The 56,190-nt window shown below is 65.7% G+C and carries 52 protein-coding genes, 4 tRNA genes, 3 pseudogenes and 1 riboswitch (2 of these 60 cut by a window edge); of the genes and pseudogenes, 29 read left to right on the top strand and 30 right to left on the bottom strand.

All coding sequences use genetic code 11. The annotated features are described in order from the left end of the window. The 5 genes from rlmB to ABIB45_RS14750 form a co-directional block, all read right to left on the bottom strand. A protein-coding gene (gene rlmB, locus ABIB45_RS14770) for a 23S rRNA (guanosine(2251)-2'-O)-methyltransferase RlmB (RefSeq protein WP_354216600.1) crosses the window boundary here: on the bottom strand, window positions 1-882 show its 5' portion. The gene continues 108 nt to the left of window position 1, outside the view; 882 of the gene's 990 nt are visible here — the first part of the coding sequence; it begins with the start codon at window positions 880-882; its stop codon lies beyond the left edge, outside the window. A gap of 67 nt (window positions 883-949) precedes the next feature. Continuing rightward, window positions 950-2,407 (bottom strand): cysteine--tRNA ligase, encoded by a 1,458-nt coding sequence (cysS, locus tag ABIB45_RS14765; protein ID WP_354216599.1) that lies wholly within the window; start codon window positions 2,405-2,407, stop codon window positions 950-952. A gap of 27 nt (window positions 2,408-2,434) precedes the next feature. Further along, the gene (ispF, locus tag ABIB45_RS14760) at window positions 2,435-2,932 is read right to left on the bottom strand and encodes a 2-C-methyl-D-erythritol 2,4-cyclodiphosphate synthase (RefSeq protein ID WP_354216598.1); all 498 of its coding nucleotides are present in this window, start codon (window positions 2,930-2,932) and stop codon (window positions 2,435-2,437) included. A gap of 3 nt (window positions 2,933-2,935) precedes the next feature. Next, the gene (gene ispD, locus ABIB45_RS14755; protein ID WP_354216597.1) at window positions 2,936-3,742 is read right to left on the bottom strand and encodes a 2-C-methyl-D-erythritol 4-phosphate cytidylyltransferase; all 807 of its coding nucleotides are present in this window, start codon (window positions 3,740-3,742) and stop codon (window positions 2,936-2,938) included. Between the two features lie 125 nt (window positions 3,743-3,867). Beyond that, the gene (locus tag ABIB45_RS14750) at window positions 3,868-4,350 is read right to left on the bottom strand and encodes a CarD family transcriptional regulator (RefSeq protein WP_026266570.1); all 483 of its coding nucleotides are present in this window, start codon (window positions 4,348-4,350) and stop codon (window positions 3,868-3,870) included. A 271-nt stretch (window positions 4,351-4,621) separates the two neighbouring features. Between ABIB45_RS14750 and ABIB45_RS14745 the strand changes: the two genes are divergently transcribed. Further along, on the top strand, window positions 4,622-5,167 hold the full coding sequence (locus ABIB45_RS14745) for a hypothetical protein (protein WP_354216614.1): 546 nt from the start codon (window positions 4,622-4,624) through the stop codon (window positions 5,165-5,167). Between the two features lie 78 nt (window positions 5,168-5,245). On the opposite strand, the gene ABIB45_RS14740 is transcribed toward ABIB45_RS14745, so the two are convergent. Both ABIB45_RS14740 and ABIB45_RS14735 read right to left on the bottom strand, forming a co-directional pair. Then, window positions 5,246-5,926: a response regulator gene (locus ABIB45_RS14740; RefSeq protein ID WP_354216596.1), complete on the bottom strand. Its 681-nt coding sequence runs from the start codon at window positions 5,924-5,926 to the stop codon at window positions 5,246-5,248. Beyond that, window positions 5,923-7,131 carry a sensor histidine kinase gene (locus tag ABIB45_RS14735; protein ID WP_354216613.1) on the bottom strand — a complete coding sequence of 403 codons (1,209 nt, stop codon included), beginning with the start codon at window positions 7,129-7,131 and terminating at the stop codon, window positions 5,923-5,925. Before ABIB45_RS14735 ends, ABIB45_RS14740 begins: the two co-directional genes overlap by 4 nt. Window positions 7,132-7,332: 201 nt before the next feature. On the opposite strand from ABIB45_RS14735, the gene phoU reads away from it, so the two are divergent. Next, a complete protein-coding gene (gene phoU / locus ABIB45_RS14730; protein WP_354216595.1) occupies window positions 7,333-7,986 on the top strand; it encodes a phosphate signaling complex protein PhoU in 654 nt (217 codons plus the stop codon). Window positions 7,987-8,130: 144 nt separating this feature from the next. On the opposite strand, the gene ABIB45_RS14725 is transcribed toward phoU, so the two are convergent. Next, the gene (locus tag ABIB45_RS14725) at window positions 8,131-8,877 is read right to left on the bottom strand and encodes a phosphoglyceromutase (RefSeq protein ID WP_354216594.1); all 747 of its coding nucleotides are present in this window, start codon (window positions 8,875-8,877) and stop codon (window positions 8,131-8,133) included. A gap of 141 nt (window positions 8,878-9,018) precedes the next feature. Between ABIB45_RS14725 and ABIB45_RS14720 the strand changes: the two genes are divergently transcribed. Then, window positions 9,019-9,912, top strand: coding sequence for a class I SAM-dependent methyltransferase (locus ABIB45_RS14720; protein WP_354216593.1), 894 nt, complete (start codon window positions 9,019-9,021; stop codon window positions 9,910-9,912). Here the strand turns inward: ABIB45_RS14720 and ABIB45_RS14715 are convergent. Further along, window positions 9,900-10,247, bottom strand: coding sequence for a DUF2516 family protein (locus ABIB45_RS14715; protein ID WP_354216592.1), 348 nt, complete (start codon window positions 10,245-10,247; stop codon window positions 9,900-9,902). The genes ABIB45_RS14720 and ABIB45_RS14715 overlap by 13 nt on opposite strands. A gap of 9 nt (window positions 10,248-10,256) precedes the next feature. After that, window positions 10,257-11,447 (bottom strand): trans-sulfuration enzyme family protein, encoded by a 1,191-nt coding sequence (locus tag ABIB45_RS14710; RefSeq protein WP_354216591.1) that lies wholly within the window; start codon window positions 11,445-11,447, stop codon window positions 10,257-10,259. A gap of 53 nt (window positions 11,448-11,500) precedes the next feature. Here ABIB45_RS14710 and tmk point away from each other — a divergent pair, with 53 nt between their 5' ends. From tmk to ABIB45_RS14690, 4 genes are all read left to right on the top strand, one after another. Further along, window positions 11,501-12,157, top strand: a complete 657-nt coding sequence (tmk, locus tag ABIB45_RS14705) for a dTMP kinase (RefSeq protein ID WP_354216590.1) — start codon at window positions 11,501-11,503, stop codon at window positions 12,155-12,157. Next, window positions 12,154-13,296: a DNA polymerase III subunit delta' gene (locus tag ABIB45_RS14700; RefSeq protein ID WP_354216589.1), complete on the top strand. Its 1,143-nt coding sequence runs from the start codon at window positions 12,154-12,156 to the stop codon at window positions 13,294-13,296. The genes tmk and ABIB45_RS14700 overlap by 4 nt, the downstream gene beginning before the upstream one ends. Before the next feature lie 22 nt (window positions 13,297-13,318). After that, window positions 13,319-14,884: an alpha/beta hydrolase gene (locus tag ABIB45_RS14695; protein ID WP_354216588.1), complete on the top strand. Its 1,566-nt coding sequence runs from the start codon at window positions 13,319-13,321 to the stop codon at window positions 14,882-14,884. A 97-nt stretch (window positions 14,885-14,981) separates the two neighbouring features. Further along, a tRNA-Thr gene (locus ABIB45_RS14690) sits at window positions 14,982-15,054 on the top strand. Between the two features lie 73 nt (window positions 15,055-15,127). Here the strand turns inward: ABIB45_RS14690 and ABIB45_RS14685 are convergent. Beyond that, the gene (locus ABIB45_RS14685) at window positions 15,128-15,685 is read right to left on the bottom strand and encodes an FAD-dependent oxidoreductase (protein WP_354216587.1); all 558 of its coding nucleotides are present in this window, start codon (window positions 15,683-15,685) and stop codon (window positions 15,128-15,130) included. 237 nt (window positions 15,686-15,922) lie between these two features. On the opposite strand from ABIB45_RS14685, the gene ABIB45_RS14680 reads away from it, so the two are divergent. Both ABIB45_RS14680 and ABIB45_RS14675 read left to right on the top strand, forming a co-directional pair. After that, window positions 15,923-16,924, top strand: coding sequence for a hypothetical protein (locus ABIB45_RS14680; protein ID WP_354216586.1), 1,002 nt, complete (start codon window positions 15,923-15,925; stop codon window positions 16,922-16,924). A 39-nt stretch (window positions 16,925-16,963) separates the two neighbouring features. Then, on the top strand, window positions 16,964-17,149 hold the full coding sequence (locus ABIB45_RS14675) for a hypothetical protein (protein ID WP_354216585.1): 186 nt from the start codon (window positions 16,964-16,966) through the stop codon (window positions 17,147-17,149). 47 nt (window positions 17,150-17,196) lie between these two features. On the opposite strand, the gene ABIB45_RS14670 is transcribed toward ABIB45_RS14675, so the two are convergent. The 9 genes and pseudogenes from ABIB45_RS14670 to ABIB45_RS14630 form a co-directional block, all read right to left on the bottom strand. Continuing rightward, entirely contained in the window at window positions 17,197-17,670 is a 474-nt protein-coding gene (locus ABIB45_RS14670) for a hypothetical protein (protein ID WP_354216584.1), read from the bottom strand. Window positions 17,671-17,679: 9 nt separating this feature from the next. Beyond that, window positions 17,680-18,336: a bacterial proteasome activator family protein gene (locus tag ABIB45_RS14665; RefSeq protein ID WP_354216583.1), complete on the bottom strand. Its 657-nt coding sequence runs from the start codon at window positions 18,334-18,336 to the stop codon at window positions 17,680-17,682. A 214-nt stretch (window positions 18,337-18,550) separates the two neighbouring features. Then, the gene (locus ABIB45_RS14660; RefSeq protein ID WP_354216582.1) at window positions 18,551-18,754 is read right to left on the bottom strand and encodes a YbdD/YjiX family protein; all 204 of its coding nucleotides are present in this window, start codon (window positions 18,752-18,754) and stop codon (window positions 18,551-18,553) included. After that, window positions 18,754-21,051 carry a carbon starvation CstA family protein gene (locus tag ABIB45_RS14655; protein ID WP_354216581.1) on the bottom strand — a complete coding sequence of 766 codons (2,298 nt, stop codon included), beginning with the start codon at window positions 21,049-21,051 and terminating at the stop codon, window positions 18,754-18,756. The genes ABIB45_RS14660 and ABIB45_RS14655 overlap by 1 nt, the downstream gene beginning before the upstream one ends. Before the next feature lie 126 nt (window positions 21,052-21,177). After that, complete coding sequence (locus ABIB45_RS14650) at window positions 21,178-21,522, bottom strand: hypothetical protein (protein WP_354216580.1); 345 nt, start codon at window positions 21,520-21,522, stop codon at window positions 21,178-21,180. Between the two features lie 93 nt (window positions 21,523-21,615). Then, a complete protein-coding gene (locus ABIB45_RS14645) occupies window positions 21,616-21,948 on the bottom strand; it encodes a hypothetical protein (protein ID WP_502914536.1) in 333 nt (110 codons plus the stop codon). After that, window positions 21,899-22,655 (bottom strand): annotated as a pseudogene (locus ABIB45_RS14640) (ABC transporter ATP-binding protein). The gene ABIB45_RS14645 and the pseudogene ABIB45_RS14640 overlap by 50 nt, the downstream one beginning before the upstream one ends. Further along, window positions 22,652-23,278 carry a PadR family transcriptional regulator gene (locus ABIB45_RS14635; RefSeq protein ID WP_354216579.1) on the bottom strand — a complete coding sequence of 209 codons (627 nt, stop codon included), beginning with the start codon at window positions 23,276-23,278 and terminating at the stop codon, window positions 22,652-22,654. Before ABIB45_RS14635 ends, ABIB45_RS14640 begins: the two are co-directional and overlap by 4 nt. 139 nt (window positions 23,279-23,417) lie before the next feature. Then, window positions 23,418-24,401: an NAD(P)H-quinone oxidoreductase gene (locus tag ABIB45_RS14630; protein ID WP_354216578.1), complete on the bottom strand. Its 984-nt coding sequence runs from the start codon at window positions 24,399-24,401 to the stop codon at window positions 23,418-23,420. A gap of 108 nt (window positions 24,402-24,509) precedes the next feature. Between ABIB45_RS14630 and ABIB45_RS14625 the strand changes: the two genes are divergently transcribed. Together ABIB45_RS14625 and ABIB45_RS14620 are read left to right on the top strand one after the other, a co-directional pair. Continuing rightward, window positions 24,510-24,597, top strand: a tRNA-Ser gene (locus ABIB45_RS14625). A gap of 158 nt (window positions 24,598-24,755) precedes the next feature. Further along, window positions 24,756-25,523, top strand: a complete 768-nt coding sequence (locus ABIB45_RS14620; protein ID WP_354216577.1) for a VOC family protein — start codon at window positions 24,756-24,758, stop codon at window positions 25,521-25,523. 212 nt (window positions 25,524-25,735) lie between these two features. Here ABIB45_RS14620 and ABIB45_RS22640 read toward each other — a convergent pair whose 3' ends face one another. Continuing rightward, window positions 25,736-25,879, bottom strand: coding sequence for a hypothetical protein (locus ABIB45_RS22640; RefSeq protein WP_502909226.1), 144 nt, complete (start codon window positions 25,877-25,879; stop codon window positions 25,736-25,738). A 227-nt stretch (window positions 25,880-26,106) separates the two neighbouring features. Between ABIB45_RS22640 and ABIB45_RS14610 the strand changes: the two genes are divergently transcribed. After that, window positions 26,107-26,316: a hypothetical protein gene (locus ABIB45_RS14610; RefSeq protein WP_354216576.1), complete on the top strand. Its 210-nt coding sequence runs from the start codon at window positions 26,107-26,109 to the stop codon at window positions 26,314-26,316. After that, complete coding sequence (locus ABIB45_RS14605) at window positions 26,313-26,459, top strand: hypothetical protein (protein WP_354216575.1); 147 nt, start codon at window positions 26,313-26,315, stop codon at window positions 26,457-26,459. Before ABIB45_RS14610 ends, ABIB45_RS14605 begins: the two co-directional genes overlap by 4 nt. A gap of 254 nt (window positions 26,460-26,713) precedes the next feature. On the opposite strand, the gene ABIB45_RS14600 is transcribed toward ABIB45_RS14605, so the two are convergent. Next, complete coding sequence (locus tag ABIB45_RS14600) at window positions 26,714-28,687, bottom strand: FAD/NAD(P)-binding protein (protein ID WP_354216574.1); 1,974 nt, start codon at window positions 28,685-28,687, stop codon at window positions 26,714-26,716. A 75-nt stretch (window positions 28,688-28,762) separates the two neighbouring features. On the opposite strand from ABIB45_RS14600, the gene ABIB45_RS14595 reads away from it, so the two are divergent. The 3 genes and pseudogenes from ABIB45_RS14595 to ABIB45_RS14585 all read left to right on the top strand — a co-directional run bounded on the left by ABIB45_RS14595 (window position 28,763) and on the right by ABIB45_RS14585 (window position 33,405). Then, window positions 28,763-31,039, top strand: coding sequence for a prolyl oligopeptidase family serine peptidase (locus tag ABIB45_RS14595; RefSeq protein ID WP_354216573.1), 2,277 nt, complete (start codon window positions 28,763-28,765; stop codon window positions 31,037-31,039). Between the two features lie 490 nt (window positions 31,040-31,529). Continuing rightward, a tRNA-Ser gene (locus ABIB45_RS14590) sits at window positions 31,530-31,617 on the top strand. Window positions 31,618-31,805: 188 nt separating this feature from the next. Then, window positions 31,806-33,405: pseudogene (locus ABIB45_RS14585) on the top strand (MFS transporter). Here the strand turns inward: ABIB45_RS14585 and ABIB45_RS14580 are convergent. After that, the gene (locus tag ABIB45_RS14580) at window positions 33,329-35,509 is read right to left on the bottom strand and encodes a RecQ family ATP-dependent DNA helicase (protein WP_354216572.1); all 2,181 of its coding nucleotides are present in this window, start codon (window positions 35,507-35,509) and stop codon (window positions 33,329-33,331) included. The pseudogene ABIB45_RS14585 and the gene ABIB45_RS14580 overlap by 77 nt on opposite strands. Before the next feature lie 161 nt (window positions 35,510-35,670). On the opposite strand from ABIB45_RS14580, the gene ABIB45_RS14575 reads away from it, so the two are divergent. From ABIB45_RS14575 to ABIB45_RS14560, 4 genes are all read left to right on the top strand, one after another. After that, window positions 35,671-37,089, top strand: a complete 1,419-nt coding sequence (locus ABIB45_RS14575; protein ID WP_354216571.1) for a phosphomannomutase/phosphoglucomutase — start codon at window positions 35,671-35,673, stop codon at window positions 37,087-37,089. Further along, complete coding sequence (locus ABIB45_RS14570; RefSeq protein ID WP_354216570.1) at window positions 37,076-37,585, top strand: hypothetical protein; 510 nt, start codon at window positions 37,076-37,078, stop codon at window positions 37,583-37,585. The genes ABIB45_RS14575 and ABIB45_RS14570 overlap by 14 nt, the downstream gene beginning before the upstream one ends. Before the next feature lie 16 nt (window positions 37,586-37,601). Further along, entirely contained in the window at window positions 37,602-38,051 is a 450-nt protein-coding gene (locus ABIB45_RS14565; RefSeq protein WP_354216569.1) for an RrF2 family transcriptional regulator, read from the top strand. Window positions 38,052-38,266: 215 nt separating this feature from the next. Further along, entirely contained in the window at window positions 38,267-39,427 is a 1,161-nt protein-coding gene (locus ABIB45_RS14560; RefSeq protein WP_354216568.1) for a globin domain-containing protein, read from the top strand. Between the two features lie 160 nt (window positions 39,428-39,587). Here ABIB45_RS14560 and ABIB45_RS14555 read toward each other — a convergent pair whose 3' ends face one another. Further along, window positions 39,588-41,414 (bottom strand): phosphoenolpyruvate carboxykinase (GTP), encoded by a 1,827-nt coding sequence (locus ABIB45_RS14555; protein WP_354216612.1) that lies wholly within the window; start codon window positions 41,412-41,414, stop codon window positions 39,588-39,590. Between the two features lie 275 nt (window positions 41,415-41,689). Here ABIB45_RS14555 and ABIB45_RS14550 point away from each other — a divergent pair. From ABIB45_RS14550 to ABIB45_RS14530, 5 genes are all read left to right on the top strand, one after another. Continuing rightward, window positions 41,690-41,763: transfer RNA gene (locus ABIB45_RS14550), tRNA-Arg, on the top strand. Between the two features lie 108 nt (window positions 41,764-41,871). Next, entirely contained in the window at window positions 41,872-43,341 is a 1,470-nt protein-coding gene (locus ABIB45_RS14545) for a dihydrolipoyl dehydrogenase family protein (protein ID WP_354216567.1), read from the top strand. Between the two features lie 70 nt (window positions 43,342-43,411). Further along, entirely contained in the window at window positions 43,412-44,143 is a 732-nt protein-coding gene (locus ABIB45_RS14540) for an ABC transporter ATP-binding protein (protein WP_354216611.1), read from the top strand. Beyond that, window positions 44,140-46,161 (top strand): YhgE/Pip family protein, encoded by a 2,022-nt coding sequence (locus tag ABIB45_RS14535; protein WP_354216566.1) that lies wholly within the window; start codon window positions 44,140-44,142, stop codon window positions 46,159-46,161. The genes ABIB45_RS14540 and ABIB45_RS14535 overlap by 4 nt, the downstream gene beginning before the upstream one ends. Continuing rightward, entirely contained in the window at window positions 46,158-46,898 is a 741-nt protein-coding gene (locus ABIB45_RS14530; RefSeq protein WP_354216565.1) for a TetR/AcrR family transcriptional regulator, read from the top strand. Before ABIB45_RS14535 ends, ABIB45_RS14530 begins: the two co-directional genes overlap by 4 nt. A 592-nt stretch (window positions 46,899-47,490) precedes the next feature. Here ABIB45_RS14530 and ABIB45_RS14525 read toward each other — a convergent pair. The 3 genes from ABIB45_RS14525 to ABIB45_RS14515 all read right to left on the bottom strand — a co-directional run bounded on the left by ABIB45_RS14525 (window position 47,491) and on the right by ABIB45_RS14515 (window position 50,114). Beyond that, window positions 47,491-48,525 (bottom strand): EamA family transporter, encoded by a 1,035-nt coding sequence (locus ABIB45_RS14525; protein WP_354216564.1) that lies wholly within the window; start codon window positions 48,523-48,525, stop codon window positions 47,491-47,493. 86 nt (window positions 48,526-48,611) lie between these two features. Then, window positions 48,612-49,136 (bottom strand): SixA phosphatase family protein, encoded by a 525-nt coding sequence (locus ABIB45_RS14520; protein WP_354216563.1) that lies wholly within the window; start codon window positions 49,134-49,136, stop codon window positions 48,612-48,614. Between the two features lie 111 nt (window positions 49,137-49,247). After that, entirely contained in the window at window positions 49,248-50,114 is an 867-nt protein-coding gene (locus tag ABIB45_RS14515; RefSeq protein ID WP_354216562.1) for a winged helix-turn-helix domain-containing protein, read from the bottom strand. 681 nt (window positions 50,115-50,795) lie between these two features. Here ABIB45_RS14515 and ABIB45_RS14510 point away from each other — a divergent pair. The 4 genes from ABIB45_RS14510 (at window position 50,796) to ABIB45_RS14495 (ending at window position 54,626) form a co-directional block, all read left to right on the top strand. Then, window positions 50,796-51,536, top strand: coding sequence for a response regulator transcription factor (locus ABIB45_RS14510; RefSeq protein ID WP_354216561.1), 741 nt, complete (start codon window positions 50,796-50,798; stop codon window positions 51,534-51,536). A 7-nt stretch (window positions 51,537-51,543) separates the two neighbouring features. After that, window positions 51,544-53,079, top strand: coding sequence for a sensor histidine kinase (locus ABIB45_RS14505; RefSeq protein ID WP_354216560.1), 1,536 nt, complete (start codon window positions 51,544-51,546; stop codon window positions 53,077-53,079). Window positions 53,080-53,172: 93 nt separating this feature from the next. After that, window positions 53,173-53,327, top strand: a riboswitch (cyclic di-AMP (ydaO/yuaA leader). A gap of 5 nt (window positions 53,328-53,332) precedes the next feature. Then, a complete protein-coding gene (locus ABIB45_RS14500; protein WP_354216559.1) occupies window positions 53,333-54,037 on the top strand; it encodes an aggregation-promoting factor C-terminal-like domain-containing protein in 705 nt (234 codons plus the stop codon). 145 nt (window positions 54,038-54,182) lie between these two features. After that, window positions 54,183-54,626, top strand: coding sequence for a YdeI/OmpD-associated family protein (locus ABIB45_RS14495; protein ID WP_354216558.1), 444 nt, complete (start codon window positions 54,183-54,185; stop codon window positions 54,624-54,626). Between the two features lie 210 nt (window positions 54,627-54,836). Here the strand turns inward: ABIB45_RS14495 and ABIB45_RS14490 are convergent. The 3 genes and pseudogenes from ABIB45_RS14490 to ABIB45_RS14480 form a co-directional block, all read right to left on the bottom strand. Continuing rightward, a pseudogene (locus tag ABIB45_RS14490) lies at window positions 54,837-55,147 on the bottom strand (VOC family protein). 116 nt (window positions 55,148-55,263) lie between these two features. Then, on the bottom strand, window positions 55,264-55,899 hold the full coding sequence (gene upp / locus ABIB45_RS14485) for a uracil phosphoribosyltransferase (protein ID WP_309812175.1): 636 nt from the start codon (window positions 55,897-55,899) through the stop codon (window positions 55,264-55,266). A gap of 41 nt (window positions 55,900-55,940) precedes the next feature. After that, a protein-coding gene (locus ABIB45_RS14480; protein ID WP_354216610.1) for a phosphatase PAP2 family protein crosses the window boundary here: on the bottom strand, window positions 55,941-56,190 show its 3' end. Its footprint extends 443 nt past the window's final position; 250 of the gene's 693 nt are visible here — the last part of the coding sequence; the start codon falls outside the window, past its right edge; the stop codon is at window positions 55,941-55,943.

Genomic DNA, 56,190 nt, shown 5'->3' with positions numbered 1-56,190 from the left:
GCAGTTTTCGCGGACCAGGCGGCTCAGGCCCTTGCCTTCGGAGCCGACCACGATGCACACCGGTTCCTTGGCGAGGGCGAGGGCTGGCAGGGAGACGTCGCCGTCGCCGTCGAGTCCCAGGACAAAGATGCCCATGCTCTTGAACTGCTTCAGCGCACTGTTGAGGTTGCCAGCGCGGGCGACCGGAACGCGCACTGCCGCACCGGCGCTGGTCTTCCAGGCAGAGGCTGTGACGCCCACGGAACGGCGTTCCGGAACAATGACGCCGTGGCCGCTGAAGGCGGAGACGGAGCGGATGATCGCGCCCAGGTTGCGGGGGTCCGTGATGCCGTCCAGCGCCACGAACAGCGGCGCGTTGGACACGTGGCCCTTCTTCCAGCGGTCCACGGTTTCCTCGGCCAGGTCGTAGGCGTCCTGGTACTCGTAGGGAGGGATCTGGAGGACGAGGCCCTGGTGGACGGCGTCTTCGGTCATGCGGTCCAGTTCGGGCTTGCCGGTCTCAAGAAGCGGGATGCCGCGCTCAGCAGCGATCTTCAGCGATTCCTTAACGCGGTCATCCATTTCGATCCGGATGGCGATGTGCAGGGCTTTCGCGGGGATGCCTGCACGGAGTGCCTCAACCACGGAATTACGGCCGGTGACAACTTCCTCGGTGGCGCGTCCCTTGGGACCGGACCGGGCTGCGCCGGCGCTGCGGGCGCCTGTGCCGCGCTTGGCGGCCGACCGTTCCGCGAGCTGCTTGCTCTTGTGCGCCTTGTGGTAAGGGCGGTCCTCCGCCTTGGGCGTAGGGCCCTTGCCTTCCAGGGCCTTGCGGCCATGACCACCGGTTCCGATGGTGGGCCCCTTCTTTGCTTTGACCGATCGGCGACCGTTGTTGGCCATGAGTTCCACCCTTGATTGTTTGACTGAGTCTGCTTACCAGTCTACTGAATCAAGTAAAATCGCCGGTTCAGTCCCGTTGCAGGCTCCAAGTAGCGCCGTCGGGACCGTCCTCGACGGCGACTCCGGCCGCCTTCAGCGTGTCCCGGATGGCGTCCGAAGCGGCCCAGTCCTTGGTGGCGCGGGCCTGGGCTCGGGCAGCCAGTTGGGCTTCCACCAGCACCTCAAGGGCAGCCGATTCCCGGGCGTCCGCTGCGGGGCCGGAAGCCACCGCGTTCAGTCCGAGGACACGGAGCATGTCGTGGACGTCGTGCAGGGCCTGCCGCGCGTCCTCCAGCCGCCCTTCCGTCAGGGCGGTATTGCCGGAGCGGACTGTTTCGTGGACCACGGCGAGGGCCTGCGGGACGTTAAGGTCGTCATCCATCGCACGCTCGAACGGCTCCGGCACCTTGCCGTAGGTGGCGAACCCGTAGTTGCCGCCGGCGGACAGCGCACGGACGGCACGGCTGATGAAACCATCAATGCGTTCGACGGCGGCGGCGGCCTCTTCCAGCGAGGTGGGGCGGTAGTCCAGCACGGAGCGGTAGTGGGCCTGGCCGAGGTAGTAACGGACGACCCGCGGGGAGGCGAGCTCCAGCATCTGCGCGGGGCTGATGGTGTTGCCGATGGACTTGGACATTTTTTCGCCTTGATAGGTGACCATGCCGTTGTGCATCCAGAAGTTGGCGAAGCCATGTCCCGCCGCCTGGGACTGGGCCATCTCGTTTTCGTGGTGCGGGAAGCGCAAGTCCAGCCCCCCGCCATGGATATCAAATTCGGTGCCGAGGTATTTGGTGACCATGGCGGAGCATTCCAGGTGCCAGCCCGGGCGTCCGGCGCCCCAGGGCGAGGCCCAGCCCGCCGTCGTCGGCTCTCCTTCTTTGGAGCCCTTCCACAGCGCAAAGTCGCGGGGGTCTTTCTTGCCGCGCGGATCCGCGTCCGGGGCGCCCTGCATGTCGTCAATGTTCTGGCGCGTCAGTGACCCGTACTTGTCCCAGGACCGCACGTCGAAGTAGACGTCGCCGGAATCGTCCAGCGCCGGGTAGGCGTGGCCCACATCGATCAGCTGCTGGATCAGGGCGTGCATCTCGGGGATATGGCCCGTGGCGCGGGGTTCGTAGGTGGGGCGGGATACGCCCAGGGTGTCGTAAGCCCTAAGGAATTCCTGCTCGTAGCGGTAGGCCAGTGCCCACCATTCCTCTTCGCGGACCGCGTCCGGGCCGGACTCGAACCCGGGTTCGAAGGACTCGGCGGATTTGGTGAGGATCTTGTCGTCGATATCCGTGACATTACGGACAGCCGTGACGCGCAGGCCCCGGTACTCAAGCCAGCGGGTGAGCTGGTCGAAAGCGATGGCTGAGCGGATGTGTCCAACATGCGGCATGCCCTGCACTGTGGCTCCGCAGTAGTACAGGCTCACCTTTCCCGGGACGAGGGGAACGAAGTCGCGGACTTCGGCGGATGCGGTGTCGTAAAAACGGAGGGTCACCGCTCCAGATTAGCCGATGCGGCCCGCTTACTTGGGATACACCAGAGCGGTGGCAATGGCGGATATGCCCTCACCTCGGCCGGTAAATCCCAGCCCGTCGCTGGTGGTGGCCGTAACGCTGACCGGCGCTCCCGCCGCCGCGGTCAGGACGTTCTGGGCTTCCTGCCGCCGGGGACCGAACTTGGGCCGGTTGGCCACGAACTGTACCGCCACGTTGCCGATCTCAAACCCTGCAGCCCGGACAATCCTGGCTGCCTCAGCCAGGAGCATGACCCCGGATGCCCCGGCGAACTCCGGGCGGTCCGTACCGAAATGGGTCCCCAGGTCCCCGATGCCGGCGGCCGAGAACAGTGCATCGGCAGCAGCGTGGGCCACCGGGTCCCCGTCGGAATGCCCGGCAAGTCCTCGCTCCCCTTTCCAAAACAGGCCGCCCAGCCACAGCGGACGCGGGAGGTCTTCGGAGGAGTAAGCATGGACGTCGACACCGATACCCGTGCGCGGCAGGATCATTTTCGCCTCACCCATTTCCTAGCCCTCCACCCAGCGGATACCCAGCGGGCCTTCCAGGAGTCCCTCGGCAATGATGAGGTCCAGCGGCGTGGTTATCTTGAGCGATTGGATGGAGCCGTGGACAGCGTGCACTGGGACTCCCAGCAATTCCACAAGCATGGCGTCGTCGGTGACCGCGGCAGCCTGTTCGTCGTCGAGACGGGACGCCGCCTGGTGCGCCTGGAGCAGCGTGGAAAGCCGGAACCCCTGGGGTGTCTGGACCGAACGCAGTTCTGCCCGGGGCGCCGTCCCGGTAACCAGCTCCGGGGCGATCGTGGCGTCGTCACCGCTGATCCGCCGCACCGTCTTGACGGTGTCCACAACCGGTATCGCGGGGATCACTGCGACGGCGCCCGCTGCCAAAGAATCCACCACCCGGTGGAAAACCGACTCAGGCGTCAACGCGCGGGCGGCATCGTGCACCAGCACAACTTCGGTGCCGTCCAGCAAGGCGGCCAACGCCGCCTGGACGGACGCTGCCCGCGTCGCACCGCCGTCGACCGTTGTCAGGAGGGGAATCTGCACCTCAGGATTCCCGTCGTGCCCGGCCCGCAGCTCCTCTGCGAACGTCTCGCACAATTCCTCGAGCACGGCGTCGCCCGGCGGGAGGGCCACACAGATCTGGCGCGCGACGCCGGCGGCGGCCACTCCGCGGAGGGCGTGAGTGAGGATGGTATCGCTTCCCAGGGGGACCCGCGCCTTGGGCATGCCATATCCCAGCCGTTCGCCGGAACCGGCAGCGACAATAACGACGGCGGTGACAGGTCGGGGCAGTCCGTTGCTCATGGCGTCTAGCCTACGTCCCGCGTCATGCGTCTGCCGGAACGGAACAGCCACCGGCGACAGGTGCGGCCGGAAATGGGCAAAAAGAAACCCCGGGGAGTACTCGCGTACGCCCCGGGGTTCAATTCTTAGGAAGCCAGAACCTCGTCGAGAACGCTTGCCGCCTTCTCTTCGTCGGTCTTTTCAGCCAAAGCAAGTTCTGAAATCAGAATCTGCCGGGCCTTGGCCAGCATGCGCTTCTCACCTGCGGAAAGGCCCCGATCGTGATCTCGGCGCCACAGGTCGCGGACGACCTCTGCTACCTTGATGACGTCACCGGAAGCAAGTTTCTCCAGATTTGCCTTGTATCTGCGTGACCAGTTGGTGGGTTCTTCAGTGAACTCGGCCCGCAGCACGTCGAATACGTGCTCCAAGCCTTCCTTGCCCACAACGTCACGGACCCCAACAAGGTCAACATTTTCTGCTGGAACTTCAATGGTCAGATCACCCTGGGCCACCTTGAGCTTGAGATACATTTTCTCTTCGCCCTTGACAGTGCGCATCTTGATTTCTTCAATTTTTGCAGCACCGTGGTGAGGGTAAACGACTGTCTCGCCGACCTCAAATACCATGTAAACATTCCCCTTTCCCGCAGACCAGTTTATCACGATTCAGGCATATGACCGGCCCTGTACCAGGCCCGGAACCGCGTGAATACGGGGAAAATGGGCGGAATCGACCCCCTTGGACCCCTTGACGGATGCAGATAATAGTGCATGCTTGGCCTGCTGCCAAGGGCTGTGTGAACGGTCCGGAATCCTTGTTTGCGGCCGTTAGCCGCTAGGCTATGGCTGAATAATGTTTCCACACTCTCGAGGAGTACGTGACGTGCGTTTCACTGCGATGAACCGGGCCCAGAGCGGCAAACTGGCACTGGCGGCGGGGGCCCTGGCCCTGAGCCTGGCCACGATGACCGGCTGCGGCTACCTCAACCCCCAGCAGACCACTCACCAGTACGCCGCCTCCGATGGCATCCGCGCAGATCTGGGCCCGCTGCAGTTGCGGAACATGCTGATTGTTTCCGCCGGCGAGAACAAGCCCGGACGCCTGATCGGCGCCGTCTACAACTCCTCCTCACAGGACGTGAAGCTCACGGTCAACGGCGCCGAGGGCTCGCAGACGCAGGTGCCGGTGAAGGCCAACTCCTACACCCTGCTCAACGACTCCACCGATGAAGCAATCCTCAGCACCAGCGGCGGCATTGCCGGCTCGCTGGTGGACATCAAGGTCACCGAAGACGGCACCAACGTCACCAAGACGGTCCGGATGCCCGTTCTGGATGCCACGCTGCCGGAGTACAAGGCGTACCTGCCGGCCGGCAGTGAACCGACCGGATCAGCTTCCCCCACGCCGTCGCCGTCGGCCAGCGTAAAGGGTGCGGCCCACTAGCCAGACGCAACACAGCCTAAAAGGAGGGGCTCCCCAAGGGGGAGCCCCTCCTTTTGCGTCCGCTGGCCGGCGCCCGGCCTACGGCTCGAACTTATAGCCGAGGCCGCGGACCGTCACCAGGAATCGCGGTACAGAGGGGTCCGGCTCGATCTTGCCGCGGAGCCGCTTGATGTGGACATCCAGAGTCTTGGTGTCGCCCACATAGTCCGAACCCCAGACCCGATCGATCAGCTGGCCGCGGGTCAGCACCCGGCCGGAATTCCGCAGCAGCATTTCCAGCAGCTCGAATTCCTTCAGCGGCAGGAGGACCTGCTCACCGTCCACGCTGACCACGTGCCGTTCGATGTCCATCCGGACAGGACCGGCCTGGACTGTGGCGGAGATCAGTTCCTCAGGTTCACCCTGCCGGCGGAGCACGGCGCGCACGCGCGCCACCAGCTCGCGGGAGGAGTAGGGTTTGGTGACGTAGTCGTCGGCCCCCAGCTCCAGGCCAACCACCTTGTCAATTTCGGAGTCCTTGGCCGTCAGCATGATCACCGGAACGCTGGAGCGCTGGCGCAGCTGGCGGCAGACCTCGGTGCCGGACAGCCCGGGCAGCTGGAGGTCCAGCAGGACCAGGTCCGCCCCGTTCCGGTCGAACTCCGTGATGGCGTCGAGGCCGTTATCCACCACCTCAACCTCGAACCCCTCCTTGCCCAGCAAATAGGACAACGGATCGCTGAACGATTCTTCGTCCTCGACAATCAAAATCCTGCTCAAGCGCTGGCTCCTTGCTCATGTACACCGCGCTGTTTTACACGCCCGGGTACGGCTCGATCTTTAACAACTGCAGTATCGGGTTCGTCCTGGCTTTCCATCTCGGGAAGCCGCAAGGTAAAGGTGGATCCCTGGCCGGGGCGGGACCACAACGTCACCTCACCGCCATGGTTCGATGCCACGTGCTTGACGATGCTCAAGCCGAGGCCGGTGCCGCCCGTGTGGCGCGACCGGGCAGCATCCACCCGGTAGAAGCGCTCGAACACCCGCTCCTGATCCTCCGGGGTCAGCCCCTCACCCTGGTCCGTGACGGACACGGCAATGAGCCCGTCCTTGGACCGGACACCCACGCCCACCCTGGTGTTCTCCGGTGAGTAGCGGATGGCGTTGTCGATCAGGTTGCGCAGCGCAGTAACCAGCAAGTCCCGGTCACCGTAGACCATGGCGTCCGCCCGTTCACCGACAACTATTTGGATCCTCTTGCTTTCGGCGGGGAGCTGGGAACGGTCCACGGCTTCCTCGATGACAGCGTTGATGTCTACCGCCGTGCCCTCGCGGGACACGCTGGCACCCTGCAGCCGGGACAACTCAATAATGTCCTGGACCAGGGCGGCCAGCCGGCCTGACTCCTTGTGCATCCGCTTGGCGAACCGGCGGACGGCCTGTTCGTCATCTGCTGAGGACTCCAGCGCCTCGGCCAGCAGGGAGATCGCCCCCACCGGAGTCTTCAATTCGTGCGAAACGTTGGCCACAAAGTCGTTGCGGATCTCCTCAGTGCGCGTAATCTCGGTCCGGTCATCGGCCAGCAGCAGGATGTATTCCTCACCGAGCATGGCTGCACGGACCTGCACAATGATGGTGCCCTGGCCCAGCGGGCCGCGCGCGAGCTCAAGCTTCTTCTCCAGGATCACGCCGTCCCGGCGCACACCGGCGGTCATGTCCAGCAGTTCTTTGTGCACCACTGTGTGGCCGCGCACCAGGCCATAGGCATAGGCAGCCGGACTGGCCCGCACTACGCCGTCCACTTCGTCCACCACCACAAAAGCCCGTCCGACGACGGCCAGAACCTCCGCAGCGCCTTTGGGCAAGGCGACCTCGTCCAGGTCGACGTCGACCATGTGGCGCTGGTTTTCGCTGACCCTGAAGGCGAGCACGCCAAAGGTGCCGAGCGCCAGGCCGACAAGACCTGCGATGACACCGATGAGCATAGGATCCACAGCTCCAGCTTATGCTGTGGTGAATGGGCTGCCGGTGCGTCCAGGGCCATTGCACGGACGGTTCAGCTAACGTTCATCTACAAGAGACCAATCGTTCACCGCACGCTGGCAGAGTTACGGGTTGGAGTGCCGAACGGCGACATGAATTCCGTCTGCCACATGGGGGCGGGATTCCAGAGAAAGGACGCCCCCGTGCGTAAGGTTTTTCAGGAAGAGCTGACCCAGGTCGGTGAGCAGCTGGTTGAGATTTCCAAGTTAGTCAGCGAGGCCATGGAGAAGGCCACCACGTCCTTCCAGGTTGCAGACGTTGATCTGGCCGAAGACGTCATTGCCGCGGACGCCCGGATCGACTTCCTGCAGAACAGCCTGGATGAACGCGCCATTGACATCCTCGCCCTGCAGGGGCCTGTGGCCAGTGACCTCCGGATGATCGTCGGTTCGCTCAGGATGAGCGCGTCCCTGGAGCGGATGGGTGACCTTGCCCGGCATGTGGCCCAGTTGGCCCGGCTGCGCTTCCCGTCGATGGTAATCCCCGCGTCCATGGCCGAGACGTTCAACAAGATGGCCGAACAGGACCAGCTGATCGCGGACAAGCTCACCGTGCTGCTGGAAACCCGGGACCTGGAAGTGGCCCGCGACATCCTGAAGGCCAACACCACCATCGATGACCTCCACCTGAGCGTCTTCAAGGCGATCGCCTCCCCCGACTGGGCCGAGTCCCCTGCCACCACCGTGGACGTTGCGCTCGCGAGCCGCTACTTCGAACGCTTCGCTGACCACGGCGTCTCCGTGGCCCGCAAGGTCACCTACCTGGTGACCGGCGAATGGCACCCGCAGGGCCTCTAACCCAAACTCCTGAGTTTTTGTCCACTTAATGCGGATTTCATGGCCGTTTGGACGGATTATCTGGACAAAAACTCCAAGGAACGTACGACGGCGGGCCGGTCACCCCGACGTGACCGGCCCGCCGTCGTTTGCTCTACTGCTGCGTTATTTCTTGCCCTGGTTAGCCACGGCCAGGATGGCTTCGGCGGCCGCGTCCGGGTCAAGGTACGTGCCGCCCGGCTTGGTCGGCTGGAAGTCCTCGTCCAGGTCGTAGACCAACGGGATGCCCGTGGGGATGTTCAGGCTGGCGATGGCGTCGTCGCTGATGCCGTCCAGGTGCTTTACCAGGGCGCGCAGGGAGTTGCCATGGGCGGTGACCAGGACGGTCTTGCCGGCCTTCAGGTCCGCCTTGATGTCCGATTCCCAGTACGGCAGGAGACGGACCAGGACGTCTTTGAGGCACTCGGTCCGCGGCAGGGCGTCACCGAGGTCCGCGTAGCGGGGATCGTGGGCCTGGGAGAACTCGCTGTCGTCCGACAGCGCCGGCGGCGGGGTGTCGTAGCTGCGGCGCCATTCCATGAACTGCTCTTCGCCGAACTCCGCCAGGGTCTGGGCCTTGTCCTTGCCCTGCAGTGCGCCGTAGTGGCGTTCGTTCAGGCGCCAGTCGCGCTTGACCCGGATCCAGCCGCGGTCCGCTTTGTCCAGGGTGATGTTCGCTGTGTTGATGGCGCGCTTGAGCAGTGAGGTGTACAGCACGTCCGGGAGGAGGCTGTTCTCCACCAGGAGCTCACCGCCGCGGGCCGCTTCCTCGCGGCCCTGGTCGTTCAGGTCAACGTCCACCCAGCCGGTGAACAGGTTCTTGGCGTTCCATTCGCTGTGGCCGTGGCGCAGCAGAATCAGCTTGTAAGTCATGATTTTCATCCTAATTGATCCGCCGAGGGTGCTGCCCGGCGTTACGTTCCGCAACCCGGGGTCACTTACGGCCCATGATGGGGCGGCGACTTGACGTTGCCGGCACCGGATGGGCCCCGCGTTGGAAGATACAGTGGGTCCGTGGTGCAAAAAGCTGAACGGGTGAGCGCTCCCCATAGTCGGAGCGGCAAACCCGTGGGAAATGTCACCCGCGGCACCACCAACCCCAACCGAATGCGCCGCGTGGACCGCTGGCTGACCGGCCCCCAGGCCTGGCGACTGCGCACCGCCGCGGACCCGTTGGTTGTGGACCTGGGCTACGGCGCGACGCCGGCCACCGCCGTCGAACTCTTTGACCGCCTCCGCGCCGCCCGGCCGGACGTACGGGTGTGCGGGATTGAAATCGAACCGGAACGTGTCCGGGCGGCCAAGCCGCTGGAGCGGCCGGGCCTGACTTTCCAGGTAGGCGGCTTCGAATTGCCCGTGCCCGGGCGCCCGGTGTTGGTCCGCGCCTTCAACGTCCTGCGCCAGTATGAAGAGGCTGACGTGGCGGGGATCTGGCGGCTGGTCCAGGACCGGCTCTCCCCCCGCGGCCTGTTTATTGACGGGACGTGCGACGAAATCGGCCGGCGGGTGACGTGGATTGCCTTGGATGCGGAGCGGCCCCTGTCCCTAAGCATGTCCGTGCGGTTCGGCAGCTTCGACCTGCCGTCGGACATTGCCGAGCGGCTGCCGAAGGCGCTTATCCATCGCAACGTTCCCGGCGAACCGGTCCACCGGCTGATGCAGGCCATGGACCGGGCCTGGCTGGAGTCAGCGCCGCTGGCCGCGTTCGGTATCAGGCCGCGCTGGCAGGCCATGTGCAAGGCAATGCGCGACGGCGGGTGGCCGGTTCAGGACGGTCCGTCGCGGTGGCGTCTAGGCGAACTGACAGTGGATTGGGAGGCTGTGGCACCTAACACTGGGGCGCCGAGCACGCGGGCCCAGAACTCCGGGGCGCCGGATACTGGGGCGCCGCGCGGTCACCAGCCGTAGGGCCCGGTGTTGCGGCTGCCGCCGCGCCCGGCGTCCTTGACGGCGGGGCGGACATCGGCGAGGTAGACAGAAGCCGCCACGACGGCGGCGAGCCCGAACAGTCCGAGCGTGCCGAAGACGCCGCCGCTGCTGAAGAGGGAGATGGAGCCGATCAGTGTGGCGCCGCCGGTCAGGGCCAGCCAGAACGTCTTGGTCCGTTTCCCGGTGGCTTCAAACGCGGCCGACTTGTGTCGGACACAGTCCAGCAGCGCCCACGCCTCAAGTCCCAATGCCACCAGGGCAAGGATAAAAAACACTGCCTGTTCAACAGGCCGAATAATCAGTTCACCGTCCACCGTCCAAGCCTAGCCGCCCAGCGAGTCCAGCGCCTGCTTCAAATCGGCGCAAAGGTCCTCAACATTCTCGATGCCCACGCTCAGGCGCACCAGGTTGTCCGGGACACTCAGCGGTTCGGCGGCGTGCCGGCGGCGCCGTTCGATCAGCGACTCGACGCCGCCCAGTGAGGTGGCAGGCAGCCAAAGCCGGAGTGCGCGCACCAGTTTGTCCGCGGCGTCCGCTCCGTCCAGGCCGCCAACCGGCGCGATCTGGATGCAAAGGATCGACCCGAAGCCGCTCATTTGGGCCTTGGCCCGTTCGTGGCCCGGGTCTGTAGGCAGTCCGGGGAACCGGATTGCCTCTATGAGAGGGTGCACGCTGAGGCGTTCCGCCAGTACTGCTGCGGAGGCCTGGGACCGCTCCACCCGCAAGGCGAGCGTCCGGAGTCCGCGCAACGCCAGCCAGGCTTCGAACGGGCCGGCGATGCCGCCGTGGATGGTGCGGTTATGCAGTAGCGCCGCCCGAATGTCCGGGTTGGATGTCACCAGTGCGCCGAGGACGACGTCGGAATGGCCGGCCAGGTATTTCGTCACTGAGTGCAGCACAACGTCCGAGCCCAAGGCCAGCGGCTGCTGGACCAAGGGGGTGGAGAACGTGTTGTCCGTGACCACGATGGCGCCGACCGCATGGGCCGCGGCTGTCAGTTCGCGGATATCGGCAATCCCCAGCATGGGGTTGGTGGGGCTTTCCAGCCACAGCATCCTGGCCGCTTTGGCGTTCGGACCCTGCGGGGCCAACTGTGCTTTGACGGCGTCTGTGTCCGCGATGTCCACGGTCCTGAGCTCCAGGAACCCTTTCTGCGCCAGCTCAGTGGCCATCACCAGTGAGCCGGCGTAGCTGTGCGAGGGCATCACCAGGACTCCCCCAGCGGGCAGGAGGGACAGGGCGGAACTAACCCCCGCGAGTCCCGACGCGTAGAGCAGGCCGGGAAGCTCGGCACCTTCCAGCTGGCCCAGTACCTCCTCGAAGGGATCCCACGTGGGGTTGGCGTACCGGCCGTAGCCACGGTCGCCGTCGCTCAGTGCCCCGGTGCCGAAATAGGTTGAGGACATTACGATGGGCGGGTTGACCGGCTCGTCGTGTTCGCGCGGCGGCCGGCCGGCGGCAATCACCACGGTTTCGGCGGACAGGGACGCTGCGTGGGGTTCCGGGAGACTCATGGGGTAAGCGTACTTCGACGCGCTCGGGCGCTTGAAGTCGGTAGGCTGGAGCAGTGACCACCACCAACAGCCCTGGACTTTTCATCGCCTTTGAGGGCGGCGACGGCGCCGGCAAGTCCACGCAGGCGGCCCTGCTCGCCGAAGCCTTGGAATCCCGCGGCCTGACGGTCCTGCGGACCCGCGAACCCGGCGGGACGCCCATCGGCGAAAAGCTGCGTTCTCTGGTCCTGGACCACGGCCATGGCCACATTGACGCCCACACGGAGGCCCTGATCTTTGCGGCCTCGCGCGCAGCCCACGCCAGCCAGGTGATCCGTCCCGCGCTGGAGCGGGGCGAGGTTGTCCTGGCCGACCGTTACATCGACTCCTCCGTGGCGTACCAGGGGGCCGGGCGGAATCTGGGCGCCGACGTCGTCCGTTCGCTCAATGAATGGGCCACCTCGGGGCTGCAGCCCGATCTCACCGTGCTGTTGGACGTGGATCCGGCCGACGGCCGACGCCGTCGCACGGCCGGTGATGCCGCCGAGGACCGGCTGGAATCCGAAGCGGACGAGTTCCACACCACCATCCGCGAAGCCTTCCTGGATCTTGCTGCCAGCCGCCCGGACACTTATCTCGTCCTGCCCGCCCAATTGCCGGTCCACGACCTCGCGGCGCGGATCCTGACCCGCCTCGATGTCCTGCTGGCGGCTACCCGGGGTGCCGCATGACCGTATGGGACGACCTCCAGGGCCAGCCCGCCGTCGTCGAACAGCTACGGCAGGCGACGCTGGGTGAGGGACTCTCGCATGCCTGGCTGTTTACCGGGCCGCCCGGGTCCGGGCGCTCCAACGCCGCGAAAGCGTTCGCGGCTGCCCTCAACTGCGACCAGGACGACGTGGCCAGGCGCGGCTGCGGCGAATGCGCCCCGTGCCTGACCATCCTCGGCGAGACGCATTCGGACGTGACGTTCGTCAGGACCGAGAAAGTCACCATCACCATCGACGAAGCCCGTGACCTGGTGTCCACCGCAGGCAACCGGCCATCCTCCGGGCGGTGGCGGATCGTCGTGGTGGAGGACGCCGACCGAATGGCGGAACGCACCACCAACGTGTTGCTGAAGGCTATCGAGGAACCGACGCCGCGAACCATCTGGATGCTGTGTGCGCCGTCGCCCGCTGACGTGTTGGTGACCATCCGGTCGCGCTGCCGGGCCGTAGCCCTGCGGCTTCCCCCGGCCGCCGACGTCGCGGCTTTGCTGGTGAAGCGCGACGGCGTCGACCCGGCCCTTGCGGAGCGCGCGGCACGTGCGGCACAAAGCCATGTGGGGATCGCCCGGAGACTTGCGCGGGATCCGGAGGCGCGGCAACGCCGGCTGGAAACCGTGCGGTTCCCGCTCGGTCTTCGCGGCGTCACCGCGGCCGTAATGATGGCGGACAAGCTCGTCAAGATTGCCACCGCGGAAGCCAACAGTTCCAATGAAGAGCGCGACGCCGCCGAGAAGGCCGCGCTGCTGGCCACCCTGGGAGCCCCCGAGTCCGGGACGCTCCCGCCGGCCATGCGGAGCCAGATCAGGCAGCTGGAAGAGGACCAGAAACGCCGGGCGAAGCGGTCTATCACCGATTCCCTGGACCGGACCCTCACGGACCTGCTTTCGTTCTACCGGGACGTGCTGATTATCCAGCTGGGGAACAGTGTGGAGCTGGTGAACGTTGAACTCAGGGGTGAACTGGAGGAATTTGCCGGCCGGTCAGCACCCGAAACAACGCTTGCCCGCATGGACGCCATCAATAAAGCACGCCAACGCATCACCACCACCAACGTTGCTCCGCTATTGACCATTGAGTCCATGGCAGCCAGCCTGATCTAGCCCCTCCAAGGAGACTTCTCGAATGACTGCTCGCCCCCTGCCCGTTTACTCCCGATCCCTGGTGATTGGGCTGCGGGCTGCCGGCGCCCTGGTCCTTGCCACGACACTAGCATCGTGCAGCCTCCTCGGCGGCGGCAAACCGGACGAGGCACCTGCTACGGCCAAGGCGGATCCTTCCATTGTGGCTTCCGCCCCGGCCGGGCTCGACTCGTTCTATTCTCAGGAAGTGGTGTGGGAGCCCTGCGAGAACGGCTTCCAGTGCACCAATGTGACAGTGCCGGTGGATTATGCGAACCCTGACGGGGACACCATCCAGCTCGCTGCGCTGCGGGCTCCCAGCACAGCCAATAAGTCCGGGAGCCTGCTGGTCAATCCCGGCGGTCCCGGCGGCTCAGGCTACGACTTCGTCAAGGATGCCGCCGGAACTCATTTCTCCCAGTCCGTCCGGGCGAACTATGACCTGGTGGGCTTTGATCCACGCGGGGTCAAGCGCTCCTCCCCCGTGACCTGCATGTCCGATGCCGACCGGGACGCGGCGCGGGCCAAGATCTATGACCTGGAAACCGACGCGGGCCTCGCCGAGGTGCTGGCTGACAACAAAGCCATCGCCGCGCAGTGCGCGTCGCAGACGGGACCGGTCCTGGGCCATGTCGACACCATCAGCGCAGCCAAGGACCTGGACATCCTGCGAGCGGTGGTGAACGACGCCAAACTCAATTATCTGGGCTACTCCTACGGCACGTTCCTTGGCTCCACCTACGCCTCGCTGTTCCCCGACAACGTGGGCCGTATGGTCCTGGACGGCGCCCTTGATCCTTCCATCAGCAACGAAGAGCTGACCGGCGGCCAGGCCGTTGCCTTCGAGAAGGCCATCAGGGCCTACGTGTCCAAGTGCCAGCAGGGCGACGGCTGCCCCCTCAAGGGCACCGTGGACAACGGCATACAACAGATCCGCGACCTCATCAACGCGGTCCAAAACCGGCCTTGGCAGGCCAAAGACGGCCGCATAGTGAACGCCACCATGCTGGTCAGTGGCCTCATCACCCCGCTCTACAACGACCAGAGCTGGCCTGCGCTCACCCAGGCCCTCGAAGCAGCCCTGCGGGGTGACGCCAGCCTGATGCTCCGCCTGTCTGACCTCGGCGCAGACCGCGGCCCCAACGGGAAGTACACCTCCAACTCCACCTTCGCCTTCAGCGCCATCAACTGCCTTGACTACCCCATGGTCTCGGACACCGCGGCCATGCGCGCCGAAGAGCAGCGGCTGCGGCAGGCCTCCCCCACCCTGGGCTACTTCTTCGCCTACGGCGGCACCAACTGTGTGGACTGGCCCTATGACAGTGTGCGGACGCCGGCCCCGGTGAAATACACCGGCGACTCCCCGATCGTTGTAATCGGCACCACCGGAGACCCTGCCACGCCGGTGGAGTGGGCTGCCTCCCTGCGCAAGCAACTGGGGAACGCCTCGCTGATGACCTGGCAGGGCGAAGGCCACACGGCGTACGGCCGGGCGAACAGCTGCCTCGAGGATGCTGTGGACAGCTACCTCGTGGACGGCAAGGTTCCTGCCGACAACACGGTCTGCTGAGACGTCTGCCGGGTCCCATTTTGACCCGGACGGCGGGACTCTATTACAGTTGACTCTTGCATGAACCGCCCGGTTACGCCGGGAGATTCCATGCGGTGCTTCCTTAGCTCAGTCGGTAGAGCGTTTCACTCGTAATGAAAAGGTCATCAGTTCGATTCTGATAGGAAGCTCGGGATAAACCTCGTACGGCCCCTAGATTTGGGGCTTTACGAGGTTTTTCGCTGGTTAAGCTGGGAACTCCGTTTAAGGCCAGGGAACACTTTGAATTGGGCATGATGAGCGCGGTACCGGCTGGCGCGAACCGGAGGCGATGACGAGGCCGTCATACGGCAGCTCACCGCCCCCGTCCAGGCTAACCAGCCGGGCCTCGACATCCAGGCCGGTGGCGCTCACGCCGAGCACCTCCGTTGCTTCGTGGGTCGGCTCGGGGAGCTCGTGGGCCTGGAGGGCATAGTCGCCTTGCAGCAGCGCCTTGAACAGGGCAGGGCGGCCGTAGGGATGGTGGCGCTCGGCGCCCACAACAGTGAGCTCACCGTCGAAGCCGGTCGAGCGCAGCGAGTCGCAGGCCGTGAGTCCGGCGAGGCCGTTGCCAACCACCACTATTCTGCGCATGGTCATGCCGCCAATCGGAGCGCGGCGACAGGGCAGACCCGGACCGCCGCCTTGGCCGCCGGCAGCCTGCGCCGCGATCACCATTTCGGTGGTGCACGCCGGCGCCGCCATGATGGAGCCGACGACGGCGGCATCGTCACGACAATTCGTGGTTCTGCTGTCCCAGGCTCCGGGCGCAGCTCCGAACACCCGCCATCAGTACACAGCTGCACGGCGCCCACACGCACTACGTCTCCCGCCAGCTCAACCGTGACGGAGTCGACCCAGCCGATCGCAGGACAGGCGGCCGAGCAACTGGCCACCGGCACACAGACAGCCAACAGCAGCCCCGCAGGCCGCACAACGAGTCCCCACACTCTTCCCATGCGGCCAGTGTAGGCCGTGCGCCTGCCCTGCGTCGCACGGCCCCCGCCTATGATGGCCAGCATGGATGACAAGGCGCTCACAGCCATCGCCCTGGAACTGTATGCCCTGCCATTCGACGAATTCATGGCCGCCCGGACGGCCGCGGCCAAGTCCGCCCCCGCCGCAGGTTCCGGTGCCGCAAAGGAACTCACGGCTGCCGTCAAAGCCCTGCCGAAGCCTTCAGCGGCGGCTTGGACCGTCAACATGATGGCAGTGCATGAGCCCACCGTGCTCGCCCGGCTCGCCGACCTCGGCCAGCGGATGCGCGCAGCCCAGGCATCCCTCAATGCCGCCTCCCTCCGCGAACTGGCGCGGGAGCGCCGCACCCTCCTGGCAGCCGCCGTCGAAACCGCGCGTTCTGTCGCGGAACGCCAGGGGCGTGCCATCAGCGCCACCATCGCCGCCGACGTCGAGCAGACGTTACGTGCGCTGACCGCCGATGAAGGAGCCGCGGCCGCCGTCCAAAGCGGAATGCTGGTCCAGGTGCTGTCCGCCGACGGTGTGGACACCGTGGATCTCGACGGCGCCGTGGCAGTCCCCGGCGCAGTGCCGGTGCCGCGCACCCCGGCACTGCCCACCACAGTGTCGCCGCATTCGGCCTCCGCGGCGGAGGCGGAACAACACCAGCGCACGACGGCGGCACCGGCCGCCCGCCTGCCTGCGGACCAGCCGCGCCTCAAGGCCGTCCGGGAGACTCCGCGGCCGGCGTCCCCTTCCGCCTTGGAGAAAGCCAGGGCCGCTTGGGCCGAAGCCAAGTCGGCGGAGGAGGAAGCCACGCAGCTTGCCGCCGAGCGCCAAAATCAGCTGGCGGAGGCTGCGTCCGACGTCTCGGAACTGACCAGCGAAACCCGCGACCTTCGGGCCCGGCTCAAAGCCGCCGAGGAAGAGCTGGACAGCGCCCGGAAACAACTCGCCACGGCCGCAGCCGAAGCCAAGCAGGCTGCCAGGGCGGCCGGGAAGGTACAGCGTTCAGCGATGCTCGCGCACGAGCGGGTACTCCGGCTGGGCAACACGCGCGGCTGATGACCGGTGATTGTCAGACCCCGGTTGCACACTGGATTTATGGAAAACCAACTCGCTCACGAATTACACGTCACCTACTTCGACGCCGATTGTGGCCGGATCCGCAACGAAAGCTTCGACTCCCGGACGGAGGCCGAGCGTTTCGCTAGCCGGAGCTGCGTCAGCGAGGAATCCTGGGCCGTCATCGACGAAGTAGCGGTGGAACAGGCGCGCATCGCCGCCTGAGCCTGGATCCTGCACCACTTGACCGCTGGACCCCGGAGCAGTTGACGTCAGCCGGACAGACTTTCCGGCCTGCCGGCGGCGTCCTCGGCGAGGCGGCGTTCGGCATCGGCCACTTGCTCAACCACCGATTCCGCACGGCGGCGCACTGACGCTGCCCCCACCGGGACAGGCCCGACGGCGAGCCGCAGCATGGCGGCGGCCTCGGCCGTGGTGGCCAGTGAGTTGCCGGCTTTGGACAGCGACCGGTGGACTCCGGCCAACGCTCCCGGAATGTCCAGCCCGTCGCTGGGCGAACGCCGCTGGGCCTTCACGCAGACCGTGCGGACGCGTTCCAGGAGCTCTGCCAGTTCATTGGCGATCTCCACGAGTTCGGTATACAGCTGCTCGTCTTCGACGCCCTCAAGTACTTGGTGATAGCGGTCAAGACCGCGGTGGAACCGGTCGTGGGCGCGGCGCCACAGGCCTTTGCCGAGCTCGGCATCGTCTTTGCGCCCTTGGCGGGCGGCCGTAAAGAATCCCACGGAAGAAGCCTAGAGGTACTGTCCCGGGCCGTGGTCCGGGTCTTCCGGACGGCCGGGCGTGGATGCGCCGGGACGTTGAGGGCCCGCGGTGGCCCGCTGCGGTTCGCCGTTCTCCCCGATAACGACCCCCGGGGCAATCATGGTGCCCGGGGGAAGCTGCTTCAGCTGCATCTGTGCGACGGCATGCTCCCGGGCGGCGTGCTGGGCGGCGATGGCCGTTTGGATGCCGTGGAACAGGCCTTCCAACCACCCAACGAGCTGCGCGTGTGCGATCCGAAGTTCCGCGTCCGACGGCGTGGCATCGTCCGGGAACGGAAGGCTGATCCGTTCCAGTTCCGCGACGAGTTCGGGGGCAAGCCCGTCTTCAAGCTCCTTGATGGAGCGCTCGTGGATCTCGGCCAGGCGTTCGCGCGCAGCGTGGTCCAGCGGAGCTGACTTAACCTCTTCAAGGAGTTGCCGGATCATGGTGCCGATCCGCATGACCTTCGCGGGCTCGTCCACGAGGTCCTGCAGGCTGCTGCCCTTGGCTTTGGCTGCTGCCGGGCCGGTAGCGGCCGGCCCGGTTCCGACGTGGCTGGCTGCGGCGGGCGCAACCGGTTCGGCGTCGTCGAGGGTCTTGCCCTCCACGGGGACATCATCAGGCTGAGTGCCGTTCGGATCGCTCATGCGTTCATACTCTCACGGGCCGGCCACGCCCGGTCCAGTCGATGACGGTCGACGGCGCAGGCCAGCAGGCCAGCAGGCCAGCAGGCCAGCAGGCCAGCAGGGCAGCAGGGCAGCAGGGCAGCAGGGCAGCGATAGTCGATGACGCCGCTACCGCGCATGATGCAGTCCAACCGATGAAGCCGGCCAGCCCGTGCAGGCTGGCCGGCGGCCAACGTCAGCAGCACCTGCCCTGCGGATTGGTGTCCTGGCGGTCCGTCCTGTCGCGCCAGAACTCCCGTTCGCTCAAGGGCGGTTCCTGGTGTCCTGCTGCGCGGTGGTACTCGACATATTTCGTGTACGCATCCGCACCCATCACACCGCCAAGGTAGCGGGCGAACCCGCGGAATCCCGTTGCCAGGACGTCCAGACCCGTACTCATCAGTGCCGTTCCCTTTCGAACCGGACGTCTGCCGGCAATTTGTTCCATTCAGCCATCAGTTCCCGTTCCGCCGGTGTGGGGATCAGTCCTGCCGGTGCAAAAACCTTGGAAGGCCGGGCTTCGTCCTCATGATTGGCGTTCGGGGTTCCCGCCTGGTGGTTGCGGAAGGCCTGGACGGTAGCCATGACAGCGGTGGCGATCACGATGATGCTCAGCACCACAAAGATGACGGACAGCCAGCCCTGGATGGCGGTGTTGCGCACCACGGCTTCCATGGCTGCAACACTCTTCGCAGTGCCGAATTCGGTCTTGCCGTCCGCAAGGGCCTTGCTGAAGGCTGCATTGTTGGCGAAGTAGCCGACGGCTGGCGTGGACGAGAAGATCTTCTGGTAGCTAGCGGTGATTGTCACTACCGCAGAAAATGCGAGTGGCACGGCAACGATCCACAGGTACTTGAATGTTCCGCGCCGGGCGACAATAGCCAGGCAGACAGACAGCGCGATGGCCGCCAGCAACTGGTTGGCGATGCCGAAGAGCGGGAAGAGCGTGTTGATTCCGCCCAGCGGGTCGGTGACGCCCATCAGCAGTACCGCGCCCCAGGCGGCCACCATAATGGCCGTGCACAGCCAGGCGCCGGGGCGCCAGGAGTGTTCCTTGAATTTCGGGGCGAAGTTTCCGATGGAATCCTGGAGCATAAAGCGCGCGACGCGCGTTCCGGCGTCGACGGCGGTCAGGATGAACAGCGCCTCGAACATGATGGCGAAGTGGTACCAGAACGCCATCATTGCCGTGCCACCGATGAACTGCTGCATGATGTGGGCCAGCCCCACCGCGAGGGTCGGTGCGCCACCGGTGCGGGAGATAATGCTTTCTTCCCCGACATTCCTGGCCGTTTCGGCCAGAAGATCGGGGCCGATATTCACGCCGCTCAGACCCAGGCCATTAACCCATGTGACGGCCGTTTCCACCGTTCCGCCGGTCAGTGCGGCAGGAGCGTTCATGGCGAAGTAGAGGCCGCGGTCAATCGAGATGGCAGCAACGAGGGCCATGATGGCCACGAAGGACTCCGTGAGCATCCCGCCGTAGGCGATGTAGCGGGTCTGGTGTTCCTTCTCAATCAGCTTCGGCGTTGTACCGGAGGAGATCAGGGCGTGGAAGCCGGATAGCGCCCCGCACGCAATGGTGACGAACAGGAACGGGAAGAGTGCCCCAGGAAAGACCGGTCCGTTGTCCCTGCTGGCGTATTCGCTGAAGGCCGGGACGCTGATTTCCGGGCGGACCACAATGATGGCCAGCGCGAGCATCACAATCACACCGATCTTCATGAACGTTGAAAGGTAGTCGCGGGGTGCCAGGAGCAGCCAGACCGGGAGGATGGCGGCGATGAAGCCGTAAACGATGAGTCCCCAGGCGATGGTCACCTTGTCCAGGGTGAAGAACGCGGCGCCCCATTCGGTCTCGGCCACGAGGCCACCGCCGATGATGGCTGCCATCAGCAGGACAAAGCCTATGAGGGACACTTCCATGACCTTGCCAGGCCGGAGTAGCCGAAGGTAGACGCCCATGAAGAGCGCGATCGGAATGGTCATGCCGACGGAGAAGACACCCCACGGGCTTTCCGCCAGGGCGTTGACAACGACGAGCGCCAGGATCGCGACGATGATGACCATAATCAGGAGGGTGGCTACCAGCGCAGCCGTACCGCCGACGACGCCGAGTTCCTCGCGGGCCATCTGGCCCAGGGAACGGCCGCCGCGACGCATCGAGAAGAACATCACCACGTAGTCCTGGACTGCACCGGCGAGCACAACGCCGATGATGATCCAAATAGTTCCAGGAAGGTAGCCCATCTGGGCGGCAAGGATGGGGCCCACCAAGGGACCTGCGCCCGCGATGGCCGCAAAGTGGTGGCCGAACAGGACGTTACGGTCGGTCCGGACGTAGTCTTTACCATCAGCTTTGTATTCAGCAGGCGTGGCGCGGCGGTCGTCGGGCTTGGTGATGTATCGCTCGATCACCTTCGAATAGAAGCGGTAGCCGATCAAGTACGTGCAGACTGACGCAAACACGAACCAGATGGCGTTGACTGTTTCGCCACGGATGATGGCCACCATGAACCAGGCCACACCACCGAGGAGGGCGATGGCGGCCCAGAGGGCAATCTTGGCCGGGGTCCATTTGTTCTCTTCAGCCTCGCGGACAGCGTCATCCACGGCAGTGGGCGGAAGTTCCGGACTGGCGGTCAGTGGGCCGCCCCGTTTCGCTGAACCTACCGGTTCCTCAGGCCTGTTGACCATGTCTCCTCCTTGAGAATTCCTGCTTCGACGGGTTGCTCCAAGGCACCCTACCAACGCGGCGCCGCCGCCAGGACGGCCCCATGCCGGCGCCGCGTGCCCGTGCGGCGAACGGCAGGCTGGAGGCGCTCAGTGACGGACCTCACGCCTCCCACGGTATGCCTGCCGCTGCCAATGGAAAAGACCCAACCAGGTAACAGATTCAGCGGCTGCCGCGCCCAGCCGATACTCAGGCCCCGCAGTACCAGGCCAAGCAGTACCCGGGGCCAGCAGTACCCGGTAGTAGAGGGTGGACTTGATGGCCGCCGCGGTGGCGGCCGGAGCTGGGGAGAGGGACGAAGGTGCCGAGAGTGACTGTTCCCGGCTGACCACCGCGCCCTGCCCGGGCTTCAGGTAGGCGATGGAATTGCTATCGGAATAGCCGGCGTCGCGGAGTGTGCCCACCACGACGAACGTTCCCGCCGAAGTAGCCAATTGCTCCCCCAATCCCAGCCCGAACCGTTCGAGGAGCCCGGGCGAGACCACGATCTCGGCGTCGCCCGCGGGCGCTCTGCCCTGCTGCAGGGTTTATTTTCCGGCGAACTCAGGAGCCAAAGCGTCCACGGCCCGGCCAATGAGGGGCAACTCCGCCGCCCTCGACGCGGCCGTGAGGTCAAGGTCTGCTTCGGTGAGCACGGTGTAGCCCGCGGGTACCAGGTCCAAGGGATTCTGCCGGGTAAAGTCGGGGTCGCTGTCCCAGTTGCTCGAGTTGATCCGGGTCTCGTCAACCGGGTCCTGGACCATGGTGCCGTTCGGCACGGCCATAGTACGATACCGCGCCTGCGTGCTGCCGAGCTGGTACTCCACCCTTTCAGCGGGGGTCTCCAGCGTACTCTCGAACAGTGTGAGCGCGCCGGTCATGGCAGCTACCGGCAGCAGGATGAGCAGGACGATCAGCAGCGAACGCCCTTTGTGCCACACGGTCAGCCCAGGCAGCATGCCGGGCCTCGTGGGTCACCAGCATGACGGCAGCCCCGGCATCCGCCCGGCTGCGGAGTACTTCCATCACGCCGTGGCCGGTGGTGGAATCCAGTGCTCCAGTGGGTTCATCGGCAAGGATCAGCCGCGGTCGCCCACAATGGCCCGAGCAATGGCCACCCGCTGCTGCTGCCCGCCGGACATCTGGTCCATAAAGCGGTTCGCGAGTTCCGGAATGCCCACCTGCCGCAGCGCGTCCAGCGCCTGGCGTTGCGCTTTCCTGGCAGCCGTCCCATCCAGCTCCAGCGGCAGAGCCGCGTTCTCTGCAGCGGTCAAGGTTGGCACCAGGTTGAAGTCCTGGAAAACATACCCGACGGCGCGGCGGCGCAGCCGGGCGAGTTCGTTCAGTCCCAGCCCGCCCAGGGGTGTCGACTCGAGATAGACACCGCCCGACGTCGGCCGGTCCAGTCCCCCGGCCAGCGCCAGGAGGGAGGATTTCCCGGAACCGGACGGTCCCATCACGGCGACGAACTCACCCGCACTGATGGTGAGTCAACCTCGCGCAGGGCGGCCACCGCCGTCGCGCCTTCACCGAATGTCCGGCTGACCTTGGCGAGTTCCAGGACCTGCTGCGGCCCGCGGACGCTCATCGGCGGGTTTCCGCCGTGAGCGGGGCAGCCTCTTCCGTGGTGACCCCGTTGGACGATTTGCGTGCATTTCCTTGGCCGTTGGCGCCCTGGCCTGCGGCCTGTGCCTGCTGCACAATACGCGCCTCACACAGGTCCAGCCAGCGGACCTCCGCTTCCGTCTGGAAGATCAGCGAATCCAGGACCAGCAGCCACGCCGTGTCCGAAGCCCGCTGGGTGGCTGCCGTGTCGCGCCGCGACTTGGTGTAGTCCTGCAGCGCACGGATGGAGGCCACCCGCTGGGCTTGGATGATGGCCTGAACATCGACGCCTGGGAGGGTCACCGCGAGCGCGAGCTTGATGGCAAGTTCGTTGCGCGGCGGGTTGGCGCGTTCCACGGGAGCGGCAAACCAGCCCTGCACGTCCGCCTTGCCCGCGGCGGTGATGCTGTAGACCACGTGGCCTTCGCCGTCGCTGCCATCGTTGCTGACCAGGCCGTCGCGTTCCAGTCGGTCCAGGGTGGTGTACACCTGCCCGATGTTCAGCGGCCAGGTGGCTCCGGTGCGGTTCTCGAACTCGACCCTGAGTTGGTAGCCGTAACGCGGCTGGTCCTGCAGCAGGGCGAGGAGGCTGTGGCGGATGGACATGTCACTCCTGGCGGGGGCGTCAGCATCGGCAGGCACTGACCCCCAAGACTCGTGCATACCGCGTATGGAGCGAGCGTAGTCCAGCGTGGCCTGGGAAGCAATACTCAGTATTCATGCGGGGGTGCGCCACCCCGGCCCGCTACATGACCAGCAGGATCTTGCCCACGTGCTCGCCGCTGTCGAAGTACCGGTGCGCCTCGCTGACCTGGTCCAGCGGGAACGTTTTGGCCACCAGTGGCTGGATCCGGCCATCGGTGATGAGCGGCCAGACGGACTCCCGCACTGCATTCATGATGGCGCCCTTTTCCTCGACCGGGCGCGGCCGCAGGGAGGTGGCCACCACGGCAGCACGCTTCCGCAGGAGCAGGCCGAGGTCCAGCTCGCCCTTGACCCCGCCCAGCAGGCCAATCACCACAAGCCGGCCGTAGTCAGCGAGGGCATCCACGTTCTGGCCCAGGTATTTTGCGCCCACCACGTCAAGGATGACGTCGGCCCCCTTGCCGCCGTTCTGCCGGCGCAGACTGTCCGCGAAGTTTTCCTCTTTGTAGTTGATGGCTATGTCGGCGCCGAGGAACGCCTTGGCCGTGCCCACCTTCTCGTCCGTCCCGGCCGTGGCGGCTACCTTGGCGCCGAGCGCCTTGGCGAGCTGGATGGCCATGGTGCCGATCCCGCCGGTGGCGCCGTGGATCAGAACAGTCTCGCCGGCCTGCAGCTGTGCCGTCATGATCAGGTTCGAGTACACCGTGGCGGCCACTTCCGGCAGGGACGCGGCCGTGACCAGGTCAACGCCATCGGGAATTCTCAGGACCTGCTCCGCCCGCACGGCAACCTTTTCCGCGTAGCCTCCTCCGGCCAGCAGTGCCACCACCTTGTCACCCACGGAGAACGCCTTGGTGACGCCGGGACCGAACCCGGCGATCCTGCCCGAGACTTCCAGCCCGGGAATCTCGGAGGCACCTGGCGGCGGCGGGTAATATCCCCTGCGCTGCTGCACATCCGCGCGGTTCAGGCCGGCAGCGACGACGTCGATCAGCACCTCCCCGGGTCCGGGCACCGGTGCGTCCACCTCGCGGACTTCCAGCACTTCCGGACCGCCGGATTCTGCAATATAGACGGCTCTCATGGCGCACTCCCGTTTCTAGCTGATTCGTGGCCCGGAACCAGTGTGCACCGGACGCACGGCAGACTCTGTTTTGTTGCAGCCAACTGCCTATGAAACACTACTCGGTAGGGAAGGTTGTCCGAGCGGCCGAAGGAGCTAGTCTTGAAAACTAGTGTGCGGTAACCCCGTACCAAGAGTTCGAATCTCTTACCTTCCGCGAATGGAACCCCGGTTTGCCACCTAATGGCGGACCGGGGTTCCTTCGTTTCCGGGATGCAGCGCCGCCGGGACCGGCCCGCGGCCGACCCATTGCAACTGTCGGGGCCCCGGCATAGGGTCATTGCTGTTGCCACCTTCAACAGAAATGAGTCCACTATGCCTGCACCCGAGACCACCCCCGGCGCACCTTGCTGGATCGACCTCATGACATCCGATATCGCCAAGGCCCGCGAGTTTTACGGCGAACTTTTCGGCTGGGAGTTTCAGACCGGCGACGAAGAAAAGTACGGGGGCTACACCACGGCCCGGAAGAACGGCAAGACCGTGGCCGGCCTCATGCAGAAGGACGCGGAACAGGCCGGCATGCCCGATATGTGGTCCACCTACCTTCGCTCGGATGACGCGACGGCCACGGCGGAGTCGGTCAAAGCCAGCGGCGGGCAGGTGTATATGGAACCCATGGACGTTCCGGAGCAGGGACGCATGGCAGTCTTTGGCGACGTCTCGGGCGCGGCCATCGGCGTGTGGCAGCCCCGTGAAATGCGCGGCTATGAACTCGTTGCCGAGCCCGGCGCTGCCGCGTGGCATGAACTCCACACCAAGGATTACGACGCCGCCGTGAAGTTCTACCAGAACGTTTTCCAGTGGGACACCGATGTCATGAGCGACACTCCGGACTTCCGGTACACCACCCTGGGCGCCGGAAATGCAGCCAAAGCCGGCATCATGGACGCCTCCGGCTACCTCCCCGCCGAGGTTCCGTCCCACTGGCAGGTCTACTTCAACGTGGAGGACGCCGACGCTTCGATTGGGAAAGCCGTGGCCCTCGGCGCCACTGTCCTTGACGGCCCCGCAGACTCGCCGTTCGGACGCCTCGCTTCCCTGGCCGACCCCACCGGCGCGGTGTTCAAGATCATTGCCTAAGTAACTTCGCTCGACGAAATACCGGCCGGCAGCTCCAAAGAAGCTACCGGCCGGTAGTGTTTTGCCGCATGCACGTTCCACCGAATGCACGCGCGCGGCAGAGTCACCGCAGCTTCCCCCACCGGCGGTTTCGCCGGCTAATACATCCAGACCCCCGGCACCGGCGGGGACATCACCCCAGCCAGCCACACGGCGTCGGACGCCCTGTTTGTCTACTCCCCCGCCACCGCCGGTTCCGTGCAGTTCGGCGACTTTGTCCCGCCAACGCTCCCCCGCTGGCCGATGAGGACATGATCCTCACCGCGTTCATCTTCAAGAAGGCCGCTGCCGAACCGGTCGGCGAGTCCGTCATCCACAACGACACCCTGGCCTTCGCCAGTGCCCGCAAGCGCTCGCCCAGGCCTTCAAGCCGGTGGGGGCAGGGGATGACAAGACGTTCATCGCCATCGCCAACCACTTCAAGTCCGAGGGCTCGCCGCCCCCGGCTGACCCGTCGGACACGGACAAGGGCCAGGCGCGTCCAACCTCGCCCGCACCGCCCAGGCCACCTCGCTGCTGGCCTTCTCCGATGAGGTGCCCGCGGGTGGCAGCAGTTGACGCCATTGTGGAGAAGGCCCTCGCGGCCGCAGCCGAGATCGGCAACCAGCCGGTGGGTGCGCTCACCGCTGATATCACCACCGCCTTCACCGCGGACCCGGCCGGCGGACCGGCCAAGCGCGATGACCGTGCCAGCGAATCCACGCTGGGCAACCTCGTGGCCGACTCACGGCTGCCGAGTCCGGCACCGGGGTGAAAGCCGCGGTTCAGGTGGGCGCCAGCGGACCCGTAATACCGGTCTGCACGGCCCCGCTCCAGCCGAATAAGCGGTACGACGTCCTGGGCTGGCTCCGTTACGGCATCGCCTGGATCAAGTACCAGCAGTGCATGCGCGGATAGCCGCGCGCCGGCGCTAGCAGCCGCAGGCTCCAACAGCAGCAGGCGCAACGAAAGGCGCCCGTCCCCGACCGGATTCCGGCCAGGGAGGGGCTACTTCCTGTTCCCCCGAGTTTTTGTCCAGATAATGCGGTTTTCCGGGCGTTTGGGGGCATTATCTGGACAAAAACTCGGGGGGAGGGGCTGAGATATTTCGGTGCACCGCGTCCCCGTGTTAGGCGGCCCGCCAGCCGCCGGAACGGCGCTGCGACGACTAACTACGGATGTTTGATGCCATCGCCCAGAATGGCCTGCGCGATCTCGTCGGCGTCGCGGAGGGTCCGCTGCCCGCTCGAATAAACAGGGCCGCCCGGCTGAAGCGCTTCCGCGGCAATGGCGGTGCCCCACTGGGCGGCGGAGAGTTGCAGGCCAAGGATGTACAGCCCGTCAGTCTCCGAGCCGTTGGCCGCCAGCGGGCGGTACGGGTGCGGGGTGACGTCGAGCCCGGTCGCCTGGACCGGGGCGCCTTCGGCCGTCATCATCAGCCGGGGACGAACCATGCCCTCCGCCAGGAGTTGCTGCAGCAGCGGCGAATCGTTGGCGGACACGCGGTTGGCCGGCGCCAGGGCCTCCACCATGGTGGTGGCGGTTACCGGCGGTCCGCCCACCCACGGTGAGACGGCGGTAAAACAGCCTGCCCGCCGGTCCACGCTGAACCGGGGGTCGGGCCCCACGAAGCTGACCAGTCCGGCCCGCACCAGTGCTGCCAACTGCTCAGCGCGCAGTGCAGGCGGCCCGCTGGCCAGGCCCTCCACAAATGACTCGAACCAGCCACGCAGTCCGGCCACCCAGGACTCATCGGTGATACCGTCGTCGGCCACTGCCGTCTTCAGCACCGCACGTCCGTGATGCAGCGCGCCGATGGCCATCTTGACCGGGTCCTGCTCGCCGAGCGCGGAGCGGCGGGCGTCATCAAGGAGGTAATCTACGACGGCGGCGTCCAGTTCCGCGCGCGCCCCAAAGGACCGCCCGGCGAGGGGGGAGGCGAGGCCCAGCAGGTCCAGCCGGTGCCGCGGCCCGACATGCACGGCCAGGACGCTCTCCACGGCGTCTTCCCACTTGGTTGGGCTGTGGGCGTGCGGCCGCAGGGCCTCGTCCAGCGCCGCCAGGAACACCGGCACATCCTGGATGGACCCGGGCTGCGAGCGCACGAGGGTTGAATAGTAGGCCCAGAGGGTGTCGCGGTGCAGGAGCGGCCACAGGTCGTGGTCGAAGCCGGGGCGGATCCCGGCGGCTGCGAACCGTGCCAGCGCTGCCTCCGTGAGGTACCGCAACGTGACCGACGACGGGTAGTAGCCGTCCAGCGCGGCCTTGGCCCGGTAGGGGGTGCCGCGGCGGGAGGCGGCGACGATCAGTGGCTCCTGGCCGGAGGGCTGGTACTCAAGCATTGTTCCGGCATCGACGAACTTCCCGCCCCGGCCCTCGGTCAGCTGGCCCATGGCATCGAAGAAGTTCAGCCCCATGCCCCGGACCAGGACCGGTTCGCCGGCCGGGATGGCGGACCAGTCCACATCCGCGGGCACGGCAGGCGGGAAGTACCGCAGGCCCAGCTGCCCGGCTGAAGACTGGAGTTCGCGCTGCTCGGGGTTGAGTCGGGAGGGAATGTGCCCGAGCGCCAGCACCACGGAATCGACCGTGAGCGAAGTGTCGTTGGCGAGTCCGACGGCGAACCCGCCGGCGCCGGTTGGCCTGGCGCCGGTTCCGCCGTTTCCTGCCGAGCGCACCGACAGAGCCGCCGTTTCGTGGAAAACTACAGTGACGCCGTCGGGCAGCTGACCCAGAAGGTCCTCCACGGTGCAGCGCAGATAACGGCCATACAGGGCGCGGCTGGGAAAGTCACGGGACTCCAAGGCGGCCAGCTCGTCCAGCTCGTCCGGCGTCAGGGAGGGCACCGGGTCTAGGTGTTGCTGGGCCCGCCAGCGGTTGAAGGTGGTGCCGGCCAGAGGCAGAGCCAGTCGGGGGTCCTCGGGAATGACGGTGGGATAAAAGGACTGGGTGTTCATGAGGAAGAGCCGGGACTGCCGGGGCTGCCACACATGCCCCGGACCTGCCGGGTAGGGGTCGACGACGTCGATGTGGAGGGATACGGGGCCGGTGGCGGCTGCGGCATGGGCGAGCAGGCGCTCCAGCACACTGGTCCCCCGGGGGCCCGCGCCAATGATGGCTACCCGGATGCTCGTCGATTTACCCACGGCATCCAGAGTATCGGCACCGACCCCCGGCGCTTGACTTGCTTGCTGAGCGCAGATGTTGTTTGGATGGGGCGCATGACCACCACTGCAGCTGATCAATCGCCCGGTTCATCGTCCGCCACCTCCGGCTCTGGGGCCGCCACGCCCGCGGTTGCCCCCGAGCCCACTGATGAGAACGTGTGGCTGGAAGAAATCTACGGCGAGGAGACCCTGGCCTGGGTCAGGGAGCAGAACGCCCGCACCGAGGACCTCCTGGAGGACGCCGAGTACGCGGCCCTGGAGGGGAGCATCCTGGCGGTGCTGGATTCCACGGACAGGATCGCCATGGTGGGGAAGCGCGGCGATTGGTACTACAACTTCTGGAAGGACCAGACGAACCCAAGGGGGCTGTGGCGCCGCACCACGTGGGTGAGCTACCTCACCGACTCACCCGACTGGGATGTGCTGCTGGACGTGGACGCGCTGGCCGCCGACGAAGGAGTCGAGTGGGTGTTCCACGGCGCCACGTTCCTGCGCCCGGCCGCCGGCGAACGCTACCGGATTGCCCTGCTGGCATTCTCCCCCGACGGCGGTGACGCCAACCGCTACCGCGAGTTCGACGTCGACACCCGCATCTTCGTGGACCCGGCCAGCGGCGGGTTTGACCTCCCGACGGCGAAGGGGAACGTTTCGTGGCTTGACGCGGACACGCTGCTGGTCGCCTCCACCGCCGAAGGGCTGCCCGCGACGGCTTCCTCCTACGCCCGGACCGCCGTCACCCTGCGGCGCGGCGAATCCCTCGGTGGTGCACCGCTTTTGTTCGAGGTCCCCGAAGACCACATGATGGCCGTGGTGGCCCACGACTCCACTCCCGGCTTCGAGCGCACGTTCGCCGTGGATTACATCGACTTCTACAACCGCAGCACCTACCTCCGTTGGGACGATGCCTGGACAGAGATCGAGGCGCCCACCGACGTCAACCTCAGTGCCCACCGCGAATGGCTGCTGTTCCGGCCGCAGCAGGACTGGGTTCTTGAGGGCACCACGTATCCCGCCGGATCGCTGCTGGCCGCCAACTTTGCAGAGTATCTATCAGGCTCACGGAAGCTGTTGACTCTCTTCACTCCGGACGTCCACACCTCACTGCAGTCGTGGAGCTGGACGCGGAACTTCCTGCTGCTGAACCTGCTGCGCGATGTCTCCTCCGAAATCCGGGTGTTGGATCCTGCTGCGCCTGCTGCTGGTTTTGCCTCGGGTGCCGGCGCGTGGGCTTCGTCGCTGCTGGACGCCTGCCCGCCGCTGCACGACGTTAACGCCTACGCGGTGGACGATGAAGATGAAGGCCCCACCGACGGCGGTGCGGGCGACGATTTCTGGCTCGTCGCCACCGGTTTCACCACCCCCAGCACGCTGATGCGGGGAACCCTGGAGCGCGAGGCTGCAGCGAGCCGCGATCGTTCCGGAAGCAGTGCTGGGGTGAGCAGTTCTGTGGTGAGCCGGCACGCGGAAGTGAAGGCGTCGCCGTCGTTCTTTGACGACGCCAGCTACGAAGTGCAGCAGCACTTCGCCGTGTCCGAGGACGGCACCCGGGTCCCCTATTTCCAGGTGGCCTCCCGCAACCTGGTCGCGGACGGCCAGAACCCCACACAGCTTTCCGGCTACGGCGGCTTCGAAGTCTCCCGCACACCCGCCTACAGCGGAACCGTCGGCAGGGCCTGGCTGGAACGGCGGACGACGGCGACCGGCGCGGCGCCGCACTCCCGCGGCGGCGTCTTCGTGGTGGCGAACATCCGCGGCGGCGGCGAATACGGGCCGGGCTGGCACCGGGCCGCTTTGAAGGAGAACCGGCACCGGGCCTTTGAGGACTTTGCGGCAGTGGCCCGGCACCTCATTTCCCGCGGCGTCACGTCCCGTGAACGGCTGGGCTGCGTGGGCGGGTCGAACGGCGGGCTCCTGGTGGGCAACATGCTCACCACGTATCCGGAGCTTTTTGGAGCCGTGTCCTGCGGTGTCCCGCTGCTGGACATGAGGCGCTACACCAAGCTCTCCGCCGGGCACTCCTGGATCGCCGAATACGGTGACCCTGATGTGCCGGCGGAATGGGAGTACATCAAAACCTTCTCCCCCTACCACTTGCTGAAAGACGGCGTGGACTACCCCGAAACATTCATCTGGACGGCGACGTCCGACGACAGGGTGGGCCCGGTCCAGGCCCGCAAGATGGCTGCCCGCATGCAGGCCATGGGCATCCCGAACGTCTGGTTCCACGAGGCGCTCGAGGGCGGCCATGCCGGAGCGTCGGACAACCGGCAGGCCGCGGCACTCCAGGCCCGCAGCCAGCACTTCCTGTGGCGGACCCTCGCTGGCGGCTGATGTCCGGGCTGTCGGTGCGGCGGGCGGTCGGTGCCGACGTGGAACGGCTGGCAGAAGTCCATCTCCGCTGCTGGCAGGCGACGTACGGGGGCATGCTGTCCGACGCCTTCCTGGCCGCCGTGGATCCGGCAGGCCGGCTGGGTCTGGGGCGCCGGCTTCTCGAAGCTGCGTTGGGCACTAAAGCCGCGAGCCTGTGGGTTGCGGCAGACACCGGGAAGGCCACCGGCTTCTATACCGGTTCGGCTTTGCGGCCGACGGTGCCGAGGACCACATCACTGGCTGGGAAAACCTCCGCGAAGTCAGGATGGTCCGCCCCGTGCAGCCCGGCGGCTGAGGCAGATCGCGGCCGTGGGCAGGGCTGGGGCGGGCGGCTATCGGCGAGTATCGGGCAGGTTGACGGCCAGTTGTTGGCTGCCCGGGGCCGAACTCACGGCCGTTTTGCACTGCATGGCCGGTTCTGCGTATCCTTGGTGGGCTAGGAATAGCAATTGGAGACGTGCCAGAGCGGCCGAATGGGCTTCACTGCTAATGAAGTGTGGGGCACAACTCCACCGGGGGTTCAAATCCCCCCGTCTCCGCGTTCGGCCCCGGTCCTTGGACCGGGGCCTTTTGCGTTCCCGGGAACCGTTGAATTTCAGGGGCCACATGCCTTTCCAGGTACCGGTGCTTTCGCTCTCCTTCCCCAGGTACGTAGCAGTTGATGTCGTTTTGAGGGCTCATTACGACATCAGCTGCTGCCTAGTTTCAGCGATGTCAGGATGGTGCAATGCCAGCAAGCAACACCACCGACGTCAAAACCAGCTCAAGCCAGCCGTGGAATCCGCGCCTCGCGCTGCTGGTGGCGTCCACCCTCTTTATGGAATTCCTTGACGGAGCGGTGCTCACCACGGCCATCCCCAACATCGCCGCCGACTTCGGCGTCCCCGCCGCCGATGTGAACATCACCATGACCGCGTACCTCATGACCGTGGCCATGGGCATCCCGCTGAGTGGCTGGCTCGCCGAAAGGGTGGGCGCACGCAAAATTTTCTGCCTGGCGATTGCCCTGTTCACACTCGCGTCCCTTGCCTGCGCAATGAGCCCGGACCTGACGGTGCTGACGTTGAGCCGGATCGTTCAGGGTGCGGCCGGAGCCATGATGGTTCCGGTGGGCACGCTCCTGGTACTTCGCGGCACACCCAAGTCGGAACTCTTGCGTGCCACAGCATTCCTGGTGTGGCCGGCCCTGCTGGCACCGGTGCTGGCGCCACTCGTGGGCGGCGCCCTGACCACGTATCTCTCCTGGCACTGGATCTTCCTGATCAATCTGCCACTGGGCGCAGCCGCGTTCATCGCGGCACTGCGCATCGTGCCCGCCGTTGCAGGAAATCCGGGCCGCCGATTGGACTGGCTGGGGCTGCTCCTGACCACCATGGGAGTCGGTGCCCTGGTGGTCGGCCTGGAACTGGCCACCGCCCATCCAGACGGGCCGTGGGCCGTACTCTCCGCAGTGGCCGGGCTGGCCGCCCTGGGAGGCGCCGTGCTGTGGATGCGACGGGCCAAGAACCCGTTGTTCGCTCTGTCGGTTTTTGCCACCCGGACCTTCCGGGCCATGGCCACGGGCGGGTTTGTGTACCGCCTGACCATCAGTTCGGTGCCATTTCTCCTGCCCCTGATGTTCCAGACCGGTTTCGGCTGGTCACCGCTGCACGCCGGAATCATGGTGGCCGCCGTCTTCATCGGCAACATCGGCATCAAACCGGCCACGACGCCGCTGATCCGCCGTTTCGGTTCCCGGGCCATGCTGGTCTTGGGATCCCTGGCCTCCGCCGTGACCTTCGCACTATGCGCCCTGCTCGCACCGGAAACACCGCAGGCACTGATCTTCGCTCTGCTGGTATGCAGCGGCGCTTTCCGCTCCATCGGGTTCTCGGCCTATCTATGCCTCGGTGCAGTATGCGGACATCGTGCCGGCCCAGCTCACGTCGGCCAACTCTGTCTCAGCGACTCTGGTTCAGCTGGCCGCCGGCTCGGGAATCGCCGTCGGTGCACTGCTGATCCGGGTTTTCGACGGCGTGGCAGTCTTCGACGCGGATGCGGCAGGACCGTTCCGTGGCGCCTTCCTGACCATGGCAGTCTTGATGCTGTTCAGCACCGCAGACAGCCTGTCCCTGCACGGGCACGCCGGCGCAGAGGTCAGCCGTCCGGACCAGCCGCGCCGTCCGGGCGAACCGGTTGTCAGTCCCGGCGAACCGGTTGTCAGTCCCGGCGACCCGGCCGTCAGTCCCGGCGACCGAGACAGCCGAGAAGTCAGCCCGCCTGGCCAAGCACCAGCGGAAGAACAGCCCCCGCCCCCGCCTGGCGCAGGGCACGTCCAGCCACGGTAACGCTCCACCGGCTGTCCACAAGATCGTCAATCAGCATCACACCCTGGCCACGCAGTGAAGCCATGGCTGCCTCCAGTTCCGGTCCCACCACCAATCTGTCCCACACTCCCGCCAGCCGGTAGGCGCTGTTGCCTCCGCGGCTTCCCGTAGGACCGCCGTGGCCAAGGGACAACTCGCCGAGGTAAGGCATGCGGCCGATTTCCGAGATCCCCTGCGCCAGGGACCGGACCAGTTCGGGCTTGCTCCGGGAGGGCATGCTGACAATCGCGACCGGTCTTCCCGCACCGCTCCAGCCCGGGTTGCGGCCATCGCCCGTGCCCCATTCGCGCAGGACCTGAACACAGGCCTGCAGCATGGCAGGATCCACCGGACGGTCGGGCGCACCGGCGGCGAAAAGTTCGCGCAGCGCCCCGCCCCAGCCGAGATCGGTGAGCCGGGCCAGCACGCGGCCGTCCGCCAGTCCTTCGTCAGGTTTGATCTTGCCCTTGACCGGCACACCCAGACGGTCCATGCCGCTGGGCCACTGCAGGCGCGCCTCCAGGACGCCGCCGGCGCGGCGCAGGGTCTGGCCCGCCGCCGCGGTGGCGTCGGCGGCAATGTCTGCCGGGAACCAGCGGCCCGCGCAGTTATCGCACCGGCCGCAGGCATGTGCCGTCTCGTCATCCAGGACCGACGTGATGTACTCCATCCGGCACCCGGCAGTGTCCTGGTAGATCACCATGGAGTCCTGCTCATCCACCCTGGCTTCCGCGATCCTGCGGTAGCGCTCGGCGTCATAGACCCAAGGCTGGCCGGTGGAACGCCACCCGCCGCCGACCCGCTCCACCGCGCCGTCCACCGCCAGCACCTTCAGGAGGAGCTCCAGCGGGGTCCGCCGGAGGTCAACACGTGCTTCCAGGGCGACCGTGGAAACTGCGCCGCCAGCGTCGGCCAAGGCGGTCAGCACGGCGGTAGCCTTCTCCTCCGACGGCATGGACGCCGTCGCGAAGTACTGCCAGATATCGCGGTCTTCGGAGCCCGGCAGCAACAGCACGTCGGCGTTGGCTGCGCCACGGCCCGCACGGCCTACCTGCTGGTAATAGGCCACCGGGGAGGACGGTGCGCCGAGGTGGACCACGAAGCCAAGGTCCGGCTTGTCGAAGCCCATGCCCAACGCCGACGTTGCCACGAGTGCTTTGACCTGGTTGTCCTTGAGCAACTGCTCTGCACGCTCCCGGTCCGCGGGATCGGTCCGGCCGGTATAGGACAGGACGTGATGCCCCGCCTCCGCGAGCAGCCGGGCGGTGTCCTCCGCGGCGGAAACTGTCAGGGTGTAGATGATCCCGCTGCCCGGCAGCTCAGCGAGGTGAGTCAGGAGCCAGCCCAGCCGTTCGCGTGAGTCCGGCAATGCCAGGACACCCAGCCGCAGGGAATCGCGGCCCAGCGTGCCGCGGATGGTCAGGACCCCTGCGCCGAGCTGTTCCTCGATGTCGTGGACCACCCGGGAGTTGGCCGTCGCAGTGGTGGCCAGAACAGGAACCGAGTCCGGCAACTGCGTGATCAGATCCGCGATGCGCCGGTAATCCGGCCGGAAGTCATGGCCCCAGTCAGAGATGCAGTGGGCCTCGTCAATCACCAGCAGGCCGGTCCGCCGGATGAGCTCCGGCAGTTGGTTCTCACGGAAGGACGGGTTGGTGAGCCGTTCCGGCGATACAAGCAGGACGTCCACTTCATCAGCGGCCAGCTGCTCCCGGACGGTGTCCCAGTCAAGCTGGTTCGCCGAGTTGATGGCCACGGCCCGCACGCCGGCGCGGGCAGCGGCGGCCACCTGGTCCCGCATCAGTGCCAGCAGCGGCGAGACGATCAGCGTGGGTCCGGCACCGCGGCGCCGGAGCAGCAGAGAGGCGACGAAGTACACAGCCGATTTTCCCCAACCGGTACGCTGCACCACCAAAGCGCGCCTGCCGCCGTCGACCAGTGCCTCAATCGCTTCATACTGTCCATCGTGGAAGTCCGCCGCCGGATGGCCGACGAGCTCCCGCAGGACCGCCAGGGCCTGGCTTTTTGTGGTGGACGGCGGAGCGGGAGAGGCGGAAAGAAGGGCGGCGTTCTGGGTATCGACCATTGATTCAGTATCCCAGCCCCCACCGACACCCGTTAGGCCGCGGGCTTGGTATGTGGACAATCCGGCGCACGCGGCGGCAACACCCGGACCCAGCTGTCACATAGCCGGGCGCCCACTCCCCCTCCACAGGCACCGGTGCAGTTCCACGTAAGATAAGACCCGTGACTAGCGAACAGACAAAGACTTTTGACCTCTCGGCATCCTTCAAGGCCTACGACGTCCGCGGCATCGTGGGCGATTCCATTACCGCCGAAATCGTCGAAGCCGTGGGGGCCGCCTTCGTGGATGTCCTCGAGCTGGATGGTCAGACCGTCCTGGTAGGCGGCGACATGCGTCCCTCCTCCCCCGAGTTCGCCAAGGCCTTCGCAGACGGCGCCGCCACCCGCGGAGCCAACGTCAAACTCCTGGACCTCATCTCCACCGACGAGCTCTACTACGCCTGCGGCCACCTCAACGCAGCCGGTGCCACCTTCACCGCCAGCCACAACCCCGCCGAATACAACGGCATCAAGATGGCCAAAGCCGGCGCGCAGCCCATTTCCTCCGAATCGGGCCTCAAGGAAATCCAGGCCCTCGCCGAGGAGTACCTGAACACCCGTTCCATCCCGGCCGCCGCCACGCGTGGCCAGATCAGCGTCCACGACGTCCTGAAGGGCTACTCCGAGTACCTCCGCGAGCTCGTGGACCTGTCCGGGTCCCGCCCGCTCAAGGTGGTGGTGGACGCTGGCAACGGCATGGCCGGACTCACCACCCCCGCCGTCCTCGGTAACGCCCTCCTGCCCAAGCTCCCGTTCGAGATCATCCCCCTCTACTTCGAGCTGGACGGCTCCTTCCCGAACCACCCGGCCAACCCCCTCGAGCCGGAAAACCTCCGCGACCTGCAGGCCGCGGTCGTGAAGCACGGAGCCGATATTGGCCTGGCTTTCGACGGCGATGCCGACCGCTGCTTCGTCATCGACGAAATGGGCGAGCCCGTCTCGCCGTCGGCCATCACTGGCATGGTGGCCCGCCGCGAAATCGCGCGAGCCCAGGGGCAGGGCGAGTCGACGCCCACCATCATCCACAACCTGCTCACCTCCCGCGCGGTGCCGGAACTGGTGGAGCACGACGGCGGCCGCGCCGTCCGCACGCGTGTGGGCCACTCCTTCATCAAGGCAGTCATGGCCGAGGAAGGTGCCGTCTTCGGCGGCGAGCACTCCGCCCACTTCTACTTCCGCGACTTCTGGAATGCTGACACCGGTATGCTCGCGGCCATGCACGTCCTCGCGGCGCTCGGTGAGCAGGACGGCCCGCTGTCCGAGCTGGGCCGAGAGTATGAGCCGTACGTGTCTTCCGGGGAAATCAACTCCGAAATTGAGGACAAGGCCGGAGCAGTGGACCGGGTCCGCGCAGATTTTGCTGCCGAGGACATCACTGTGGACACCATGGACGGCAGCACGTTCACGGCCAACGACGGCAGCTTCTGGTTCAACCTGCGCCCCTCCAACACTGAGCCGTTCCTCCGGCTGAACGTGGAAGCCACGGACCGCCCGTTGATGGAACGTGTGCGCGACCGCGTGCTGGCCAATGTCCGGCGCTAAGCCCCACGTGGCCAACGAGTCCGCGGACAGCCCGGCGGCCGTGTCTTCCTGGCGGGATTCCGTTCCGGAAGCCTCAGCCACGGATCTGGAGAACCTGCTGGGCACCGGCATCGGTGCTGCCCAGGAGCAGCTCCAGAGGAACGGCGGCTTCCTGCCGTTCGCGTTGGTGGTGGAGAACGACGGCGAAGTACGCCTGATGGCCGTGACTCCCGCGGATCCCGGGGAAGGCTCCGACGCCGACTTCGATGCGGATGCCATGATCAGCGACCTCACCGAAGTGCTCCGCCAAAACCGGGCCGACTTCCGGGCCGCCGCATTGGTCTGCGACATCACGCTGGTCGAGGAGGATTCTGACGCCATCCACGTGGCCGCGGAACATCGCGATGGAACGGTTTTCGCTGCGGTCCTCCCCTACGCTGCCAACACAGCAACCCGCGAATGGAACTTCGGCCAACTCGCGGCTGACACCAACGAGCCCTCCATCTGGATGGACTAGACCGCAGGCCCTCCGGATGAAAATTAATGCGTTCTCAGATGTCAGCCTACGTGCCCTCATGGTGCTGGCCTCCGCTCCTGACGCGACGCTGCTGACCACGCAGAGCATCGCGGATGCCGTAGCCACGCCCTACAACCATGTCAGCAAGGCCATGGCCAGGCTGCGGAGCCTTGGCCTGGTCGAAGTGGAGCGCGGCAGGACGGGCGGCGCCCGGCTGAGTCGGGCCGGCCGCCGCGCCACTGTGGGCCAGATTCTGCGCGAACTGGACACCAGGAGCGACGCCGCCGACTGTATTGGGCCGGGCGGCGCCTGCCCGCTGATCAACGAGTGCAAGCTCCGGGCAGCCCTCGCCCGCGCCCGTGAGGCCTTCTACCGGGAACTCGACACGGTGGTTGTGGCGGAATTGCCGGGAAGTACGCAGATGGGCCCCGCCTTCCAGATGATCGGCCTGCGGCCCGGCCTTTAGCCAGAAACCGCCAGCCCGCGGCCGTATCCAGCACCCTTCTCCGGCCCTTATCAGGCTCCTGTCCGGCCCTGGTCCGCTCTCGTTCCGGCCCATGACGCACCCGATTTGATTCCTATTTCTACGAGGTGTAGAAATAAGGAATAAATACACGTATTTGAAATGCACGTATTCGCCCGACCGTGCGAAGGCCCCGGTCACCTACCTCAGGAGTACACATGCTCTCGGACAAATCCCGCCCTGTCATTGAGGCCACCCTGCCGCTCGTCGGCTCCCGGATCGGCGCCATCACCCCCAAGTTCTATGCCCGGCTGTTCGCCGCCCACCCGGAACTGCTCGATGGCCTATTCAGCCGTTCCAACCAGCGCTCGGGCGACCAGCAGCAGGCACTCGCCGGAAGCATCGCCGCCTTCGCCACGCACCTGGTCAACAACCCGGGAACCCTCCCGGAAACCGTGCTCTCCCGGATCGCCCACAAGCACGCCTCCCTGGGAATCACCGAACCCCAGTACCAGGTTGTCTACGAGCACCTCTTCGCGGCTATTGCCGAGGACCTCGCCGAGGTCATCACGCCGGAAATCGCGGAGGCCTGGACTGAGGTCTACTGGCTGATGGCAGACGCCTTGATCAAGATTGAGAAGGGCCTCTACGCAGCCCAGGCCAACGGGAAAATGTGGGCTCCTTGGCGGGTTGCGGCCAAGACCCTGGCCGGCACCGGCGCCATGACCTTCACCCTGGAACCGGCTGACGACACTCCCATCACGGCCGCCCTGCCAGGCCAGTACGTCAGCGTCAAAGTCCAACTTTCGGACGGTCTGCGCCAGGTCCGCCAGTACTCCCTGTCCGACGACGCCGGCACCAGCCGTACCTTCACCACCAAGCTCAACGACGGCGGTGAGGTCTCCCCGGTGCTGCACAACGGCGTCGAGCTTGGCGACATCCTGGAGATCTCCAATCCTTACGGCGAAATCACCCTCAAGGAGGGTGAGGGTCCGGTGGTCCTGGCCTCCGCCGGCATTGGCTGCACTCCCACGGCGTCCATCCTGCGCTCCCTCGCCGAAGCGGGTTCAGGGCGGCAAGTACTGGTTCTGCACGCGGAAAGCACCTTGGAAAGCTGGGCGCTGCGCGGCCAGATGATCGACGACGTCGACCGTCTCGCGGGTGCCGACCTGCAGCTCTGGCTGGAGCAGCCGGTCCCGGGTGCGAAGGAAGGGTTTATGTCCCTGCGCGAGGTGGACCTCCCCGCCGACGCTTCGCTGTACCTCTGCGGGCCCCTGCCGTTCATGAAGCACATCCGCAACGAAGCCATCAACGCAGGGATCCCCGCCACCAGGATCCACTACGAGGTTTTCGGTCCGGACATTTGGCTCGCCAACTAGCCCGCCCCTCCGAGTTTTTGTCCAGATAACGCCCCTTATGCGGCCATTTGGCGGCATTATCTGGACAAAAACTCCTTGGGGAGCGTACGACGGCGGCCCCGCACCTTTCGTTGAAAAGGTGCGGGGCCGCCGTCGTACTTTGCGCTAAGTGCCTGACATGCTAGCCCAGGCGGGCCTTCAGGCCTGCCAGCTCGGACTGCAGAGCCTCGGGGAGCGACTCGCCGAAGTTGGCGAACCATTCCTCGATGGAGGCCAGCTCGGTGGCCCACTCCTCCGGATCGACGCGGACTGCTGCCTCGACCTGCGCCGGGGTCATGTCCAGGCCCTTGAGGTCGATGGACTCGCCGGTCGGAACAAAACCGATGGGCGTCTCGACCGCGTCAGCCTTGCCCTCGAGGCGCTCGATGGCCCACTTCAGGACACGGGCGTTATCGCCAAAGCCGGGCCAGGCGAAGCCGCCCTCGGCCGTGCGGCGGAACCAGTTGACCAGGAAAATTTTGGGCAGGCGCTCCGGGTTGGCCTTTGCGGACAGGTTCACCCAGTGGTTCAGGTAGTCGCCGGCGTCGTAGCCCATGAAGGGCAGCATGGCCATGGGGTCGCGGCGGACCACACCAACTGCGCCCGCTGCTGCGGCCGTAGTCTCGGAGGACAGCGTGGAACCCATGAAGATGCCGTTGGACCAGCTGCGCGCCTCGGTCACCAGGGGGATGGTGGTCTTGCGGCGGCCGCCAAAGAGGATCGCGGAGAGCTCCACACCGTCCGGGCTGTGGTATTCCTCGGCCAGCATGTCGATCTGGTCGATGGGCGTGCAGAACCGTGAGTTCGGGTGGGCCGCAGGCTTGTCCGAATCCGGCGTCCAGGAGTTGCCCTGCCAGTCGGTGAGGTGGGCAGGCACTTCCTCGGTCATGCCCTCCCACCACACGCCGCCGTCGTCGGTCAGGGCAACGTTAGTGAAGATGCTGTTGCCCTTGGCGATGGCGCGCATGGCGTTGGGGTTAGTGCCCCAGCCGGTGCCCGGTGCCACGCCGAAGAGGCCGGCCTCGGGGTTGACGGCGCGGAGCTCGCCTTCTTTGCCGAAGCGCATCCAGGTGATGTCATCACCCAGGGTCTCCACCTTCCAGCCCTCAATGGTGGGATCGAGCAGCGCAAGGTTCGTCTTGCCACAGGCGGACGGGAAGGCAGCAGAGACGTAGTACGTCTTCTGCGCCGGCGAGGTCAGCTTCAGGATGAGCATGTGCTCAGCCAGCCAGCCTTCGTCGCGGGCCATGACGGACGCGATGCGGAGGGCGTAGCACTTCTTGCCCAGCAGCGCGTTTCCGCCGTAGCCGGAGCCGAAGGACCAGATGGAACGCTCTTCCGGGAAGTGGACAATCCACTTGTCCGGGTTGCACGGCCACGGCACGTCGGTCTGATCGGCGGCGAGCGGTGCGCCCAGGGAATGCAGTGCTGGCACGAAGAACGCGCTGGTCTCCGTGATGCGGTCCAGGACGTCGGTGCCGATGCGTGCCATGATGCGCATCGACGCGACCACGTAGGCACTGTCGGTGATTTCGACGCCGAACTTGGGATCCTCGGCGTCAAGGTGGCCCATCACAAACGGGATGACGTACATGGTGCGGCCGCGCATGGAGCCGGCGAACAGGCTACGCAGCTTCTGCTTCATGTCAGCCGGGGCCATCCAGTTATTGGTGAAGCCGGCGTCGCGTTCCTTTTCGGAGCAGATGAAGGTCTGCTCTTCGACCCGGGCAACGTCGGCAGGATCGGAAAACGCGGCGAATGAATTCGGGAACGTGTCCGGGTTCAGCCGCTTCAGTGTGCCCGCAGCTACGAGCTCGTCCGTGAGGCGACTGTTCTCCGCTTCGGACCCGTCAACCCAGTGGATACGGTCCGGCTGCGTAAGCTCAGCAACCTCTTCGACCCATGCCAGCAGTGCTGCATGCGTGGTGGGTGCTTTCTCAAGCAGCGGCTTTTGCGCCAGATCGCCCATTGCGGTTCCCTTCCTCGGGTTCATCGGTGTGTCCTAAATGTTATTGGCCGACCGGGGGTCCTAGGCAGCGCCAAGAGTGCACGTTTCTGCTCGTAGGGGCAGTAAACCGCTCAAATTCAAGGAAACACTGGGCACCTTTCCCGAATTAAGTGACGAAGGTCACCTAGACCGGTCTAGTCAGCTATATTACACTCTCCTCGATTTGGCAGCGGGGCCCTCACTCGCGTAAAGTAATTCGAGGTTCGGGGAGCGAGATGCTCCGCGAAACAGAATATGCGCCCATAGCTCAGCTGGATAGAGCGTCTGTCTACGGAACAGAAGGCCGGGGGTTCGAATCCCTCTGGGCGCACAGAATGAAGGTCCGCACCGGTTCGCCGGTGCGGACCTTTTGTTTTAAGCTCAATTAGGCAGGCAATCTGCGCTCCCGGCCGCAGGAAGCCGGGCGTAGGCTGGAGAAATGACGCCCCAAGCCCTGGAAAGCGAATTTGATGTCGTTGTGATCGGCGCAGGCGCCGTGGGCGAAAACGTGGCGGACCGGGTGATCCAGGGTGGGCTCACCTGCGTGGTTGTCGAGGCCGAACTGGTGGGCGGCGAGTGCTCCTACTGGGCCTGCATGCCATCAAAGGTGCTGCTCCGTGCCGGTACCGCCCTGCACGGGGCACAGACCGTCCCCGGCGCCGAAGAAGCGGTCACGCGCACACTGGATGCGGCGGCAGTCCTCAAGCGCCGGGACTACTTCACCTCGAACTGGCAGGACGACAGCCAAGTCAAGTGGCTGGAAGACACCGGGATCGAACTCATCCGAGGCCACGGCTGGCTCACCGGGCACCGCGCTGTGGAAGTAGCCGGACTCGACGGCAACACCTACCGGCTCGAGGCCCGCCACGCCGTAGTTCTGGCCACCGGCTCCACGCCCAACAAACCGCCCATCCCCGGCCTGGCCGATCTCCAGGTCTGGGGCACCCGGGAAGCCACGTCGGCGAGGGAAATCCCGGAACGGCTGGCTGTCCTCGGCGGCGGCGTGGCCGGCACTGAACTGGCACAGGCATTCGCCCGCCTGGGCGCGGACGTGACGCTCGTGGCCAGGAGCGGACTTCTGGCCAGCTTCCCGGCCGAAGCCAGCAAACTTGTGGAGGCAGGACTCCGTGCGGACGGGGTAGAGATCCGCCTCAACACGGCCACGCAAGCCATCCAGGGGAACGACGACGGCACGTTCACCCTGACCCTGCACGATCAGACTCTGGGCGGCCCAAGCACCGTAACGGCAAACAAGGTCCTGGTCTCCACCGGCAGGCATCCCGCCCTCGAGGGCCTCGGCCTGGAAAGCGTGGGCTTCGGAACGCAGGACGGACAGCCCGTCAAAATCACCACCGACACAACCGGCCTAGTCCACGGCACCCCGGGCGAAGAACCTTGGCTCTACGCCGTGGGAGACGCCGCCGGCAAGCACTATTTCACGCACCAGGGCAAGTATGAGGCCCGGGCCACCGGTGACGCCATCGCCGCCCGGGCAAAGGGTGAATTGCAGGGCGCCCCGGAAGCGTGGAGCCGCTACGCCCAGACCGCCAACCAGCATGCCGTGCCCAGTGTGGTGTTCACCGACCCGGAACTGGCTACCGTGGGACGGACAGTGGAGCAGGCCAGGGAGGACGGCTACAACGCGTCCTCGGTGGAACTGCCCATCGAGGTCTCGGGGTCGTCCCTGCATTCAGAACACTACGAAGGCTGGGCACAACTGGTGGTGGACGAGGACCGTGGAGTACTCCTGGGCGCAACTTTCGCAGGTCCGGATGTGGCCGAACTCCTGCACGCCGCCACGATTGCCGTAGTGGGCGAGGTCCCGCTTGATCGGCTGTGGCATGCGGTGCCGTCGTTTCCCACCATTAGTGAGGTGTGGTTGCGGCTGCTGGAGAAGTACGGACTGTAGGCTTTTATTTGAACTGACCAGTCAGTTCGGTTAGGCTGGGGTGCAGACAGTCATCGTCGAAAGGCCACCCTTGCTCTCCGTACAGCAGATCCATGTGAAAGGCCGGCGCGACGATCTTCTTCCGCCCACCTCTCTGCGCGCCAGCCGGGGCGAGTTGCTCCTGGTGGCAGCCGATCGGCAGGACCAGCGGACCGCGTTGGCCTTGACCATCAGCGGCCGCATGAAGCCCACCGGCGGCCAGATTTCCTGGTACGGGAACCCCCGGATCAAGAACCTCCGGCTCGCCAGCGCGCTGCTTGACGCCCCGGGCGTGAACGAACCGGAGCAGCACCTCAGTGTCCGTGACCTCGTGACAGAGGACCTCGCCCTGGTCCCCCGGCGTTACCGCGGCGCCCTCCTCAGCAAGCCCTGGCTCAAGGTCAACCGGTTCGAGGACATTGCGGATCTCTGGACCGAACAGCTGCCCGCCGGGAAGCGGATGGAGCTGCTGACCGCCCTGGCGCTGGCCAACCCGCACACGGACCTCCTGGTGGTGGATTCCCCGGACAGGCACAGTGCCAGCGCTGCGGACTGGCTCCCGAGGCTTGAAGAGCTGGCGTACAACGGCGGCCGGCCACTCGCCGTCGTCGCTACCGTTACTGCCCTCCCGGACTCGTGGACCGGACCGGCAGCCGTAATCGGCAACGCGGCGGTGCAGCCGGACGACGTGCCCGGGCAGAGCGATGACCCCGCGGGGGCAGAGAACGAAGCAGCCGACGACGAAACAGACGCCTTCCTACTCGAAACCGAGGATGCCAAGTGACAGTGCTGCGGCTGGCCCGTTCCGAACTCAAGCGGATGACCGGCGGACTGCTGCCGAAGCTGACCCTCCTGGCCCTGATCATGGTGCCGCTGCTGTACGGCGCCGGGTACCTGTATGCCAACTGGAATCCATACGGGAACCTGGACCAAATCGACGCCGCCCTGGTGGTGGAAGACGCCGGCGCCACGTCTTCGGACGGAACGGACATCCAGGCGGGTAGGAAAGTAGCAGACGGGCTGATCGACGGCCACGTTTTCAACTGGCAGCCGGTCCCCACCGCTGCAGAGGCGGATGCGGGTGTCAGCAACGGCAAGTACGCCTTTGCGCTGAAGATCCCGAAAGAATTTTCCACCAATCTGGTCTCCCCCGGCAGCTTCGATTCCGCCAGCCAGGCGATGCTCAACGTCACCACGAACGACGCCAACAACTACCTGCTGAGCACCATCGTGGACAAACTGACCACGGCCGTCCACACCACCGTGGCCAAAGAGGTGGGCGAAGAGACGGCAAACCAGCTCCTCACCGGCTTCGGCACCATCCATGCGCAGATGCTCAAGGCCGGCGACGGTGCCGGACAGCTGGCCGACGGCGTCGCCGCGCTCCGCGACGGAGCAGGCACCCTGCACGCGGGAACCACCGAGCTCAGCACCGGGGCCGGGGAGCTCTATGACGGTCAACTGAAATTGCGTGACGGCGCCAACCGGCTGACCGAGGGCGCCGGGCAGCTGAGCAGTGGCCTCACCGTCCTAAAGGACAAGACCGCGACGCTGCCCACCGACACCCAGACGCTGGCTAACGGGGCGGCGAAGGTGGCCGCGGGCAACGCACAGCTCGAGACCACGGTGCAGAACGTTGCCACCCAGCTGGATGCCGCGGACCAGGGGATGCGGGCACGGGTTGAAGCTGCCGCGCTGCAGAGTTTGACCGCTGAGGCAGCGGTAAAGCTGATGAAAGCGTTCGACGATGCAGCCGCTTCCAGCCCGGTGGCCACCGCGAAAACCACCATCCAGGCCGATGCCGCACAGATCCAGCAGCTGGCAGACGGCTCGGAGGCCGTGAGCGTGGGCGCCGCCCAGCTCGCCGCGGCCACGCCCGCGTTAAAAGTCGCTGTGGCCCAGGCCTCCGGGGGCGCGGACCAGCTTCATACCGGGGCGGCCACCTTGGCCACCGGCCAGCAAAGTGCGCTCGACGGCGCCGGGCGTCTTGCGGACGGGGCAAAAACGCTCGACGCCGGTGCGGGGCAGCTTGAGGCGGGTGCCCGCACGGCCGCTGACGGGTCCAGGATGCTGGCGGACGAAATTGCCAAGGGCGCCGGGCAGGTGCCCAACCCGGACGATGCGCATAAGGACAGCTTGGCGCAGGTGATCGCCGACCCCGTTGCGGTCAGTAATGTCTCCGAGGCCAAGGCGGATTCCTACGGCGCCGGCCTGGCACCATTCTTCCTGACCCTCGCTCTCTGGATCGGCATCTTTATGCTGGTCCAGGCCATGCGCCCCATCACCCAGCGGGCCCTGGCGTCGAACGCCCGCGCCTGGAAAATCGCCGTCGGCGGCTGGCTTCCGTTCCTGGCGGTTTCAGCTGTCCAAGCTACCCTCCTGACCCTGGTGGTGAACCTGGCGCTGGGACTCAACCCCGCGCATCCGGTCCTGATGTGGCTCTTCATGCTGGCCGCGGCCATGGCGTTCAGCGCCATCATCCAGGGGGTGGTGGCCTTGCTGGGATCACCCGGCAAGCTGGTGGTGCTGATCCTGCTGGTGCTGCAGCTGGTGTCCTCGGGCGGCACGTTCCCGTGGCAGACCACCCCGCAGCCCCTGCACGTGGTGCACGAGGTCCTCCCCATGGGCTACGTGGTCACCGGCATGCGGCACCTTATCTATGGCGCGGACCTGTCCATGATCGTGCCCACCGTCCTGGGGCTGCTCGGCTACACGTTGCTGGGCGCTGCAATGTCCACGTTTGCCGTCCGGAAGCACAAATACTGGACGCTCAAGACACTCAAGCCTGAGATCGCGGTATGAGCGCCGTGATGCCGGACCGTGGTCCGGTTGAAAAGAAGCTTCGCCCTGCGCGGACCAATGCCACGCGCCAGAAGCTGTTCGACGCGTCCATGGACCTGATCGGTGAGCGGGGTACCGCCGGCGTCACCGTGGATGAGATCGCCGCCGCGGCTGGTGTCTCCAAGGGCACTGTCTATTACAATTTCGGCAGCAAGTCGGATCTGATCGCACAGTTGCTGCGGCATGGCGTGGACATCCTGAAAGCCCGCCTGCTGAGCGCTGCCGCTGGCCCCTGGGCTGCGGGTGATCCAGCAGCTGCGGGTGATCCAGCAGCTGCGGGTGATCCAGCAGCTGTGGGTTACCCCGCGGCTGCGGGTAACTCCGCGGCCTCCGGTGATTCCGCACTGGATCCGCTCGTGGCGATGGAGGCGATGATCGGCCAGGCCATGGACTTCATGGCTGAGTATCCGTCTTTCGCGCGGCTGTGGGTCAGCGAAAACTGGCGCACGCCCAGCGTCTGGCGGGACACCTTTGCAGTGCTCAGGGCCGAACTCCTAGCCATGATCGGGGACGCCGTCGAGTCCGTGGCGGCCGCCTATCCTGTGGACCGAGCCATTTCGCAGGGCAGTCTGGAGACGGCGATCCTGGGTGCCTGCTTTGTGGTGGGCCTGGACCGCCAGACCTATAACCCCGAACGGAGCCGTGACCAAAGTGTTGCAGCTATCATGGCCATTATGCGCGGCTACGTCCTGAAGTAACTCCGCCCTCAGGGATGATTGATCCCATGCGCCACATAGGTATCAGCGGGAAGTTCGCCTTGATCACGGCCGTCGCCGCCCTGGGCATGCTGGTGCTTACGGCCATCACGCTCGAGGAAGCCGTGACGGTCACCTTCCTGGGGCTAGCAGCTGTGGCCTACGTCGCCGCGGTGGCTGAACTGTTGGGGCGTCGCCGGCACCTTGCCCTGCTGGCCACCGGCGTGGGCAGCAGCCTGACCAATGCCTTTTTCCTGGCTTTCCTTAGTACATGGGAGCTTGGGTTCGCGGATCAGTCGACGATCGTGGGTACACCGCTCCCCACCGACGATCCGGACAACTACTTCTTCTGGGCCGCCGCGTCAGCCGTTGCCACGGTGCTGGTTCTGTCCCTGGGTGTGGTGTGGCCTTCGGGAAAACGGCTCGCGGCCGGGGGACGTCTGGTGGCTGGGGGACACAAACCCTCGCCAGCGAGCCGCCGGCCGGCAACCCGGGGTGCGGCCGCACGGAAGCCAGCGGGCCGGGGCGCGGCAACCCGGAGTGCTGCCGCCACTGGCAGTGCCGCCCAGCACGGTACCAGTTCCGGCTCAACCGCTCAGCGCGCCTCCGGCTCGCGCGCACCGGCCCGGCTGCCGGCGGCGGCACGGGTACCAGCAGTGGGAGCCAAGCCGCCGTCGTCGTCCGCTGCACCGGTCCGTAAGACGGCACCCAAACCAGCACCCAAGTCCGGCGCCAAGACGGCATCCCGGCGCTGACGCTGCTTCCCGCCACCGGCGACCACCGCCGTCGCCACCCCTCCCAGCAGGAGCGCCCCGCCAGCCAGTTCAGCCGGCGTCGGCACCTCCGCGAGGATCAGCCATGCGGCGCTCATCCCCACCACGGGGACCAGCAACGTGAAGGGAACCACGGCCGACGACGGATACCGGGCAAGCAGCCTGTTCCAGATTCCGTACCCCACCAGCGATCCGAAAATGGCGGTGTACAGCGCACTGACCATGGTGACCGGCTGAAGGTCGGCCAGCGTGCCGAGCACGGCATCCGGGCCGTCCACCAGGAATGAAAGTCCGGCGAGGGGCAGCGGCACCACGGCACCGGACCAGACCACCAGTCCCAGCCCTGACGCGGCCTTGGCCTGGCGGGCGATGACGTTTCCGGCAGCCCAGGACAGCGCCGCGCCCAGCACGATGATCAGCGGCAGTGTGGGTGCCACGGCACTGCGGCCCACGGCCACCACGGCCAGGCCGGCAACGCCGAGAACAACGCCGAACAACTGGCTTCGGCTGGGCCGCTCCCCCAGGAAACCGGCCGACAGGAGAACCGTCAGCAGCACCTGCGCCTGCAGGACCAAGGAGGCGAGGCCGGCCGGCATGCCCAGGGCCATGGCCAAATACAGGAGGCCAAACTGGCCGGCACTCATAAAGAGCCCGACGCCGATAATCGCCTTCCAGCTGACGTCCGGCTTCCGGATGAAGAAGACTAAGGGGAACACCACCAGGACGAACCGCATGGCCACGAACAGCAGTGGCGGCACCTCACGGCTGTCCGTGTGCAGTCCCATGTCGATGGCCACGAAGTTCAGGCCCCAGAGAACGGCGACCAGCAGTGCCAGGAGGGAGTGTCGGAGGTTCACCGTTCAACTCTGACAGACTGCCCCTTCGATGTACCAAAGCCGAACACAGGCTGGACGCGGGGTCAGCGAAGCGGCGCAGCTCCGGGTCAGTGGCGCGGAACCTTGAATTTGGTGATCCGGGCGTCCTGGCCGTCCAGTTCGGCCCAGGACTTTTCAGTTTCCAGGACGGTGAGTGCACTCGTGGGATAGCGCGTTGCGGCGTCCATGTAGGCGTCGTGGTTTGAGTCCCGCGACGCCAGGTGCATCGCCAGGTCCTGGACTCCGGGCATGTGCGAGATGAGCATCAGGGTGGTGACAGTGTCCGGCACATGGTTGACCACGGTGAGCATCCGCAGTGCGGAGGCGGCGTACAGACCGTCCTCAAGTTTCGGCGTCGGGGCCTTATCCCCCAGTTCGGAGCACACCCAGGTGCACGTCTGGCGGGTGCGCAGCGCACTGGAGCAGAGGATGAAGTCCGGCAGGATGCCGTGTTTGACCAGCCATTTCCCGGCAAGGGGCGCTTCGCGGTGCCCGCGTTCCTCCAGCGGCCGTTCGTGATCCGCCACGTCGCCGGGCCAGTCAGCCTTGGCATGGCGCATGATCACCAGGCGTTTAATGTGGTGGTCGTTCATCTCCCAAGCCTAATGCCCACGCGCCCGGAGCCCCGGCGCCGTCGAGCACCGCCACGGTGACCAGTCGTCACGGACCCTAACGGGCAGGCGCTTTCGTGCGTCGCTAAAGGCCTAGATCGAGTATTCCGGAGCGGCCCAGACCACTACTTCGGGGTGCTCGTAGAAGCGGTAGCCCTGGCCGCGGACCGTGCGCACAGTGTTGGCCAGACGGCCAAGCTTTGAGCGGAGGCGGCGGATGTGGACGTCGATGGTGCGCTCGTTGGGGACTTCCTCGGCGTTGCGCCACAGGCCCTCGAGCAGCTCATCGCGGCCAACGGTGCGAGTGCCGTTTTCCACAAGGTAGTTGAGGAGCTCGAATTCCTTGAAGGTCAGGTTCAATGATTCGCCGTCGAGGTGGACTTCACGGCGGGCCAGGTCAATGAGGACGCCGGACGGACGGGGCTCGGCGGACTGCTGGAGCCGGGCGGTCTCGGTGCGCTTCTGGGCATTGACGGTGGGGTCACCGAACGTGGAGCGGACGACGTCGAGCGCGGAACCCGGGGTGCCGGTCGGGGCCATGGCCACGGCAGCGTAGCTTTCGGCACCGGTCACCAGGGACTGTGCGTAGGCTCGGATTTCCTGGGCGAGCTTGGCGATGGAGGTTCCGGCAGCCGCTGCGGTTTCCTCATCGATGCCCATGTAGAGCACAAAGCCGCGGGCCGCGTTGTCGTTGGCGACGGGCCGCACGGCGTTGGCCCCTGCCACAACTGGCGTCGGCGCGGTGAGCGGCGCGGCCTCGTTGGGCTGGACGGCGCGGAGCTGGCCGTAGGAGTTGGGGTTGTAGCCCTGAGGTACGTAGCCGGGGGCGGGAAAGCTGGTTCCGGGGGCGGCCGGGGCGAACCCCGAACGGGTACCAAAACCTTGGCGGAGACCCGGGGCCTGGCTGGGCTTACCTGCGTTACGGACGGAGATGTGGACGTATCCGGATGCAACTGACATGAATGCTTACCTCAATGTGAATGGCCGTTACGACGGCTCGAATGCTGGGTTTCCCGCACTGAAAATCTGGGAGGGGCACCCGAATCCGGACTGGGGGCGAATGCCTAAGAACTTGGTGGGATCTGAAGGTCAGGCGTGCATTCGACAACAGCGCATGTCGGCAGCAGCGGATGTGCTGGGCCAATATTCTGCGGCTGCAGGTGCCGTTGAGTTCTTGTTCACAATTGAAAGTGTGCAACGTAACAATGAGAACTTGCAAGTAACAAAGGCCCTAATGTTCCGCATTGTGAGACAAGCGGTCCAACTGTGTTGTAGATCACAATTCTGTCAGGACCACAAAATAACAGTCGTTATCTGCGAAAGAAGCCAAAGGGCACCCTCCTCGCGAACATTGTTCGGCAGGTACCCCAGTCCATCTGGTGAAATTCATAAAGGTATGGATTACTGAAATCGCCTATGCCGTTTTGCTCCCTGTCCAACCGCGAAGGCGCCCGGCGGCTGAAAATGCCCCTGCGACTGCCTGTTGCGGATTTGGAGAGTGATTCGTGCCACCGCGGTGACGCTTTCCGCATAGGACCGCCCAGCGGCGCCCCGGTCCGTCCAGCTCGCTAGGCTGGGATTCACAGCTTGCGCACAGGAACGCCGCAGGGTGAACTAACCCACAGATCAGAGAGTTGTCCCATGGCTACTTCGCACTCCATGACCAACAACCTGCCGCAGCTGACGCACCCCGACGGCTCCCCTATCCGCGCTCTCGTAGTCGACGACGAACCCAGCCTTTCCGAACTCATGAGCATGGGGCTGCGGATGGCCGGCTGGTCTGTTGCCGTAGCCGCGGACGGCCCGGAGGCCGTCAAGCTTGCCAAGGAGTTCCGTCCGGACGTGCTGGTACTGGACGTGATGCTGCCAGGGTTCGACGGCGTCGAGGTGCTGGGCAGGATCCGCGCCTTTGCGCCGGAGGTACCTGCGCTCTTCCTGACCGCGAAGGACGCTGTCCACGACCGGATCGCGGGCCTGGCCGCCGGAGGGGACGACTACGTCACCAAGCCCTTCAGCATGGAAGAGGTCCTGCTGCGGCTGCACCGCCTGGTCCAGAGGTCCGGAGTTGCCGCCATGGACACCGCCGAACTGGTGGTGGGTGATCTTGTACTCAACATCGATACGCGGGAAGTCACCAGGGCCGGGGACGAACTCCAGCTCACGGCAACACAGTTCGAGCTTCTCCGCTACCTCATGGAAAACCCCAAACGCGTGATCAGCAAGGCCCAGATCCTGGACCGGGTCTGGAATTATGACTTCGGCGGGCAGGCCAACATTGTGGAGCTTTACATTTCCTACCTGCGCAAAAAGGTGGACGCCGCGCAGCCGCCCATGATCCACACCGTGCGCGGCGCTGGATACGTCATCAAGCCGGCGGAGTAGCAGCTCCATGTCCACTCCGCCACCAACAACCACGGCACCGGCCCGCAGCTGGCTGAAACCGTCCACCTGGCATCTGCGCACCCGCCTGATCCTGCTGGCCATGGCACTGCTGGTGGCCATCTGCGGCGCGGTCGGGCTGTTCAGCTATGCGTCTATGGGCTCTTTTCTGACCAGGCAGCTGGATGACCAGCTGAGCCAGGCTGCGAAACGTTCGAATGATCCTGGCCGCCAGCCCTTGGGTGGCTTCAACGGCAGGCCCGATCCCCTGGACTCCCGTGGGCAGAGTGTGGGGACGCTCAATGCACGCATCCTGAACGGCCAGATCATCAGTGGCGGATACCTGGACTCGGACACCACGCGCCTGGCCCTCGACGCCAAAGACAAGGAAACCCTGCTCGAGCTGACGCACAACGGCAACCCCGTGGACCGCTCCCTGTCCAACGGGGATTACCGGATTCTGGCTGTCCAAACCAGATACGGCGATCTCCTGGTCACCGGACTTCCGCTGGCGGCCAAGGAGGGCACCCTGGCTTCGCTGGTGTGGACTTTCGTGTTCGTTTCCCTGGGCGGACTGTTGCTGATCGGGCTGGCCGGCACGGTTCTGATCCGGCGCACCATGAAGCCCCTCGAGCAGCTCTCTGAAGTAGCCACCCAGGTGGCCAGACTCCCGCTGGACGCTGGCGAGGTGGCACTCGCCGTGCGGATCCCGCCGTCGAACGCCAATCCCGGAACTGAAGTGGGCAGTGTGGGCCACGCCCTGAATCTAATGTTGGACAACGTCGCCAATGCCCTCCAAGCGCGGCAGCGGAGCGAGACCAAGGTGCGGCAGTTCGTAGCCGATGCCTCCCATGAACTGCGCACACCGCTGACCGCCATCCGGGGCTACACAGAGCTGATGCGCATGACCGAGAACTTCACACCGGATGGCAGGAAATCGCTCGCACGGGTGCAGAGCCAGTCCGAACGCATGACCACGCTGGTGGAGGATCTGCTGCTGCTGGCCCGGCTCGACGAGGGGCAGCCCCTGAAACTCAGCGAGGTTGATCTCACCCAGCTCGTCATCGAAACGGTCAGCGATGAAAAGGTGATCGCGCCGGATCACCACTGGCACTTAGAACTTCCGTACGAGCCGCTCTCCGTCAACGGCGACGCGTCCCAGCTGCGCCAGGTACTGGTGAACCTCCTTTCCAACGCACGCAAACACACCACACCAGGGACCACCGTGGTCAGCAGCGTGCGGAAGTCCGCCGATGGCAATGCCGAAATTTCGGTGACGGACGACGGCGGGGGCATCCCGCCGGACTTCGTGGACCACGTTTTCTCGCGGTTTGCCCGCGCAGACGCCGCCCGCAAGGGCACAGCGCCGGAGTCCGGGCCGGGGGCTTCCGAGGGCACCAGTGGACTGGGCTTGTCCATCGTTCAGTCGATTATTGAGGCGCATGGCGGCACCGTGGAGGTGAAGTCGCGCCCCGGACGCACGGAGTTCGTGCTGCGCCTACCCGCCGGGGCCGCTGCGCTGCAAGGCAACGCGCCGTCGCCGTGATTCCTGTTACCAAAATGTGACTTCAGTGCTGAGCTCCTGTACCGTCGATAGAGTGCGGATCCCATTCGGGCCGCATATCCGGATGACGCCAAGCTCTGCCGCTTACCGGATTCCGCTTGACCAGGCAGAGGCGGGGGACCCAGAGTCCCGGGCGTAATGCCCTTGGGGTAAAGCCAGCACTGAATTTCCGTGTGGCCGGATGCCCTCATCCGAACCCGACAGCTAACTCCGCAGGTGTGAGAGGCGATCCATCATGTCTAAATCCAAGGTACAAACACGCCCAGTCGGCGGCGGCACCACGCTTCGCAACAAGTTTCCGTCCCTGGGGAAGCGCGTAGCCGTGCTCACCGCGGCGAGCGCCATGCTCATCGGGTTGGGCGCAGCGGGCCACGCGTCCGAGTCCAACACGATGACAGCAGCCAGCGACACGCAGCAGTTGTCCACTGCGGAAGCCGACTCGAAGCTGAGCATGGAAAAGGCCGAGATGCTGGCGAATCCCGTACCGGCACCTGCAGCGCCCGAGATCAGCGTTGCCCCGCAGGCAGCCGAACCAGCACCTGCGCCGGCTCCCGCACCGGCTCCTGCACCGGAACCCGAGCCAGCCCCCGCTCCCGCTCCGGCACCCGAGCCCGCGCCGGTTGTGGCCGTTAACGATCCCGCCGGAGCCCAGGCTTATGCTGCGGGCCAACTGGCCAGCCGCGGCTGGTCCGCTGACCAGATGCCATGCCTGCAGACGCTGTGGACCAAGGAATCTGACTGGACCACCACCGCCACCAACGCAAGCAGCGGCGCGTACGGCATCGTCCAATCACTGCCCGCCGAGAAGATGGCGAGCGCCGGCGCTGACTACCTCACCAACTACCGCACGCAGATCAACTGGGGCCTGAACTACATCCAGGAGCGCTACCAGTCACCGTGCGGTGCGCTGAACTTCCACCTGTCGCACAACTGGTACTAAGCACGATTCTCCGGAATCCCAACAGCCACAGCAGGCCCTGAATCCCCCGGTTCAGGGCCTGCTGTCCTGCATCCCCGGCTTACTCAGCAGGTTGTCCTCGGGATCCGCGCTTCCCTGGCTTCGGGCGCCGCGGCATACTGGGGCCATGAAATTCACCACCACGGTTCTGGGCAGCGGCAACAAGGCGGGCATTGAAGTTCCCGAGGAGGTCGTCGCGGCGCTCGGTGCAGGCAAGCGTCCGCCGGTGGTGGTGACCATCAACGGCAGGAGTTACCGGAGCAGCATTGCCGTCATGGGCGGGCAGAACCTGGTTGGCGTGAGCGCCGCCAACCGTGAATTCACCGGAGTGGCGTCCGGCGACACCGTCGAGGTGGACGTGGAACTGGACACGCAGCCGCGCATCATTGAGGTCCCTGACGACCTGGCCGCAGCCCTGGCCGCCGAACCGGATGCCCAGGCGTTCTATGCCACGCTGAATTACAGCACCCAGCGGCGGTACGTGGAGCCCATCGCCGATGCCAGGACAGCGGAAACCCGCGCCCGCCGGATCGCGAAGGTTGTAGCCGATCTCAAAGCCGGGAAGAAATGATTTGTTGGCCCTCGCCGTCCGCCTCCAGGGAAGCGTCTACCCAGCCGTAGTCCGGGATATATAGGACTCCGTCAAGCAGTTGACCGGCGTTGGGGCCTATGGCTACCGTCCGAATGCCCGCAGCGCACTCGTTTCCATGTCGAAGAGGGCTGCCCGGCAGGAAAGCGCACGGGCGGCAAAGGGCTGGGTTGTTCATCTCTCCATTTTGCCCTAGGCCTCACGGCCAGGGATGTTACTGCACAGCCCACTTGTTGCCGTCGGGATCCCCGAAAGACACGAAATGGCCCCAGTCCTGAACGTCCACTTCACTCACGGCGACACCCTTGTTTTGGAGGCGGTCATGGGCGGCACGGATGTCGCTGACCACGAGCTGCGGGCTGGGTGCCGTACCTGGCGGCGCGTCTGTGAGTCCCTCGCCGATGCAGATTGCGCACGCGGAGCCGGGGTGTCAGCTGGACAAAGCGGATGGACTCGCTGGGCCGCTCATCGAAGTCCGCATTGAAGCCAACCCTGTCCGTCACCGGCGGGTACTCGCAGTCGGAACCATCGAGCCCGGCACGCGCAGCCGGGGCTGCCGCCCGCACCTACCCTCCTAAACCGCACCGCACCGTGCCGTGCCTTCTGAGGGTCCGCTGCTTTAGCCAGCGATGCCGTACAGCCGGTCCCCTGCGTCGCCGAGTCCCGGCACAATGTAGGACTTCTCGTTGAGCTTCTCGTCGATGGAGGCCAGGACGATGGTCACGTTCGCGTCAGCAAGCTCTTCTTCCAGTTTCGCCAACCCTTCCGGCGCAGCCAGAAGGCAGATGCAGGTCACGTCCGAGGCGCCTCGTTTGAAGAGGAACTTGATGGCTTCGCGCAAGGTGCCGCCGGTGGCCAGCATCGGGTCCAGCACAAAGATCTGCCGGTCCGTGAGGTTCTCCGGGAGACGTTCGGCGTAAGTGATGATGTCCAGGGTTTCCTCGTCGCGGGCCATGCCCAGGAATCCCACTTCAGCTGTGGGGACGAGCTTGGTCATGCCCTCCAGCATGCCCAGGCCCGCGCGGAGGATGGGCACCACCAGGGGTGTGGGCTTGGTGAAGGCGGTTCCCACTGTGGTGCTCACCGGGGTCTCGATGGTCACAGGCTGCGTGCGGACGTCGCGGGTGGCCTCATACGCGAGCAGTGTCACTAACTCTTCCGTCAGCATCCGGAAGACCGGTGACGGTGTGTTCTTGTCCCGCAGGACGGTGAGCTTATGGGCGACCAGCGGGTGGTCCACAACGAGAGTGCGCATGCGTCAAAACTACCATCCGGGCGGGGAGCCCCTGCCAGGAGTCAGCTCGGCTGCTCGTCCCGGATGGCGGGGTGCTCGAACGTTGGCGGCGGCCCTCCGTGCTCCCGTTTCCGCAGCACATGGAACAGCCGATGTGCCAGGATCACTATGCCCACCCAGGCGAACCCCAGGAACCAGCCGGCCATCACGTCCGTCAGCCAGTGGTGACCCAGGAAGACTCGGCTCAGGCCCATGGCGATGATGAACACCAAACCTGCGGCGATCGCCGTGAGGCGGGCCCAAGTTATCTCG

It is taken from the genome of Arthrobacter sp. UYCo732 (genome assembly GCF_040547265.1).
Lineage (GTDB): Bacteria > Actinomycetota > Actinomycetes > Actinomycetales > Micrococcaceae > Arthrobacter.
The sequence above is the reverse complement of the archived record's forward strand: the minus strand, read 5'-3'. Positions and strand labels throughout refer to the sequence as shown.

Coding starts and splice junctions, on each gene's coding strand:
- ispF (WP_354216598.1), bottom strand. CDS start 2,932: ATGGGTGAGGCGAAAATGATCCTGCCGCGCACGGGTATCGGTGTCGAC.
- ispD (WP_354216597.1), bottom strand. CDS start 3,742: ATGAGCAACGGACTGCCCCGACCTGTCACCGCCGTCGTTATTGTCGCT.
- ABIB45_RS14750 (WP_026266570.1), bottom strand. CDS start 4,350: ATGGTATTTGAGGTCGGCGAGACAGTCGTTTACCCTCACCACGGTGCT.
- ABIB45_RS14745 (WP_354216614.1), top strand. CDS start 4,622: ATGAACCGGGCCCAGAGCGGCAAACTGGCACTGGCGGCGGGGGCCCTG.
- ABIB45_RS14735 (WP_354216613.1), bottom strand. CDS start 7,131: ATGCTCATCGGTGTCATCGCAGGTCTTGTCGGCCTGGCGCTCGGCACC.
- ABIB45_RS14725 (WP_354216594.1), bottom strand. CDS start 8,877: ATGACTTACAAGCTGATTCTGCTGCGCCACGGCCACAGCGAATGGAAC.
- ABIB45_RS14710 (WP_354216591.1), bottom strand. CDS start 11,447: ATGAGTCTCCCGGAACCCCACGCAGCGTCCCTGTCCGCCGAAACCGTG.
- ABIB45_RS14700 (WP_354216589.1), top strand. CDS start 12,154: ATGACCGTATGGGACGACCTCCAGGGCCAGCCCGCCGTCGTCGAACAG.
- ABIB45_RS14695 (WP_354216588.1), top strand. CDS start 13,319: ATGACTGCTCGCCCCCTGCCCGTTTACTCCCGATCCCTGGTGATTGGG.
- ABIB45_RS14680 (WP_354216586.1), top strand. CDS start 15,923: ATGGATGACAAGGCGCTCACAGCCATCGCCCTGGAACTGTATGCCCTG.
- ABIB45_RS14675 (WP_354216585.1), top strand. CDS start 16,964: ATGGAAAACCAACTCGCTCACGAATTACACGTCACCTACTTCGACGCC.
- ABIB45_RS14665 (WP_354216583.1), bottom strand. CDS start 18,336: ATGAGCGATCCGAACGGCACTCAGCCTGATGATGTCCCCGTGGAGGGC.
- ABIB45_RS14660 (WP_354216582.1), bottom strand. CDS start 18,754: ATGAGTACGGGTCTGGACGTCCTGGCAACGGGATTCCGCGGGTTCGCC.
- ABIB45_RS14655 (WP_354216581.1), bottom strand. CDS start 21,051: ATGGTCAACAGGCCTGAGGAACCGGTAGGTTCAGCGAAACGGGGCGGC.
- ABIB45_RS14645 (WP_502914536.1), bottom strand. CDS start 21,948: ATGACCGGCGCGCTCACACTGTTCGAGAGTACGCTGGAGACCCCCGCT.
- ABIB45_RS14635 (WP_354216579.1), bottom strand. CDS start 23,278: ATGTCCATCCGCCACAGCCTCCTCGCCCTGCTGCAGGACCAGCCGCGT.
- ABIB45_RS14630 (WP_354216578.1), bottom strand. CDS start 24,401: ATGAGAGCCGTCTATATTGCAGAATCCGGCGGTCCGGAAGTGCTGGAA.
- ABIB45_RS14620 (WP_354216577.1), top strand. CDS start 24,756: ATGCCTGCACCCGAGACCACCCCCGGCGCACCTTGCTGGATCGACCTC.
- ABIB45_RS14595 (WP_354216573.1), top strand. CDS start 28,763: ATGACCACCACTGCAGCTGATCAATCGCCCGGTTCATCGTCCGCCACC.
- ABIB45_RS14580 (WP_354216572.1), bottom strand. CDS start 35,509: ATGGTCGATACCCAGAACGCCGCCCTTCTTTCCGCCTCTCCCGCTCCG.
- ABIB45_RS14570 (WP_354216570.1), top strand. CDS start 37,076: ATGTCCGGCGCTAAGCCCCACGTGGCCAACGAGTCCGCGGACAGCCCG.
- ABIB45_RS14565 (WP_354216569.1), top strand. CDS start 37,602: ATGAAAATTAATGCGTTCTCAGATGTCAGCCTACGTGCCCTCATGGTG.
- ABIB45_RS14560 (WP_354216568.1), top strand. CDS start 38,267: ATGCTCTCGGACAAATCCCGCCCTGTCATTGAGGCCACCCTGCCGCTC.
- ABIB45_RS14555 (WP_354216612.1), bottom strand. CDS start 41,414: ATGGGCGATCTGGCGCAAAAGCCGCTGCTTGAGAAAGCACCCACCACG.
- ABIB45_RS14545 (WP_354216567.1), top strand. CDS start 41,872: ATGACGCCCCAAGCCCTGGAAAGCGAATTTGATGTCGTTGTGATCGGC.
- ABIB45_RS14530 (WP_354216565.1), top strand. CDS start 46,158: ATGAGCGCCGTGATGCCGGACCGTGGTCCGGTTGAAAAGAAGCTTCGC.
- ABIB45_RS14520 (WP_354216563.1), bottom strand. CDS start 49,136: ATGAACGACCACCACATTAAACGCCTGGTGATCATGCGCCATGCCAAG.
- ABIB45_RS14515 (WP_354216562.1), bottom strand. CDS start 50,114: ATGTCAGTTGCATCCGGATACGTCCACATCTCCGTCCGTAACGCAGGT.
- ABIB45_RS14510 (WP_354216561.1), top strand. CDS start 50,796: ATGGCTACTTCGCACTCCATGACCAACAACCTGCCGCAGCTGACGCAC.
- ABIB45_RS14505 (WP_354216560.1), top strand. CDS start 51,544: ATGTCCACTCCGCCACCAACAACCACGGCACCGGCCCGCAGCTGGCTG.
- ABIB45_RS14500 (WP_354216559.1), top strand. CDS start 53,333: ATGTCTAAATCCAAGGTACAAACACGCCCAGTCGGCGGCGGCACCACG.
- ABIB45_RS14495 (WP_354216558.1), top strand. CDS start 54,183: ATGAAATTCACCACCACGGTTCTGGGCAGCGGCAACAAGGCGGGCATT.
- upp (WP_309812175.1), bottom strand. CDS start 55,899: ATGCGCACTCTCGTTGTGGACCACCCGCTGGTCGCCCATAAGCTCACC.